This is a genomic window from Roseococcus sp. GW821-FHT12F05, assembly GCF_058806835.1.
The window spans coordinates 110,113-164,363 of record NZ_JBXAQB010000012.1; the positions used below are offsets into that span (position 1 = coordinate 110,113).

The 54,251-nt window shown below is 69.8% G+C and carries 55 protein-coding genes and 1 tRNA gene (2 of these 56 only partly in view); 18 read left to right on the top strand and 38 right to left on the bottom strand.

Translation table 11 applies throughout. The features are described from left to right. The 9 genes from AC1ROY_RS24450 to carA form a co-directional block, all read right to left on the bottom strand. Positions 1-1,055 carry the 5' portion of a threonine ammonia-lyase gene (locus AC1ROY_RS24450; RefSeq protein ID WP_493151516.1) on the bottom strand. It extends 148 nt beyond the left edge of the window, so the window shows 1,055 of its 1,203 coding nt (coding positions 1-1,055); the start codon lies at positions 1,053-1,055; its stop codon lies off the left edge, out of view. Positions 1,056-1,059: 4 nt separating this feature from the next. Next, entirely contained in the window at positions 1,060-1,530 is a 471-nt protein-coding gene (gene greA / locus AC1ROY_RS24455) for a transcription elongation factor GreA (RefSeq protein WP_493151517.1), read from the bottom strand. Positions 1,531-1,646: 116 nt separating this feature from the next. Next, positions 1,647-4,892: a carbamoyl-phosphate synthase large subunit gene (gene carB / locus AC1ROY_RS24460; protein ID WP_493151518.1), complete on the bottom strand. Its 3,246-nt coding sequence runs from the start codon at positions 4,890-4,892 to the stop codon at positions 1,647-1,649. A 5-nt stretch (positions 4,893-4,897) separates the two neighbouring features. Beyond that, positions 4,898-5,191: a hypothetical protein gene (locus AC1ROY_RS24465; RefSeq protein ID WP_493151519.1), complete on the bottom strand. Its 294-nt coding sequence runs from the start codon at positions 5,189-5,191 to the stop codon at positions 4,898-4,900. Beyond that, positions 5,188-5,445 (bottom strand): hypothetical protein, encoded by a 258-nt coding sequence (locus tag AC1ROY_RS24470; RefSeq protein WP_493151520.1) that lies wholly within the window; start codon positions 5,443-5,445, stop codon positions 5,188-5,190. The genes AC1ROY_RS24465 and AC1ROY_RS24470 overlap by 4 nt, the downstream gene beginning before the upstream one ends. After that, positions 5,445-6,092 carry a LysE family translocator gene (locus tag AC1ROY_RS24475; RefSeq protein WP_493151521.1) on the bottom strand — a complete coding sequence of 216 codons (648 nt, stop codon included), beginning with the start codon at positions 6,090-6,092 and terminating at the stop codon, positions 5,445-5,447. Before AC1ROY_RS24475 ends, AC1ROY_RS24470 begins: the two co-directional genes overlap by 1 nt. Further along, positions 6,092-6,721: a LysE family translocator gene (locus tag AC1ROY_RS24480; protein ID WP_493151522.1), complete on the bottom strand. Its 630-nt coding sequence runs from the start codon at positions 6,719-6,721 to the stop codon at positions 6,092-6,094. The genes AC1ROY_RS24475 and AC1ROY_RS24480 overlap by 1 nt, the downstream gene beginning before the upstream one ends. Position 6,722: 1 nt before the next feature. Further along, the gene (locus AC1ROY_RS24485; protein WP_493151523.1) at positions 6,723-7,472 is read right to left on the bottom strand and encodes an SDR family NAD(P)-dependent oxidoreductase; all 750 of its coding nucleotides are present in this window, start codon (positions 7,470-7,472) and stop codon (positions 6,723-6,725) included. 22 nt (positions 7,473-7,494) lie between these two features. Then, entirely contained in the window at positions 7,495-8,859 is a 1,365-nt protein-coding gene (gene carA / locus AC1ROY_RS24490) for a glutamine-hydrolyzing carbamoyl-phosphate synthase small subunit (RefSeq protein WP_493151524.1), read from the bottom strand. A 97-nt stretch (positions 8,860-8,956) separates the two neighbouring features. Here carA and AC1ROY_RS24495 point away from each other — a divergent pair, with 97 nt between their 5' ends. Then, on the top strand, positions 8,957-9,409 hold the full coding sequence (locus AC1ROY_RS24495) for a GatB/YqeY domain-containing protein (protein ID WP_493151525.1): 453 nt from the start codon (positions 8,957-8,959) through the stop codon (positions 9,407-9,409). A 3-nt stretch (positions 9,410-9,412) separates the two neighbouring features. On the opposite strand, the gene AC1ROY_RS24500 is transcribed toward AC1ROY_RS24495, so the two are convergent. After that, positions 9,413-9,628, bottom strand: a complete 216-nt coding sequence (locus tag AC1ROY_RS24500) for a DUF3126 family protein (RefSeq protein ID WP_493151526.1) — start codon at positions 9,626-9,628, stop codon at positions 9,413-9,415. 123 nt (positions 9,629-9,751) lie between these two features. On the opposite strand from AC1ROY_RS24500, the gene AC1ROY_RS24505 reads away from it, so the two are divergent. Next, positions 9,752-9,886, top strand: a complete 135-nt coding sequence (locus AC1ROY_RS24505; RefSeq protein ID WP_493151527.1) for a hypothetical protein — start codon at positions 9,752-9,754, stop codon at positions 9,884-9,886. Here AC1ROY_RS24505 and AC1ROY_RS24510 read toward each other — a convergent pair whose 3' ends face one another. Genes AC1ROY_RS24510 through AC1ROY_RS24525 form a run of 4 tightly spaced genes read right to left on the bottom strand, consistent with a single transcriptional unit; the run spans position 9,887 to position 13,472 of the window. Then, positions 9,887-10,519, bottom strand: coding sequence for a DUF2459 domain-containing protein (locus tag AC1ROY_RS24510; RefSeq protein ID WP_493151528.1), 633 nt, complete (start codon positions 10,517-10,519; stop codon positions 9,887-9,889). Then, positions 10,516-11,526 carry a cytochrome d ubiquinol oxidase subunit II gene (locus AC1ROY_RS24515; RefSeq protein ID WP_493151529.1) on the bottom strand — a complete coding sequence of 337 codons (1,011 nt, stop codon included), beginning with the start codon at positions 11,524-11,526 and terminating at the stop codon, positions 10,516-10,518. Before AC1ROY_RS24515 ends, AC1ROY_RS24510 begins: the two co-directional genes overlap by 4 nt. Positions 11,527-11,531: 5 nt before the next feature. Further along, positions 11,532-12,878 (bottom strand): cytochrome ubiquinol oxidase subunit I, encoded by a 1,347-nt coding sequence (locus tag AC1ROY_RS24520; protein ID WP_493151530.1) that lies wholly within the window; start codon positions 12,876-12,878, stop codon positions 11,532-11,534. Between the two features lie 3 nt (positions 12,879-12,881). Continuing rightward, positions 12,882-13,472, bottom strand: a complete 591-nt coding sequence (locus AC1ROY_RS24525; protein ID WP_493151531.1) for a GbsR/MarR family transcriptional regulator — start codon at positions 13,470-13,472, stop codon at positions 12,882-12,884. Positions 13,473-13,515: 43 nt separating this feature from the next. Here AC1ROY_RS24525 and AC1ROY_RS24530 point away from each other — a divergent pair, with 43 nt between their 5' ends. Genes AC1ROY_RS24530 through AC1ROY_RS24545 form a run of 4 tightly spaced genes read left to right on the top strand, consistent with a single transcriptional unit; the run spans position 13,516 to position 18,030 of the window. Next, complete coding sequence (locus AC1ROY_RS24530) at positions 13,516-13,656, top strand: hypothetical protein (RefSeq protein ID WP_493151532.1); 141 nt, start codon at positions 13,516-13,518, stop codon at positions 13,654-13,656. A 41-nt stretch (positions 13,657-13,697) separates the two neighbouring features. After that, complete coding sequence (dnaG, locus tag AC1ROY_RS24535) at positions 13,698-15,482, top strand: DNA primase (protein WP_493151533.1); 1,785 nt, start codon at positions 13,698-13,700, stop codon at positions 15,480-15,482. Between the two features lie 50 nt (positions 15,483-15,532). Continuing rightward, the gene (rpoD, locus tag AC1ROY_RS24540) at positions 15,533-17,446 is read left to right on the top strand and encodes an RNA polymerase sigma factor RpoD (RefSeq protein WP_493151534.1); all 1,914 of its coding nucleotides are present in this window, start codon (positions 15,533-15,535) and stop codon (positions 17,444-17,446) included. After that, complete coding sequence (locus tag AC1ROY_RS24545) at positions 17,443-18,030, top strand: GNAT family N-acetyltransferase (protein WP_493151535.1); 588 nt, start codon at positions 17,443-17,445, stop codon at positions 18,028-18,030. The genes rpoD and AC1ROY_RS24545 overlap by 4 nt, the downstream gene beginning before the upstream one ends. 351 nt (positions 18,031-18,381) lie before the next feature. Here AC1ROY_RS24545 and AC1ROY_RS24550 read toward each other — a convergent pair whose 3' ends face one another. The 3 genes from AC1ROY_RS24550 to ppa form a co-directional block, all read right to left on the bottom strand. Next, on the bottom strand, positions 18,382-18,576 hold the full coding sequence (locus AC1ROY_RS24550; protein WP_493151536.1) for a hypothetical protein: 195 nt from the start codon (positions 18,574-18,576) through the stop codon (positions 18,382-18,384). Positions 18,577-18,686: 110 nt separating this feature from the next. Beyond that, positions 18,687-18,760, bottom strand: a tRNA-Ile gene (locus tag AC1ROY_RS24555). Between the two features lie 70 nt (positions 18,761-18,830). Beyond that, a complete protein-coding gene (gene ppa, locus AC1ROY_RS24560; RefSeq protein WP_493151537.1) occupies positions 18,831-19,364 on the bottom strand; it encodes an inorganic diphosphatase in 534 nt (177 codons plus the stop codon). A 167-nt stretch (positions 19,365-19,531) separates the two neighbouring features. Here ppa and AC1ROY_RS24565 point away from each other — a divergent pair, with 167 nt between their 5' ends. Both AC1ROY_RS24565 and AC1ROY_RS24570 read left to right on the top strand, forming a co-directional pair. Continuing rightward, positions 19,532-21,649, top strand: coding sequence for a sodium-translocating pyrophosphatase (locus AC1ROY_RS24565; protein WP_493151538.1), 2,118 nt, complete (start codon positions 19,532-19,534; stop codon positions 21,647-21,649). A 64-nt stretch (positions 21,650-21,713) separates the two neighbouring features. Continuing rightward, on the top strand, positions 21,714-22,346 hold the full coding sequence (locus tag AC1ROY_RS24570; protein WP_493151539.1) for a class I SAM-dependent methyltransferase: 633 nt from the start codon (positions 21,714-21,716) through the stop codon (positions 22,344-22,346). Positions 22,347-22,430: 84 nt separating this feature from the next. Here the strand turns inward: AC1ROY_RS24570 and AC1ROY_RS24575 are convergent, their stop codons facing one another. Next, positions 22,431-23,603: an OmpA family protein gene (locus AC1ROY_RS24575; protein WP_493151540.1), complete on the bottom strand. Its 1,173-nt coding sequence runs from the start codon at positions 23,601-23,603 to the stop codon at positions 22,431-22,433. Between the two features lie 174 nt (positions 23,604-23,777). On the opposite strand from AC1ROY_RS24575, the gene AC1ROY_RS24580 reads away from it, so the two are divergent. Next, positions 23,778-25,832, top strand: coding sequence for a protein-disulfide reductase DsbD family protein (locus AC1ROY_RS24580; RefSeq protein ID WP_493151541.1), 2,055 nt, complete (start codon positions 23,778-23,780; stop codon positions 25,830-25,832). 94 nt (positions 25,833-25,926) lie between these two features. Further along, positions 25,927-26,550 (top strand): redoxin domain-containing protein, encoded by a 624-nt coding sequence (locus tag AC1ROY_RS24585; RefSeq protein ID WP_493151542.1) that lies wholly within the window; start codon positions 25,927-25,929, stop codon positions 26,548-26,550. Between the two features lie 23 nt (positions 26,551-26,573). Here AC1ROY_RS24585 and AC1ROY_RS24590 read toward each other — a convergent pair whose 3' ends face one another. Then, positions 26,574-26,759: a rubredoxin gene (locus tag AC1ROY_RS24590; protein ID WP_493151543.1), complete on the bottom strand. Its 186-nt coding sequence runs from the start codon at positions 26,757-26,759 to the stop codon at positions 26,574-26,576. Between the two features lie 12 nt (positions 26,760-26,771). Continuing rightward, positions 26,772-27,914: an MFS transporter gene (locus AC1ROY_RS24595; RefSeq protein ID WP_493151544.1), complete on the bottom strand. Its 1,143-nt coding sequence runs from the start codon at positions 27,912-27,914 to the stop codon at positions 26,772-26,774. Positions 27,915-28,042: 128 nt separating this feature from the next. Between AC1ROY_RS24595 and ettA the strand changes: the two genes are divergently transcribed. Then, a complete protein-coding gene (ettA, locus tag AC1ROY_RS24600) occupies positions 28,043-29,722 on the top strand; it encodes an energy-dependent translational throttle protein EttA (RefSeq protein ID WP_493151545.1) in 1,680 nt (559 codons plus the stop codon). Between the two features lie 15 nt (positions 29,723-29,737). Further along, positions 29,738-30,262, top strand: coding sequence for a GNAT family N-acetyltransferase (locus tag AC1ROY_RS24605; protein WP_493151546.1), 525 nt, complete (start codon positions 29,738-29,740; stop codon positions 30,260-30,262). A gap of 2 nt (positions 30,263-30,264) precedes the next feature. Here AC1ROY_RS24605 and AC1ROY_RS24610 read toward each other — a convergent pair whose 3' ends face one another. From AC1ROY_RS24610 to AC1ROY_RS24635, 6 genes are all read right to left on the bottom strand, one after another. Then, positions 30,265-30,801 (bottom strand): hypothetical protein, encoded by a 537-nt coding sequence (locus tag AC1ROY_RS24610; RefSeq protein ID WP_493151547.1) that lies wholly within the window; start codon positions 30,799-30,801, stop codon positions 30,265-30,267. 115 nt (positions 30,802-30,916) lie between these two features. Next, entirely contained in the window at positions 30,917-32,860 is a 1,944-nt protein-coding gene (locus AC1ROY_RS24615; protein ID WP_493151548.1) for a DUF2075 domain-containing protein, read from the bottom strand. Beyond that, positions 32,857-33,723 (bottom strand): DMT family transporter, encoded by an 867-nt coding sequence (locus tag AC1ROY_RS24620; RefSeq protein WP_493151549.1) that lies wholly within the window; start codon positions 33,721-33,723, stop codon positions 32,857-32,859. Before AC1ROY_RS24620 ends, AC1ROY_RS24615 begins: the two co-directional genes overlap by 4 nt. Before the next feature lie 9 nt (positions 33,724-33,732). After that, a complete protein-coding gene (locus AC1ROY_RS24625; RefSeq protein ID WP_493151550.1) occupies positions 33,733-34,881 on the bottom strand; it encodes a GNAT family N-acetyltransferase in 1,149 nt (382 codons plus the stop codon). 38 nt (positions 34,882-34,919) lie between these two features. After that, positions 34,920-35,384 carry a RidA family protein gene (locus tag AC1ROY_RS24630; protein ID WP_493151551.1) on the bottom strand — a complete coding sequence of 155 codons (465 nt, stop codon included), beginning with the start codon at positions 35,382-35,384 and terminating at the stop codon, positions 34,920-34,922. 174 nt (positions 35,385-35,558) lie between these two features. After that, on the bottom strand, positions 35,559-37,058 hold the full coding sequence (locus AC1ROY_RS24635) for a TSCPD domain-containing protein (RefSeq protein ID WP_493151552.1): 1,500 nt from the start codon (positions 37,056-37,058) through the stop codon (positions 35,559-35,561). 137 nt (positions 37,059-37,195) lie between these two features. Here AC1ROY_RS24635 and AC1ROY_RS24640 point away from each other — a divergent pair, with 137 nt between their 5' ends. The 5 genes from AC1ROY_RS24640 to AC1ROY_RS24660 all read left to right on the top strand — a co-directional run bounded on the left by AC1ROY_RS24640 (position 37,196) and on the right by AC1ROY_RS24660 (position 40,840). Continuing rightward, on the top strand, positions 37,196-37,549 hold the full coding sequence (locus AC1ROY_RS24640) for an NADH-ubiquinone oxidoreductase subunit NDUFA12 family protein (RefSeq protein WP_493151553.1): 354 nt from the start codon (positions 37,196-37,198) through the stop codon (positions 37,547-37,549). Between the two features lie 66 nt (positions 37,550-37,615). Beyond that, positions 37,616-38,134: an outer membrane lipid asymmetry maintenance protein MlaD gene (gene mlaD / locus AC1ROY_RS24645; RefSeq protein ID WP_493151554.1), complete on the top strand. Its 519-nt coding sequence runs from the start codon at positions 37,616-37,618 to the stop codon at positions 38,132-38,134. Then, on the top strand, positions 38,131-38,343 hold the full coding sequence (locus AC1ROY_RS24650) for a hypothetical protein (protein ID WP_493151555.1): 213 nt from the start codon (positions 38,131-38,133) through the stop codon (positions 38,341-38,343). The genes mlaD and AC1ROY_RS24650 overlap by 4 nt, the downstream gene beginning before the upstream one ends. After that, the gene (locus AC1ROY_RS24655) at positions 38,340-38,702 is read left to right on the top strand and encodes a DUF2155 domain-containing protein (RefSeq protein ID WP_493151556.1); all 363 of its coding nucleotides are present in this window, start codon (positions 38,340-38,342) and stop codon (positions 38,700-38,702) included. The genes AC1ROY_RS24650 and AC1ROY_RS24655 overlap by 4 nt, the downstream gene beginning before the upstream one ends. 128 nt (positions 38,703-38,830) lie before the next feature. Beyond that, on the top strand, positions 38,831-40,840 hold the full coding sequence (locus AC1ROY_RS24660; protein ID WP_493151557.1) for a hybrid sensor histidine kinase/response regulator: 2,010 nt from the start codon (positions 38,831-38,833) through the stop codon (positions 40,838-40,840). 6 nt (positions 40,841-40,846) lie between these two features. On the opposite strand, the gene AC1ROY_RS24665 is transcribed toward AC1ROY_RS24660, so the two are convergent. From AC1ROY_RS24665 to AC1ROY_RS24680, 4 genes are all read right to left on the bottom strand, one after another. Then, positions 40,847-41,812 (bottom strand): Bug family tripartite tricarboxylate transporter substrate binding protein, encoded by a 966-nt coding sequence (locus AC1ROY_RS24665; RefSeq protein WP_493151558.1) that lies wholly within the window; start codon positions 41,810-41,812, stop codon positions 40,847-40,849. Next, positions 41,809-43,407, bottom strand: a complete 1,599-nt coding sequence (locus tag AC1ROY_RS24670; RefSeq protein ID WP_493151559.1) for a hydantoinase B/oxoprolinase family protein — start codon at positions 43,405-43,407, stop codon at positions 41,809-41,811. Before AC1ROY_RS24670 ends, AC1ROY_RS24665 begins: the two co-directional genes overlap by 4 nt. Then, positions 43,404-45,422, bottom strand: coding sequence for a hydantoinase/oxoprolinase family protein (locus AC1ROY_RS24675; RefSeq protein ID WP_493151560.1), 2,019 nt, complete (start codon positions 45,420-45,422; stop codon positions 43,404-43,406). The genes AC1ROY_RS24670 and AC1ROY_RS24675 overlap by 4 nt, the downstream gene beginning before the upstream one ends. A gap of 85 nt (positions 45,423-45,507) precedes the next feature. After that, positions 45,508-46,416, bottom strand: a complete 909-nt coding sequence (locus tag AC1ROY_RS24680) for a LysR family transcriptional regulator (RefSeq protein ID WP_493151561.1) — start codon at positions 46,414-46,416, stop codon at positions 45,508-45,510. Between the two features lie 115 nt (positions 46,417-46,531). Between AC1ROY_RS24680 and AC1ROY_RS24685 the strand changes: the two genes are divergently transcribed. Then, entirely contained in the window at positions 46,532-47,278 is a 747-nt protein-coding gene (locus AC1ROY_RS24685) for a gamma-glutamylcyclotransferase (RefSeq protein WP_493151562.1), read from the top strand. Positions 47,279-47,280: 2 nt separating this feature from the next. On the opposite strand, the gene AC1ROY_RS24690 is transcribed toward AC1ROY_RS24685, so the two are convergent. The 8 genes from AC1ROY_RS24690 to AC1ROY_RS24725 form a co-directional block, all read right to left on the bottom strand. Continuing rightward, complete coding sequence (locus AC1ROY_RS24690; RefSeq protein WP_493151563.1) at positions 47,281-48,021, bottom strand: Crp/Fnr family transcriptional regulator; 741 nt, start codon at positions 48,019-48,021, stop codon at positions 47,281-47,283. Between the two features lie 104 nt (positions 48,022-48,125). Continuing rightward, positions 48,126-48,722 (bottom strand): alkylhydroperoxidase domain protein, encoded by a 597-nt coding sequence (locus AC1ROY_RS24695; protein ID WP_493151564.1) that lies wholly within the window; start codon positions 48,720-48,722, stop codon positions 48,126-48,128. Between the two features lie 11 nt (positions 48,723-48,733). After that, positions 48,734-49,315, bottom strand: a complete 582-nt coding sequence (locus tag AC1ROY_RS24700) for a CMD domain protein (protein WP_493151565.1) — start codon at positions 49,313-49,315, stop codon at positions 48,734-48,736. Positions 49,316-49,342: 27 nt separating this feature from the next. Continuing rightward, positions 49,343-50,368: a putative FMN-dependent luciferase-like monooxygenase gene (locus AC1ROY_RS24705; protein WP_493151566.1), complete on the bottom strand. Its 1,026-nt coding sequence runs from the start codon at positions 50,366-50,368 to the stop codon at positions 49,343-49,345. 13 nt (positions 50,369-50,381) lie between these two features. Further along, positions 50,382-51,110: an ABC transporter ATP-binding protein gene (locus AC1ROY_RS24710; protein WP_493151567.1), complete on the bottom strand. Its 729-nt coding sequence runs from the start codon at positions 51,108-51,110 to the stop codon at positions 50,382-50,384. Continuing rightward, positions 51,103-51,939, bottom strand: a complete 837-nt coding sequence (locus AC1ROY_RS24715) for an ABC transporter ATP-binding protein (RefSeq protein WP_493151568.1) — start codon at positions 51,937-51,939, stop codon at positions 51,103-51,105. The genes AC1ROY_RS24710 and AC1ROY_RS24715 overlap by 8 nt, the downstream gene beginning before the upstream one ends. Beyond that, complete coding sequence (locus AC1ROY_RS24720) at positions 51,939-53,759, bottom strand: ABC transporter permease (RefSeq protein WP_493151569.1); 1,821 nt, start codon at positions 53,757-53,759, stop codon at positions 51,939-51,941. Before AC1ROY_RS24720 ends, AC1ROY_RS24715 begins: the two co-directional genes overlap by 1 nt. A gap of 31 nt (positions 53,760-53,790) precedes the next feature. Then, positions 53,791-54,251, bottom strand: the final stretch of a protein-coding gene (locus tag AC1ROY_RS24725; RefSeq protein WP_493151570.1) for an ABC transporter substrate-binding protein. The gene runs 673 nt beyond the window's last position; 461 of the gene's 1,134 nt are visible here — the last part of the coding sequence; its start codon lies beyond the right edge, outside the window; its stop codon occupies positions 53,791-53,793.

Below are 54,251 nucleotides of genomic sequence, written 5' to 3' on the forward strand. Positions count from 1 at the left end.
ACGTTGCCGCCGGCCGCCGCCACGCGCGTGGCGATGTCGGCCAGCACGCCCGGCCGGTCCGGGATGTCCAGGTGCAGCCGCAGCAGCCGCCCGTCGCGCAGCAGGTTGCGCAGCAGCACGTTGGAGAGGATGCGCGGATCGATGTTACCGCCGCAGACGGGGGTGGCGATCCGCTTGCCGGCGAAGCGCTCCGGGTAGCTCAGGATGGCCGCGACGCCGGCCGCGCCCGCGCCCTCGGCCACGGTCTTGGCGCCCTCGGCCAGCAGGGCGATGCCCTGCTCGACGGCGCGCTCCGTCACCATGAGCACCTCGACGCCGAGGCGCTTCAGGATCTCGACCGGCTGCTCGCCCACGTCGCGCACCGCGATGCCCTCGGCGATGGTGGGGCCGCCGACATGCACGGGCTCGCCGGCGAGGCGCTGGCGCATGGCCTGGTAGCCCTCGACCTCGACGCCGAACACCTTCACCTCTGGCCGCAGCTCCGCCGCGACGACGGCGCAGCCGGCGACCATGCCGCCGCCGCCCACGGGCAGGATCATGGCGTCGAGCTCCGGGGCGTCCTCGAGCATCTCGAGCGCCATGGTGCCCTGTCCCGCGATCACGGCGGGGTCGTCATAGGGGTGGATGAAGGTGAGGCCGCGCTCGCGCGCGAGCTGGTGGGCATGCGCGGCCGCCTCGGCCAGCGTCTCGCCGTGCAGGACGACGTGCGCGCCGAAGCCCTCGGTGCGCATGACCTTCGTGGAGGGCGTGAACTTCGGCATCACGATGGTGGAGGCGATGCCGAGCAGCGTCGAATGCCGCGCCACCGCCTGCGCGTGGTTGCCGGCCGACATGGCGATGACGCCGGCGACGCGCTCGCGCTCCGTCAGCAGCGCGAGGCGGTTGGCCGCGCCGCGCTCCTTGAAGGCGCCGACGGCCTGGAGGTTGTCGAGCTTCAGGAAGACGGAGGCGCCGCAGGCGGTGTCGACGGCGGGGTTCCGGATGCTCGGCGTGCGCAGCACGCGCCCGTGGATGCGCGCCGCCGCGGCGCGCACATCAGCCAGCGATACAGGCATCGCTTTAGAACGCGACCGCGGTGATCTCGATCGCGCGGGCGCCGCCGGGGGCGGGCACCTCCACGCTGTCGCCGACCTTCTTGCCCATCAGCGCCTTCGCGAGGGGGGAGGAAAGCGAGATCGAGCCCGTCTTCATGTCGGCCTCGTACTGGCCAACGATGCGATAGGTCGTCTCCTTCTCCGTCTCCTCGTCGACGATCGTCACCCGGGCGCCGAAGCGCACCTGGCTGCCGCTCATCTTGGAGACGTCGATGACCTCGACGGAAGGAATGATGGATTCGAGCTCCGCGAGGCGGCCCTCGATGAAGGACTGACGCTCGCGCGCGGCATGGTACTCGGCATTCTCCGAGAGATCGCCATGCGCCCGCGCTTCCGCGATCGCCACGATGATCGCGGGGCGCTCGACGGACTTCAGTTGCTTCAGTTCCTCTTCCAGCTTGGCCAGCCCCTCGGCGGTCATGGGGAACTTCTGCACGGCAGGGTCTTCCTTCGCAGCAAAGCCTCTCCCGCCGGCAACCCCGTTGCGAAAAACGCCGGCGAGCGAGGAGAAGGGTGGGGGCCTGATCGCCCCCGCCCAGGGGTAAGTATCTGTCAGAACGACGCCGTAGAGTAGGATTGGAGCGGGGCGACATCAAGTGTTCCCGCACGGAGGGCCGCGATGGCCCCCGCCGCGGCCCGGGCGCCGGCGATGGTGGTATAGTGCGGCACCCCCTGCGTCAGGGCCGACCGGCGGATGTCGAAGCTGTCCGTCACGCTGCGGCCGCCGCCCGAGGTGTTGATCACGATCTGGATCTCGCCGGACTTGATCGCGTCCACGCAATGGGGCCGGCCCTCCAGCACCTTGTTCACCACGGCGACGTCCAGCCCGGCCTCGCGCAGGCGCGCCGCCGTGCCGCGGGTCGCCATGATCCTGAAGCCGAGGCCCGCCAGCCGTCGCGCGATGGTGACGGCGGCGGCCTTGTCGCCCTCGCGGACGGAGACGAAGGCCGTGCCGCTCTCCGGCAGCTTCACGCCGGCGCCCAGCTGCGACTTGAGGAAGGCGCGCTCGAAGCTGGTGTCGAGACCCATGACCTCGCCTGTGGATTTCATCTCCGGCCCGAGCAGCACGTCCACGCCGGGGAAGCGGTTGAAGGGGAAGACCGCCTCCTTCACCGCGACATGCGTGGCGACCGCGTCGTCGTCGAGGTTGAATTCGGCGAGCTTCGCGCCGGCCATCACGCGGGCGCCGATCTTGGCCACGGGCACGCCGGTCGCCTTTGCGACGAAGGGAACGGTGCGGCTGGCGCGCGGGTTCACCTCGAGGACGAAGATCTCGCCATCCTTCACGGCATACTGGGTATTCATCAACCCACGCACCTTGAGGGCGCGGGCCATCGCCTCGGTCTGCGCCTTGAGCTCGGTGACGATGGCGGGCGGCAGGGAATAGGGCGGCAGCGAGCAGGCGCTGTCGCCGGAATGGATGCCGGCCTCCTCGATGTGCTCCATCACGCCGGCGACATAGACCGCCCCGTCGAAGTCGGCGACGCAGTCCACGTCCACCTCGATCGCGTCCTGCAGGTACTGGTCGATGAGGATGGGATTCTCGCCCGAGACGCGCACCGCCTCGGCGCCGAAGCGGCGGAGCTGCTCGGCATTGTAGGCAATCTCCATGGCGCGGCCGCCCAGCACGTAGCTGGGTCGCACGACCACCGGATAGCCGATGCGCCCGGCCTCGATCACCGCCTCGTCCAGCGTGCGGGCGATGCCGTTGCGCGGCTGCTGCAGGCCGAGGCCCTTGAGCAGAAGCTGGAAGCGCTCGCGATCCTCGGCGATGTCGATGGCCTCGGCACTAGTGCCGAGAATGGGGATGCCCGCCTTGTCCAGCGCCTGCGACAGCTTCAGCGGCGTCTGCCCGCCATACTGCACGATGCAGCCGAGCAGCGTGCCGTTCTGCTGCTCCTTGCGGATCAGCGAGATCACGTCCTCGGAAGTCAGCGGCTCGAAGTAGAGGCGGTCGGCTGTCTCGGGGTCGGTGCTGACCGTCTCCGGGTTGCAGTTGACCATGATGGTCTCGAAGCCCGCTTCCTTCAGCGCGTAGCAGGCATGGACGCAGCAATAGTCGAACTCGATGCCCTGGCCGATGCGGTTCGGCCCACCGCCTAGGATGACGACCTTCTGGCGGTCGGTGGGGCGGGACTCGCAGACGGGCTCGCCGAAGCCGCCCTCATAGGTCGAGTACATGTAGGGCGTGTCGGAGGCGAACTCGGCCGCGCAGGTGTCGATACGCTTGAAGACCGGGCGCACGCCCAGTTTTTCCCGAAGCGCCGCGACGTCGGGCTCGCTCTTGCCGACGAGCTTGCCGAGCTGCTTGTCGGAGAAGCCAAGCGCCTTCGCCTGGCGCATGGTCTGCGCGGTGGCAGGCAGGCCCTTGGCCTTGATGACCTTTTCCGCATTTACGATCCGCTCGATCTCGCGGATGAACCAGGGGTCGAACTTGCAGGCGGTGTGGATGTCCTCGACCGAGACACCGGCACGCAGCGCCTGGGCGACGGTGAGGATGCGGTCGGGCCGGGGGATGGCGAGGGAAGCATGAAACGCCTCCGCGCTGCCGTCGCCGGGCGGCAATTCCTCGTCCAGGCCGGAGAGGCCCGTCTCCAGGCTGCGCAGGCCCTTCTGCAGCGCCTCCGCGAAGGAGCGGCCGATGGCCATGGCTTCGCCGACCGACTTCATGGAGGTGGTCAGCGTCGCCGGCGTTCCCGGGAATTTTTCAAACGTGAAGCGGGGGATCTTCACGACCACGTAGTCGATCGTCGGCTCGAAGCTGGCCGGCGTGACCATGGTGATGTCATTCTTGAGCTCGTCCAGCGTGTAGCCGACGGCGAGCTTCGCCGCGATCTTGGCGATCGGGAAGCCCGTGGCCTTGGAGGCCAGCGCCGAGGACCGCGAGACGCGCGGGTTCATCTCGATGACGACCATGCGGCCGTCCACCGGGTTGATGCCGAACTGCACGTTGGAGCCGCCGGTGTCCACGCCGATCTCACGCAGGCAGGCGATGCTGGCATCGCGCATGCGCTGGTATTCCTTGTCGGTCAGCGTCAGCGCCGGCGCGATGGTCACGGAGTCGCCGGTGTGCACGCCCATCGCGTCCAGGTTCTCGATGGAGCAGACGATGATGCAGTTGTCCGCGGTGTCGCGGACCACCTCCATCTCGTACTCCTTCCAGCCCAGCACGGATTCCTCGACGAGGACCTCTGATGTCATGGACGCAGCGAGGCCGGCGCCCACGATCTGCTCGAATTCCTCGCGATTGTAGGCGATGCCGCCGCCCGTGCCGCCCAGGGTGAAGCTCGGCCGGATGACGCAGGGCAGGCCGACGATGGCGAGGCCGGCCCAGGCCTCCTCCATCGTATGCGCGATCTCGCTCTTGGGGCTCTCGATGCCGATCTTGGTCATCGCATTGCGGAACTTTTGCCGGTCCTCCGCCTTGTCGATGACCTCCGCCTTGGCGCCGATCAGCTCGCAGCCGTACTTCTCCAGCACGCCGGCCTCGGCCAACTTCAGCGCGGTGTTGAGCGCGGTCTGGCCGCCCATGGTCGGCAGCAGCGCGTCGGGGCGCTCCTTGGCGATGATCTTCTCGACGATCTCGACGGTGATGGGCTCGATGTAGGTCGCGTCTGCCAGGCCCGGATCGGTCATGATCGTGGCGGGGTTCGAGTTCACGAGGATGACGCGGTAGCCCTCGGCCCGGAGCGCCTTGCAGGCCTGCGCGCCGGAATAGTCGAACTCGCAGGCCTGGCCGATCACGATGGGGCCGGCGCCGATGATGAGGATGGACTGGATGTCGGTGCGCTTCGGCATGGGGATCAGGGCCTTTTGGGCGAGAAGAGAAGAAGGATGAGGAAGAGGGCGCCTTGCAGCGCGGCGGAGAGGACGACGGCGAAGAGCACCGTCTCCGCGAGGCGGTTGGAGGCGAAGGCGAAGGGCAGGCCGAGCAGTCCGGCGAGCCCCATGCAGGCGAGGTTCACCGCCAGCGCGCGCCCTGCATGCGGCACGCCGCGCAGCAGGCGCCACAGCACGGGCGTGCCGAGCAGCGCCACCAGGAGCGCGATGGCCGCGCCGTAGAGCAGCGGGTCGAAGTTGAGGCTGATGCTGCTCATGCCCCGCGGATCCGCTCGCGCTGCCAGATGGCCCAGCCGGCGACCGCATGGCTCACCGCGACGATGAGGAAGACCGGCCAGGGGCCCGAGCCGGTGAAGAAGCCCGACATGTGCAGGGCGAAGCCCATGACGAACATGGAGAGGCCGAGCGCCGCCTCCAGCACGGGAATGACGCGGCGGATGGCCGTGGTGAGCACGATCGCCGCGAAGATCGCGACAAGCATCCCGCCGATCCAGGCGAAACCGGCGGCCATCAGCCGCGCGCCCCGCGAAAGCTGTCGCCGAGCGCAAGCTTGGCCGCGATCAGCGCCAGCGCGATGCCGAGCACATAGCGCTGAGCGGCGAGCCAGACCGGGCGGGTCGCCAGGAAGCGCGCCGCGCCGGCTGCGCCATAGACCAGCAGCGCGTCGAAGATAGCGCCGATGCCGACCTGCAGCGCGCCCAGCACCGCGCCCTGCGCCAGCACGTTGCCGGCCGAGGCGTCGATGAAGGGCGGCAGCACCGCCATGTAGAAGAGCGCGACCTTCGGATTCAGCGCCGCCGTGGCGAAGCCGACCGCGAAGAGCTTTCCGTCGGGCTCGCGCGGCAGGGTGCGCGGCGCGAAGAGCGGCTCGGCGCCGGGCTTCAGGCATTGCCAAGCCATCCAGGCCAGATAGGCCGCGCCGCCGATCCGCATCGCATCCCAGGCATAGGGGATGGCCAGCAGCGCCGCCGTGATCCCCGCCGCCGCGCAGAGCATGATGGTGGCCGAGCCCAGGGCGCAGCCGGCCAGCGAGATCATCCCCGCCCGCGTCCCCTGCGCCAGCGCGCGGCTGACGAGGTAGAGCATGTTCGGGCCCGGCGTGATCGCGAGGCCGATCGAAAGGGCGGAAAAGACCAGCAGGGATTCGATCGAAGGCATCAGGGCCGCGCCTCGCCGGCCATACGCGCGGCCAGCCCGGCCAACACCGTGCCCATGATCCAGCGCTGCATCCGCGCGAAGAGCGGGCGGCCCGCGAGGAAGGAGGCCACATGCGCCGCCGCCAGCACGATCGCCGCGTTGACGGCGACGCTCACACAGATCTGTGTGAAGCCCAGCGCCACCGCCTGCCCGAAGATCCCGCCGCGCTCGGCATCGATAAACTGCGGCAGCAGCGAGAGGTACATCACCGCGATCTTGGGATTGAGCAGGTTGGTGACGAAGCCCATGACCACCAGCCGCCTGATGTCGTGCCGCGGCAGGTCGCGCGGCGCGAAGGGCGAGGAGCGACCGGTGAAGGCCTGCCACGCGAGATACAGGAGATAGGCCGCGCCCGCGAAGCGCACCGTGTCATAGGCGAGCGGCACCGTCGCCAGGAAGGCCGTGAGGCCGAGCGCCGCCGAGAGCATGTAGAAGACAAAGCCCAGCGCCACTCCCACCAGCGACATCAGCCCCGCGAGCCGCCCCTGCGAGATGGAGCGGCTGACGAGATAGACCATGTTCGGCCCGGGCGTGAGCACCATGCCGAGCGAGATGGCCGCGAAGACCAGCAGGGTTTCGGGCGCGGGCATGTCAGCCCTGCGTCGAGAAGCCGCCATCGATCGGGATGGCGGTCCCGGTGATGAAGGCGGCCTCGTCGCTGGCCAGGAAGGCCGCGATGCCGATGAAGTCGGAAGGATCGCCCCAGCGGCCCATCGGCGTGCGGTTCAGCACGCTGTCGTGCAGGGTGCTGGAATACTGCCGCGCGCGGCGCGTGAGATCGGTGTCGATCCAGCCCGGAAGAATGGAGTTGGCGGTGATGCCGTCCTTGGCCCAGGCCACCGCCAGCGACTTGGTGTACTGCACCACCGCGCCCTTGCTCGCGCCATAGGCGGGCGAGAAGACCACGCCAAAGATGGAGAGCATCGAGCCCGTGTTGATCACGCGCCCATGCCCGCTCGCCTTCAGCGCCGGATAGGCCGCACGGGTCAGGCGCATCATGGCATTGAGGTTGATCTCGAGCACGGTGTTCCACTGCTCGTCCGTCACCTCGTCCGGCGGTGCCCGCAGGTTCGTGCCGGCATTGTTCACGAGGATGGCGAGGCCGTCGCCCAGCGCCAGCGTCTCCGCCAGCACGCGATCGGTCTCGCCGGGTTGAGAGAGGTCCGCCGCGATGGCGTGCGACTTGCCGCCGAGTTCCTTCAGCGCAGCGTCGTTCTTGTCCTTGTCGCGCCCCGTGACGACCACGCGCGCGCCGCAGGCCGCGAGGCCCTTCGCGAGCCCAAGCCCGATTCCGCCATTGCCGCCGGTGACGAGCGCGACGCGCCCGCTGAGATCGAACATCCGCGTTTCCTTCCCTGTTGGTTCAGGCCGCTGCTTTGGCCTTGTCCATCATCCCCACGAAACGGTGGAAGAGGTAGTGGCTATCGCTCGGGCCGGGGCTGGCCTCGGGGTGATACTGCACCGAGAAGGCGTTCTGCCCCGGCGCCGCGATTCCCTCGTTGGAACCGTCGAAGAGGCTGACATGGGTGACCGTCACGCCCTCGGGCAGGGTCGCGGCATCCACGGCAAAACCGTGGTTCTGGCTGGTGATCTCGACCTTGCCGGTGGTCAGGTCCTGCACCGGCTGGTTCGCGCCACGATGACCGCGGTCGAGCTTGTAGGTCTTGGCGCCCAGCGCCAGCGCCAGCAGCTGGTGGCCGAGGCAGATGCCGAAGACCGGCACCTCCGCCTTCAACACGCCCTGGATGGCGGGCACGGCATAGACGCCCGTCGCCGCGGGATCGCCGGGGCCATTGGAAAGAAAGACGCCGTCCGGCTTCTCGCGCAGGATCTCCTCCGCGGTCGCCGTCGCGGGCAGCACCGTCACGGCGCAGCCGGCATCGGCGAGGCAGCGCAGGATGTTGCGCTTGGCGCCGTAGTCGATCGCCACGACCTTGTGCTTCGGCGCGACCTGCTTCCCGAAACCCTTGCCCCAGGACCAGACGGTCTCGTCCCACTGGTAGGACTGGCGGGCGGTCACATCCTTGGCGAGGTCCATCCCCTCCAGCCCCGGCCAGGCCTTGGCCTGCGCCACCAGCGCCTCGAGGTCGAAGCGGCCGTCGGCAGGAAAGCTCAGCACGCCGTTGGGCGCGCCGCCGTCGCGGATGCGGGCGGTCAGGGCGCGCGTGTCCACGCCGGCGATGCCCGGGATGTTGTGGCGCTTCAGCCAGTCCTGCAGATGCAGCGTGGCGCGGTAGTTGGCCGGCTCGGTGACGTCCTGCTTGACGACGAGGCCGCGGGCGACGGGCGTCGTCGCCTCCATGTCCTCGACATTGGTGCCGACATTGCCGATATGCGGGAAGGTGAAGTTGATGATCTGCCCGGCATAGGACGGATCGGTCAGCGTCTCCTGGTAGCCGGTCAGCCCCGTGTTGAAGCAGATCTCGGCGACCTGGGTGCCGTGGGCGCCGAAGCCCCAGCCCCAGAAGACCGCGCCGTCGTCGAGTGCGAGGCAGGCGGTGGCGCCGTCGGGCGGGGTGTTCGGCATGGTCGTGTCCTGAGAGGGGGCGGGCGTTCCGGCCAGATCGGAGAGGGAAAGGCCGGTGGCGGCCAGGATGGCGGGCCAGTGCTTGGCCGGGATGGCCCGGGACTGGCGCCACTTGCGGATGGCCTCGGTGCCGACCTTGAGCTGGCCGGCGGCGGCCTCGGCCCCACCCAGGAGGGCAAGGATGTCTTCCACGCTGCGCATGGGTTAGACTATGTGGGAAATTACTTCCCAGATCAAGGCGGAGGCGCGTGATCTGGGAATTTCGCTACGGAATCATGATTTGCAAGGGAATTTGAAGATGGACTTGCGGAGCCGTTTCACCGCCGAGCTCAAGACCGCCATGTTGGCCCGCGACGCCGTGACCACCGGCACGCTGCGCATGATCACGGCCAAGCTGAAGGACACGGACATCGCCGCCCGCCCCGGCCCGCCGATCGAGGAGCCGGCGATCATCGCCATGCTCCGCGGCATGGCGAAGTCGCGGCGCGAGTCGGTGGAGCTCTACCGCCAGGGCGGCCGCGAGGAACTCGCCGCCAAGGAGGAGGCCGAGATCGCCGTGATCGAGAGCTTCCTGCCGGCCCAGATGGACGAGGCCGGCCTCCAGGCCGCCGTCGCCGCCGCCGTGGCGGAGACGGGCGCGACCACGATCAAGGACATGGGCAAGGTGATGGCGGCGCTGAAGGCGAAGCACGCGGCCAGCCTCGACATGGCCAAGGCCGGCCCGGCGGTGAAGGCCGCGCTGGGCGGCTGACGCTTACTGGTTGGGGAGGTCCTCGGCGAGCACGGTGATGGTGACGTGGTACGCCACCTCACCGTCCTCGGCGTCGCGGTCCACCGTGCCGATCGTCTCCGCGCCGGCCAGCACCTCCACCGGCCCGTTGCGGGTCTGCGCCGCCCGGATCATGAGGTTCGGGCTGCCGAGCAGCTTGCGGAGATGGGCCTGGACGGCCTGGATTTCGGCGGGCTTCATGACCGGCCGCTTAGCCCTCCGGACGCAGCTTGGCAATCGAAACGGCGCAGCTATCGTTCCAGCCTGGCGCAACCTCCGCGCCCGGCCGGAATTCCCTGACCGACCGCCTTTGGGAGAATGTAGATGACCCGTTTCCGCGCCGTGGCGCTGCTCGCCGGCCTCCTCCTCGTTTCTGCCTGCAGCCCGAGCCTGAGCTTCGGCTCCGCCCCCTCGCGCGAGCATGTGGTCGCGGCCTCGGGCCCCGCGCCGACGCGCTGATCAGCCGCGGGCGAAGATCGGGCGACAGGCAACGGGCAGCGCCACGACCTGCCGCATGACCTCGCCGGACAGCACCACCCCCTCGGAGCGGATCGGAAAGCCCGCGATGGCGAGCCTTCGGGCCGTCCAGGCGTTGCAGGTGTGGTCCAGGCTGTAGCCCTCGGCGGCCTCGTAGAAATCGCTGCCGCGCAGGCTGCTGACGAAGACGGGATGCCCCTCGGCCGTCAGCCGGAAGCTGTCCCACAGCGATTCCGTCAGCCGGCGCAGTCCGGCATCGTCCAGCGGCAGGGTGAGGACGGTCGCCGCCATCGCCTCCTCGGGCGGCACGGACAGCGCGGTGACCTGCATGATGCCGGGTCCGGCGAAGGGCCCCGCCAGCCATTCCGGCAGCCCGCGCGCCGGAGAGATCATGAAGTTGCGCTTGCCGAAGCCGAACATCAGCGTGGTCGCGCCGCGATAGGTGGCGGCGAAGCTGCCCATGGACTCCGCCGGCACCGCGATCTCGGTGTGCCAGGAGCGCGAGACCACCCGTATCAGGGCATTGGCCGTCGCGCAGCTACGGGGTTCGGGCAGGGTGGCGCAGCCGGCGAGGCCCGCCGCGCCGGCCAGGAACGTCCGGCGGGAAAGGCTCAATAGTATTTCAGCTCCCGCGCCTTCCCGCCGAAGATGCGCCAGATGAAGAAGGTGTAGACCGCGATCATCGGCAGTACCGCCACCGCGCCAACCAGGATGATGATCAGCGATTCCGGCGCGCTCGCGGCCTCGAAGATGGTCAGCCGCTCCGGCACGATATAGGGCCAGAAGCTGTAGGCCAGCCCCTGGAAGCAGAGCACGAAGATCACCGCCGTCGCCACGAAGGGCACCCAGTCCAGCGAGCTGTCGGCGCGCGGGAAGCGGCGCAGGAAGATGTGCAGCGTCAGGAACAGCGCGCCGCTCGCCAGCGGGATCGGCGCGAGGCCGAAGATCTGCGGCAGGCCGAACCAGCGCTCGAAGATGCGCGGGCTGACCCACGGCGTGACGAGGCTCACCACGATCACGCCGATCCAGGTGGCGTAGAGCGCGCGCCTAGCCCAGCGCGCGGCCATCTCCTGCAGGTCGTGCTCGCAGCGCCAGACCAGCCAGGAGGCGCCGATCAGCGCATAGCCGGCCAGGACGAAGACTCCCGTCAGCATGGCGAAGAGGAAGGGGCCCCAGCCCTCGGCAAAGCCGAGGATGTAGGAGCCGAGCATCCAGCCCTGGCAGAAGCCCGCGACGATGGAGCCCGCCTGGAAGGCGAAGTCCCAGCGCGGCTTCTGGACGGGAGGCGCCTTGACGCGGAACTCGAAGGCGACGCCGCGCAGGATCAGCCCGGCCAGCATCAGCACCACGGGGATGTAGAGCGCCGTCAGCACCACGCCATGCGCCCGAGGGAAGGCAGTGAGCAGGATTCCGACGCCCAGCACCAGCCAGGTCTCGTTGGCGTCCCAGAAGGGGCCGATGCTGGCGACCATGCGGTCGCGCGTGGCCTCGTCGGGCGTGGCGCGGAGCCAGATGCCGACGCCGAGATCGGCGCCGTCCAGCACCGCATAGGCCAGCATGGCGATAGCCATGAGCCCCGCGAAGACGATCGGCAGCCAGGCGCCGTCGGGAAGCGTGTCCATGATCGTCACTCCGCCGGCGCGGGGTTGAGGGGATCCTGGCCTCCGACCTCCTCGGGCTCCGGCGCGTCGGGCCGGCGGGCGAGGTACATGAGCGTCAGGATGTAGGCGAGCAGCAGCCCCGCATAGAGCAGGATGTAGATGGCGAGCGAGGCGCCGATCGTGTGCGCCGGCACGGGGCCGGCGGCTTCGCTCGTGCGCAGCACGCCGGTGACGAGCCAGGGCTGGCGGCCGATCTCGGTGACGTACCAGCCCGACAGCGTCGCGACCCAGCCGGAGAAGGTCATGGGGATCAGCAGCCGCGCGAGCCAGGGCGTGACGCCGCGCCGCCGCAGCACCCAGGCACCCCACCAGGAGACGGCCAGCATCAGCATCCCCACGCCCACCATGATGCGGAAGGCGAAGAAGAGCGGCGCCACCGGCGGGTGGTTGCCGACGAACTCATTGAGGCCGCGGATGGTGCCGTCGGCGGAGTGGGTCAGGATCCAGCTCGCCAGCGTGGGAATCTCGATCACGTAGCGGTTGCTGCGGGTGGCCTCGTCGGGCCAGGCGAAGAGGCGCAGGGCGGCGCGGCTCTCGGTCTCCCAGATCGCCTCCATGGCCGCGACCTTCTGCGGCTGGTGCTCGAGCGTGTTCAGCCCGTGCTGGTCGCCGGCGAGGATCTGGAGGGGGATGAGGATGGCGGCCAGGATCACGCCCGTCTTCAACGCCCGCTCCACGCCGGCCGCACGGTCGCCGCGCAGCCAGCGCCAGGCGGAAAGTCCCGCCACCAGGAAGGAGACGGTCAGCCCCGAGGCCAGCAGCATGTGCACCACGCGATAGGGCATCGACGGGTTGAACAGGATCGCCAGCCAGTCGGTCGCGTGGACCACGCCGTCGCGGATCTCGAAGCCCGCCGGGGTCTGCATCCAGGAGTTCAGCACCAGGATCCAGAAGGCGGACAGCGTGGTGCCGCCGGCCACGAGGACGGTCGCCAGCGTGTGCACCCAGTTGGGCACGCGGCCGTAGCCGAAGAGCATGACGGCGAGGAAGGAGGCCTCGAGGAAGAAGGCCGTCACCACCTCATAGGCCAGCAGGGGCCCCGCCACATTGCCCACCTTCTCCATGAAGCCCGGCCAGTTGGTGCCGAACTGGAAGCTCATGGTGACGCCCGAGACCACGCCCACGGCGAAGGACAGGGCAAAAACCTTCACCCAGAACTTGTAGGCATCCATCCAGGCCGCATCCTGCGTGCGGTCGAAGCGCAGCTTGAAGAAGAGCAGCACCCAGCCGAGGGCAATCGTCACGGTGGGGAAGAGGATGTGGAAGGAGATATTGGCCGCGAACTGCATGCGGGCGAGCAGGATCGGGTCCATCGGTCAGGCGTCCTTCTCTTTGGTCGCATTCTTTCGGCGACCCTTGCCGGTGACGATCTGCTGGAAGCGGTCGGTGGCCTCCAGGACCTTGGCGACGCGGCCGCCCATCTTCAGCAGCGCGATGAGCCGCTCGTCGGGGAGACCTTGCACGTCATGGGCCCAGCCCGTCAGCAAGGAAATGACGTCGTGCAGGCTGTGCATGCGGGCCTGGGCGTGGCGCTCGGCCTCCGTCGCGGGCTTCTGCAGGAGCACGTCGCGCAGGAGCGAGAGGGTGGGGTCGATCTCCCGCTTGCGGCGCTCCTCGGCGAGGATGCGGACGATCTGCCAGACGTCCTCGGGGGTGGAGAAATGCTCGCGCCGGTCGCCGGGGAGGTGCTGGAGCTTCACGAGGCGCCAGTTCTCCAGCTCCTTGAGGCCCATGGAGACGTTGGAGCGGGAGAAGCCGAGGGCGGCGACGATCTCGTCGGCGTTGAGGGGGCGGTCGGAGAGGAAGAGGAGGGCGTAGATCTGGCCGACGGTGCGGTTGATGCCCCAGCGGGAGCCCATCTCGCCGAAATGCAGGACGAAGGCGGTGGTGGCGGGGGGTAGGTCCATGGGAGACAGTATGTTCAGGAATTTCTGAAAATTCAAGATGGTCATGCGTTGGTTTCCTGAGACCGAGCGGCCAGGCCAGGGCGTCATCGCCGTGGCGCCCCAGGGCCTGCGCGAGGAGCTCTTCCGCATGGTCGTGGCGCTGGAGCAGCGGTATCGGGCGAATGTCGAGCGGCTGGGTGTCTAGACTCGATCTTCGCCGCGCCGCGCCCTAATTTCCCCGCCCCCATGGCGCTCCCTCCCAGCTTCCTCGACGAGTTGCGCGCCCGGACCCCCATGCCCGGGCTGGTCGGCCGTCGCGTGCGCCTGTCGAAATCCGGCCGCAACTGGAAGGGCCTCTGTCCCTTCCACAGCGAGAAGTCGCCCTCCTTCTACGTCTATGACGACAGCTTCCATTGCTTCGGCTGCGGCGCGCATGGCGATGCCTTCGCCTACGTGATGCGGGCCGAGGGCGGCGGCTTCATGGAGGCCGTCGAGCGACTGGCCGGCGAGGCCGGGCTCGAGGTCCCCAAGCCCACCCCCGAGGCCGCCGCCCGCGACCGCCGCGCCCGCGACCTGCACGGCGTGCTCCAGGCCGCCGAGGCCGCCTACGCCAGACGCCTCCGCATGCCCGAGGGTGCCGAGGCCCTGGCCTATCTCCGCAAGCGCGGCCTGACCGACGAGACGATCGAAAAATTCGGCCTAGGCTGGTCCGGCGCCGGGCGCGGCGCGCTGGCCGCCGAGCTGCGCGAGGAGGGCATCCAGCAGCCCCAGCTCCTCGAGGCCGGCCTCATGCAGGAGCGCGAGGAGGGCCGCGCGGTCGACCTCTTCTTCAACCGCGTGATGTTCCCCATCCGCGACCGGCGCGGCCGCAGCGTGAGCTTCGGCGGCCGCATCCTCGGCGACGGCCAGCCGAAATACGTGAACGGGCCGGAGACGGCGCTCTTCTCCAAGCGCCGCAACCTCTACGGGCTGGACCTGGCGCGCGAGGGCGTCTTCCGCGGCGCGAAACTGATTGTCTCCGAGGGCTACATGGATGTGATCGCCCTGCACCAGGCGGGCTTCACCGGTGCGGTCGCCCCCCTCGGCACCGCGCTGACCGAGGAGCAGATGCAAGCCCTCTGGCAAGTCAGCCCCGAGCCCATCCTCTGCTTCGACGGCGACGCCGCCGGCTCCCGCGCCGCCGCCCGCGCCGCCGAACTGGCCCTGCCCATGCTTGCCCCCGAGCGGACCCTGCGCTTCGTGACACTCCCCGCCGGCGAGGACCCTGATACGCTGATCCGCAAGGGCGGCCCGCGCGCCTTCCAGTCCGCGCTCGATGCTGCTCAGCCGCTCTCCGAGGCGCTGTTCTCCCTGATCATCGGTGGCAAGGTGCCGGAGAGCCCCGAGGGCCGGGCCGCCCTGCGCAACCGGCTCAGCGCCGCAGCGCAGACCATCCCGGACAAGGCGCTGGCCGCGGAATTCCGCCGTTCCCTGCTCGACCGCTTCTTCTCGCTCACCAAGCGTCCGGGCCTGCGGGCCACGCCCCGCCATCCCCGCCCGGAGCCCGATCGCGAGGCCGCGCAGGCCAAGCGGGCGCGCATCCTCCTCGCCATCTGCATCCACCATCCGGAGCTCCTGCACGACATCGAGGAGCCGCTCTCGCTCCTGGACCTGCCCGAAGGAGCGCCACAGCAGGTGAGGAATGCGCTATTGGCCTGGGTTCCCGAGGCTTCACGCCTTGACTCCGGAGAGTTGATCGCCCACCTCGCCAACGGTGGGGCCGCATCAGCCAGCCAATGGGTCTTGAAGGTTCCTGACCTGCCACGCGAGGCGGGACCAGGGGGGCAGCCCAAGGAGGCGCTGGATGCGTTCTGGCAGTTCTTTGGTTTCCTGCGAGGCGAGGCGGAGCTGGCCGAGGATGCTCGGGCAGCCCGCGACGCGTTCGAGGCCCAGGGCGACCTGGCCACCCAGACCCGGCTGATCCGGCTGACCGAGGCGCTCGACGCGCTTCGGCGGGGCGAGGCCGAGGCCGAGCCAAACGAGACGACTTGATATAGAGTAGGGGGTTCCCCCCGGCAGCGTTAGTGGCGATGGAGCAGCGGATGGCGAGCAAGACGGCGAATGGCGGCGAGACGGCCGAGGCCCGCGAGGAAGCGGTCGAGGGCGTGCTGCTCGATATCACCTCCGCCGCCGTCAAGAAGCTCATCGCCCGCGGCAAGGAGCGCGGCTACGTCACCTATGACGAGGTGAACGCCGCCATGCCGCAGGAGACGGTGAGCTCCGAATTCATCGAGGACACCCTGTCCTCCCTGTCCGAGGCCGGCATCAACGTCGTCGAGGCCGAGGAGGGCGAGGAGACCGAGACCAAGACCCCCAAGGCCGAGGGCGAGGGCGAAGAGAAGGAGGACGAGGAGTCCGGCGGCAACGTCGACGAGGAAAGCCTCGGCCGCACCGACGACCCCGTCCGCATGTACCTCCGCGAGATGGGCAGCGTCGAGCTGCTCTCGCGCGAGGGCGAGATCGCCATCGCCAAGCGCATCGAGGCCGGCCGCGACATGATGATCGGCGGGCTCTGCGAGAGCCCGCTCACCTTCAAGGCCATCGTTGCCTGGCACGACGCGGTCAAGGAAGGCCGCATGCTGCTGCGGGACGTGATCGACCTCGAGGCCACCAACAACGCCGACAACCCCGAGGGCACGCCCCCGGAGCCGGAGGAGTTCGAGGAAGGCGAGGAGGGCGAAAATGTCGGCCTGTCGCTCTCCGCGCTGGAGGAGAAGCTGAAGCCGGAGGTCCTCGCGAATTTTGAGGCCATCCAGACGATCTTCACCAAGCTGACCAAGCTCTCCTCGAAGCGGATGGACCTCTATACCTCCGGCGAGGAGCTGATCGGCCGGTCCGAGAAGACCTACGAGAAGTCCCGCCAGGAGCTGGTGACCCTCGTCGAGAAGGTCCACCTCCACAACAACCGCATCGAGGAGCTGGTCGAGCAGCTCAAGGCGCTGAACCGCAAGCTCAACACGCTGGACGGCCAGGTGCTGCGCATGGCGCTGGCCCAGAAGGTCCGCCGCGAGGAATTCCTGGAGCACTGGATCGGCGCCGAGCTGGATCCAGCCTTCCTGGACCGCGTGGCGAAGCTGAAGGGCAAGGCCTGGCCGGCCTTCGTCCTCAAGGCGCGCGACGACCTGGAGCAGGTCCGCGTCGAGATCGGCGCCATCGCGGCCGCCACCGGCCTGCCGGTCGGGGAGTTCCGCCGCGTCTACAAGACGGTCTCCGCCGGCGAGCGGGACATGAACCAGGCGAAGAAGGAGATGATCGAGGCCAACCTGCGCCTCGTGATCTCCATCGCCAAGAAGTACACCAACCGCGGCCTGCAGTTCCTGGACCTGATCCAGGAGGGCAATATCGGTCTGATGAAGGCGGTGGATAAGTTCGAGTACCGCCGCGGCTACAAGTTCTCGACCTATGCGACCTGGTGGATCCGCCAGGCCATCACGCGCTCGATCGCCGACCAAGCGCGGACCATCCGCATCCCGGTCCACATGATCGAGACGATCAACAAGCTGGTCCGCACCAGCCGGCAGATGCTGCACGAGATCGGCCGCGAGCCTCAGCCGGAAGAGCTGGCCGAGAAGCTCGGCATGCCGCTGGAGAAGGTGCGCAAGGTCCTGAAGATCGCCAAGGAGCCGATCTCGCTCGAGACGCCGATCGGCGACGAGGAGGACAGCCATCTCGGCGACTTCATCGAGGACAAGAACGCGATCATCCCGCTGGATGCCGCGATCCAGTCCAACCTGCGCGAGGCCACCACCCGCGTGCTCGGCAGCCTCACGCCCCGCGAGGAGCGCGTGCTGCGCATGCGCTTCGGTATCGGCATGAACACCGACCACACGCTCGAAGAGGTCGGCCAGCAGTTCAACGTGACGCGCGAGCGCATCCGCCAGATCGAGGCCAAGGCGCTGCGCAAGCTCAAGCACCCCAGCCGCTCCCGCAAGCTCCGCAGCTTCCTGGAAACATGATCCGGCCCGCTGTGATAAGGCTGGTCGAACCCACCACGCGGATCGCCGTAGACGTCACCTTCCTGCGGATGGACCGGGCACCCAAGGGGCGCGGGCCGGCCCTGCCGGCCGGGCTGGAGGTGGAGCGGCTCTTCCCGCGCTGCAGCGTGGCCCACTACCGGCAGCTCTACACCGCTGTCGGCAACGACTATGTCTGGTGGCTGCGCCGGACGCTGACCGACGGCGAGTTGGACTCGATCCTCCATGACCGGGCGATCAGCATCAGCGTGCTGCGTGACGGGAACGGGGAGCTCGGCTTCTACGAGCTCGACCGGCGCACCTGGCCGGTGATCAACCTCGCCTATTTCGGGCTGATGGGGCGGGGGATCGGGCTCGGCGTCGGCATGCCGTTCCTGCACCACGCCATCGCGGCCGCCTGGGCCGAAAACTGCTCCGCGCTGACGGTGAACACCTGCACGGCCGACCATCCGCGCGCGTTGCCCAATTATATCAAGGCGGGATTTCAGAAACTTCGCACGGTGCGCGAGGAATGGCCCGTACCCAACCGGCTGGGGCTTCCGATCCCAGAACGGCTGCGAATCTAGGCGGTCAGGCCTCTCAGCTCAGAATCCAGCCGAGGATCACGATCCCGCTGATCAGCAGGGCCACGGCGCGCGCGACGACCCAGAACTCGCCTTCGATCGAGCCCTCCTCGGGCTTGCTGGAACGGATCACGCGCGTCCGGCGAGTGCTCGGAATCATGACTGGCGGGGCGGAACGGACTTGGGGCATGCGATCGGACCTTTCCAGGGAAGCGGAAGACAAGGGGAACGCCCTTCCGCTCCGCGGCAGGGCGGGGGCCCTGCCGTCGTCGCAATGTCCGTAGGATACTAGAGGTTGCATGTCCACGAAAATTTCCCGCCCGGCGTGCGAGCGGGAGGCGGCCTCGCCTGGCGTCAGTTGTCGATGTTGGCGAGGGTCATCATCACGTAGCTGACGATGGCGATGCCGCCCAGGATCAGCAGAAGGGCCCGGATCACCATCCAGCCTTCGCCCTTGGCCGCCCCTTCCTCGGGCTTGGCCGTCGTGAGCACCTGAGGTGCCCGCGGATCCATGTCCGGAACCCTGCTGTCGATATGCCTGTCGCTCATGCTGCCCTCCGGTGGTTCGGAGCGGGCTTGGACGCGCGCCCCCCGGGTGAAAACCCGGTAAGGCGGTGAAGGTTGTCCGAGGGTGCCGGAATCCCCGGCGACATCCCCCCTGCGCCCGGCAGGACTTGAACCCGCAACCAAGCCGTTATGAGCGGCCCGCTCTGACCAGTTGAGCTACGGGCGCAAAGGGATTCGGTTTGTGGGGCGATTCAGGGCGTGGCGGCAAGACGCCGCGCCGCCTCCCGGGCCGGAATTCAGCCGGCCGTCTTGCCCCGCTCGATCGCTTCGCGGATCAGCACCTTGGCCTCATCCGCCCCGCCCCAGCCGATGACCTTCACCCACTTGCCAGGCTCCAGATCCTTGTAGTGCTCGAAGAAGTGGCGGATCTGGTCGAGCGTGATCTGCGGCAGGTCCGTGATCGTGTGCACGTTCACGTAGCGCTTGGTGAGCTTGGGCGAGGGGACGGCAATGATCTTCTCGTCCCCGCCGCCGTCATCCTCCATCTTCAGCACGCCGACCGGGCGGACGTTGATCACCGCCCCCGGTGCGATGGGCCGGGTATTGGCCACCAGCACGTCGATCGGGTCGCCGTCGTCGCTCAGCGTGTGCGGCACGAAGCCGTAATTGCCGGGGTAGCGCATCGGCGTGTGCAGGAAGCGGTCGACGAAGAGGACGCCGGCCTCCTTGTTCATCTCGTATTTGATGGGCTCGCCGCCGATCCCGACCTCGATGATGACGTTCAGGTCGTCCGGCGGATTCTTGCCGATGGGGATGGCGTCGAGGTTCATTCTGAGGGCTCCAGGCCGGGCGGATGACGAATGGGCCAGGGTCAAACCACAAAAACGCCCGGGGCGCGAGGGCGGGCGCGTTCTGTTGCGCCGCGGCCGGGGCGCGGCCTAACCTTCAGGGAATCGCCTCTCGAAGGCGGCGAAACAATGGAAAGAGGGGAGTCTAAGTGATCACAGTGACGTTGTTGCTGGTGATCCTGCTGGGGGCGACGTCGCTCGCCTATGGCTGGATCACCACCAAGGAGATCATGGCCAAGCCGGCCGGCAACGCGCGCATGCAGGAGATCGCGCAGGCCATCCAGGAAGGCGCCTCCGCCTATCTGAAACGGCAGTACATGACCATCGGGGCGGTGGGCATCGTGCTGTTTATCCTGGTTTTTGCGCTGCTGGGCGGGACGGTCGCCATCGGCTTCCTGATCGGCGCGGTGCTCTCCGGCCTGGCGGGCTTCATCGGCATGAACGTCTCGGTCCGGGCCAATGTGCGCACGGCCGAGGCCAGCACGCACGGCCTCGCCGCGGGGCTCGACCTCGCCTTCAAGTCGGGCGCCATCACCGGCATGCTGGTGGCCGGCCTCGCCCTGCTGGGGGTCGCCATCTACTTCTTCGTGCTGGTCGTGATCGGCGGATTCGCGGTCAATGACCGCGTCGTGATCGACAGCCTGGTCGCCCTCGGCTTCGGCGCTTCCCTCATCTCCATCTTCGCCCGCCTCGGCGGCGGCATCTTCACCAAGGGCGCCGACGTGGGCGGCGACATGGTCGGCAAGGTCGAGGCGGGCATTCCCGAGGACGACCCTCGCAACCCTGCCACCATCGCCGACAACGTCGGCGACAACGTGGGCGACTGCGCCGGCATGGCGGCCGATCTCTTCGAGACCTATGCGGTGACGGCCGTCGCCACCATGGTCCTCGCGGCGATCAGCTTCTCGGCCGAGGGCCGCGTCAACGCGATGCTCTTTCCGCTGGCGATCGGGGCGGTGTGTGTCCTGACCTCCATCGTCGGCACCTATTTCGTGAAGCTGCCGGCGAACCAGTCGATCATGGGCGCGATGTACCGCGGCGTGATCGTGACGGGCGTGCTCAGCCTGGCCGCGCTGCTGCCGCTCTCCTTCATCTTCTTCGGCACCGGGACATCGGTCGCGGGCGGGCACAGCTTCGGCGCCTTCAGCCTGTTCCTCTGCGGGGCGGTCGGCCTCGCGGTGACGGCCTGCATCGTCATCGTCACCGAATACTACACCGGCACGCAGTTCCGCCCGGTGAAGAGCATCGCCGAGGCCTCGCAGACGGGCCACGGCACCAACGTGATCCGCGGCCTCGCCGTCAGCATGGAGAGCACGGCCATCCCAGCGCTCATCATCATCGCCGGCGTGATCTGCTCCTTCAGCCTGGCCGGCCTCTACGGCATCGCCATCGCGACGACGACCATGCTGGCGCTGGCCGGCATGATCGTGGCGCTCGACGCCTTCGGCCCGGTGACGGACAATGCCGGCGGCATCGCCGAGATGGCCGGGCTGCCCCCCGAGACCCGCGTCACCACCGACGCGCTGGACGCCGTGGGCAACACGACCAAGGCGGTGACCAAGGGCTATGCGATCGGCTCGGCGGGCCTCGGCGCGCTGGTGCTCTTCGCGGCCTATACGCAGGACCTCGCCTACTTCATCGCCAATCCGGCGGCCTATCCGTATTTCGCGGGAATCGGGGCGATCGACTTCTCGCTGGCCAATCCCTACGTCGTGGTCGGGCTGCTCTTCGGCGGGCTGCTGCCCTACCTCTTCGGCGGCATGAGCATGACGGCGGTGGGCCGCGCGGCGCAGTCCGTGGTCGAGGAGGTCCGGCGCCAGTTCCGCGAGAAGCCGGGCATCATGGCGGGCACCGAGAAGCCGGATTACGGCCGCGCGGTGGACATGCTGACCAAGGCGGCGATCAAGGAGATGATCATCCCCTCGCTGCTGCCGGTGCTCAGCCCGATCGTCTGGTATTTCCTCATCTACGCCATCGCGGGGAAGGCCTCCGCCTTCTCGGCGCTGGGGGCGATGCTGCTGGGCGTGATCGTGAACGGCTTCTTCGTCGCCGTCTCGATGACGACGGGCGGCGGCGCCTGGGACAACGCCAAGAAGTACATCGAGGAAGGCCATTACGGCGGCAAGGGCAGCGATGCCCACAAGGCCGCGGTGACGGGCGATACGGTGGGTGATCCCTACAAAGACACGGCGGGCCCCGCGGTGAACCCGATGATCAAGATCACCAACATCGTGGCGCTGCTGCTGCTGGCCATCCTGGCGCACTGATCTGCGGCGCTAAGGCTTTGGTAAAGGGCCCGCCTCTATGCCAGTGCGGCAAGAGGCGGGTTCCATGGACGAGAAGACCTATCCCGACGACGTCGTGGCCCATCGGGCCAACCTGCAGACGATGCAGCTCATCGAGGACTGCCTGGGTGAGCGGGACCGTGCCGGGCTATGCCTGGCCGAGATCGGCATCCACCACGGCGCCACCACGGAGCGCCTCGCGGAGTTCCTCGGCGGCCAGGGAAAGCTGCATCTCTACGATTTCGACGACAAGGTGGTGGCCGTCGCCGGGCGCCTTCGCGCGCAAGGGCATGCCAACATCGTCGCGCTCGGCTCCAGCTACCGGTATCTCGATTCCTACAACTGGTCGCTCGCACGGGTGCTGCGCCGGCATCCCGAGCCGATCTACGACTACGTATACCTGGACGGAGCCCATACCTGGGCCGTCGATGCGCCGGCCTTCTGCCTCATCGACCGGCTGCTCAAGCCGGGCGGCTACATCGATTTCGACGACTACAAATGGAGCCTGGCGGTGTCGCCGACCCTCAATCCGGCGGCCTTTCCCCTGACCGCCAGGATGTACACCGAGGAGCAGATCCGCCTTCCGCAGATGACCCTCGTGGTCGACCTGCTGGTCCGCCGGGACCCGCGCTACAGGGAAGTCCTGCCGAACAAGCTGTTCCGCAAGGAGATCGCCTGACGATAGGGCTCTCGGGCCATGCCGCATGAAAAAGGGCCACCGGATCGCTCCGGCGGCCCCATTCCTGTCCGACCTGCCGGCCGATCAGCGCAGGACGATTTCCACGCGCCGGTTCTGCGGCTCGCGAACGCCCATGGCCGTCGGAACCAACGGGCGGTCGAAGCCGAAGCCCTGGACCGTGATCTCGTCGCGGCTGATGCCGCGGCGGACGAGCTCAGCGGCGACCGCCTCGGCGCGGCGCACCGACAGGCGCTGGTTGTACTGGGCCGTGCCGGTGCGATCCGCATGGCCGGACACCTCGATGCGCGTCGAGCTCACCACGCGGGCGTTCTGCGCCGCGTCGGCGATGATCTGCCGCGCACGGTCGGTCAGGTCCGCCCGATCCCAATCGAAGAAGACCAGGTAGGTGCGGGCCGGCGCGGGAGCCGCGGCGATGATCGGCGCTGGGGCAGGCGGCGGCGCCGGCTGGTTGAAGGCGTAGCGCAGGCCCACCAGCACAGAGTGGTTCTCGTTGTTGGCGCGCAGCCGCCCGCCCGCAATGCCCGCGCCGGCATTGTTGATGACGCGGGTGTTCATGTCCGTCGCGTCCGTGGCGAAGTAGCGATACTCGGCCGTGACCGCGAGGCCGGGCACCTGGGCGATCGGGAAGGCGAAGCCGCCGATGGCCTGGTAGGCGAAGGCGCCCTCGGTCGCCCGCGAGATCGCCGTCGCGCCGCCGCCGCCGGCCCGCACATTGTCCCAGTCGCGCCATGCATAGCCTGCGCCGGCGCCGATATAGGGCACGATCCAGGGCACGCCCGGGATGCGGAAGTCGTAAAGCACATTGCCCATCACGCCGTAGGTGCGCTGGATGCCGCCCGCGGGGCCGCGCACGCCCGAGCCCGTGAAGCCGCCGATCTTGTCGAGGTCGTTCTGGCGGTAGTTGCCCTCGACCTCGACGCGCAGGCCGTTGCCGAAGCCCCAGCCCAGCGAGAGGACGCCGGTGAAGCCGGGATCGTACTGCGCACGGCCTCGGCCGCCGACGCCGCCGGCCGCGAGCCCGGCGGCGAGGCTGGGATTGCTCCGCAGATTGCTGTTCTCGATGAAGTTCGCGCCCGCGCCGGCGCCGATATAGAGACCGCTGACGGTCTGCTGCGGCGCGAGGCGGAACTGGTCGACGAAGCCCATCGCTCCCTGGGTCATCCCCTGGGCGCTGGCCGCGAGGGGGACGGCCAGGGTCGCAGCCCCGGCCAGCAGGCTGGTTTTGAAGGAAGTCATTGTGGTTCTCCGGACTTAGTGAGGTCGCAGCGTCTCAACCCGGGTTGCATGCTCGCAGTTTCCGTGTTGCCACCAACTCATATGCATGGTGATGTTTCAGCCACGTTGCAGGGCCGGGCCTGGGTTAAAATTCATCCTTGCCCCCCGGTGTCGCGAGCCGTTAGCACTTGCGGCATGCGCGCTCTCCTCGCCTTCCTCGGACTGCTGCTCCTGGCTCAGCCGGGCCGTGCGCTGGAGTCCGCGCCGGTCACCTCGCCGCGTGCCACCGTGACCCTGGTGTCGGATGTGGCGGCCATCGCGCCGGGCCAGCCCTTCCGTGTGGCGCTGCGCCAGAAGATGGCCCATGGCTGGCACACCTATTGGCGCAACCCCGGCGATGCCGGCCAGCCGCCGGAGATGACGCTGGCGCTCCCCGAGGGCTGGGCCGCCGGCGAGCTGCAGTTCCCCGCGCCGCACCGCATCCCCTTCGGCCCGCTCGTGAATTTCGGGTACGAAGACGAGGCCATCTTCCTCATGGAGGTCCGGCCGCCGGCGAACCTCGCGGTGGGTCAGACCCAGCGCATCGAGGCGAGTGCGGACTGGCTGATCTGCGAGCGCATCTGCATTCCCGAGGAGGGGCGCTTCATCCTCGACATCCCGGTGGAGGCGACGCCCCGCCCGGCGGCACAGGTGCTCTTCGCGGCGGCCGAGGCGGCCCTGCCGCGCGCCTCCGCCTTCACCGCGCGGATCGGCTTCGAGGGCGGCCGCGGCGCGATCAGCCTGGAGGGGCCTGGCCTCTCGGCCGACTCGCTGCGCGAGGCCTTCTTCTTCCCGCTGGAGCAGCTCGTCGTCGAGAATGCGACGCCGCAACCGATGACGGCGCGCGAGGGCGGCTTCACCCTGGGGCTCACCCGCGCCGCCGGCCCGGTGCCGGCCACCGTGGAGGGCATCGTCGCCATCACCGACGCCGCCGGCGTCCGCGGCGCCTATTGGGTGAGCGCCGTCCCGGGCCCGATGCCGAGTGCCGAGCCCACCCTGCCGCTCTGGCAGGCGCTGGTCTTCGCCGCGCTGGGCGGGCTCATCCTGAACGCCATGCCCTGCGTCTTCCCGATCCTGGCGATGAAGGCCATCGCCGTGGCGCGGCTGGCTGGCGCGGCGCAGAGCGTCGTGCGGGCCCATGCGGCGAGCTACACGGCCGGCGTGGTCCTCTCCTTCCTGGCGATCGGCGGGGCGCTGCTGGGCGTCCGCGCGGCCGGCTCCGTGGCGGGCTGGGGCTTCCAGTTCACCTCGCCCTTCTTCGTCGGCGCCATGGCCTGGCTGATGCTGGCGGTGGGGCTGAACCTCTCGGGCGTCTACGCGATCGGCGGGCCGGTCAATGCCGGCTCGGGGCTGGCGGCCAAGGGCGGCAAGTCGGGCAGCTTCTTCGCCGGCGTGCTGGCGGTGCTGGTGGCGACGCCCTGCACCGCGCCCTTCATGGCGGCGGCGATCGGCGCCGCGCTGGCCATGCCGCCCGCGGCGACGCTGGCGATCTTCGCGGCAATGGGCCTCGGCCTCGCGCTGCCCTATGCGCTGCTGGGCGTCTTCCCGGGCTTCGCGCGGGTCCTGCCGCGGCCCGGCGCCTGGATGGACCGGCTGAAGCAGTTCCTCGCCTTTCCGATGTACCTGGCGGCCGCCTGGCTGGTCTGGGTCGTGGCGCAGCAGGCGGGCCCGGACGGCACGCTGATGGTGCTCGTCGGCGGCGTGCTGGTGGGCATGGCGGGCTGGGCGCTGGGCCTCGCGCAGGAGGGCTCCGCGCGGCGTTGGTTCCTGGGGGGCGCGGCGCTTTCGCTGGTCGCGGCCCTGGCCATCCTGCCGATGCTGAAGTCCGGCGGGGCCGGCGGCGCCACCGCCTCGGCGCAGCTTGGCGAACCCTGGACCCAGGCCCGGCTGGAGGCTTTGCGCGAAGAAGGCAAGCCCGTCTTCGTGAACCTGACCGCCGCCTGGTGCATCTCCTGCAAGGTCAACGAGCGCGTGGCGCTGGACACGACCGCCGTCCGTGCCGCCTTCAACGCTGCCAACGTCACCGTGCTGACCGGCGACTGGACCAATGGCGACCAAGCCATCACGGCGATGCTCCGCGCCCATGGCCGCGACGGCGTGCCGCTCTACCTGCTCTACCCCGCGGGCGGCGGGGCGCCGGTGATGCTGCCGCAGATCCTCACCGAGGGGATGGTGCTGCAGGCCATCACGGCGGCGACGCCGAGGGTTTAACCGCCCAAGGTTTCGTGAATTTCATAATTCGGTTGCCTGCGCTGCTGCAGCGCGATAGCGTCGCTCACCACCCAACAATGTGAGGAGCACGAGAATGGTCATGCTGACCCGCCGTGGCGCCATGCTGGGCGCTGCCACTCTTCCCCTGATCCCCGCTCTCGCTTCGGCTGCGCCGGCGATCGGCGCCCAGGCGCCCGACTTCGCCCTGCCGGACCAGGACGGCAATGTCCGCCGCCTCTCCGAGTTCCGCGGCCGCACGGTGGTCCTCGAATGGACCAACCACGACTGCCCCTTTGTGCGGAAGCACTACAACAGCAGCAACATGCAGACCCTCCAGCGCGATGCGGCGTCCCGCAACATCGTGTGGCTCTCCATGGCCTCCTCGCCTCAGGGCGAGCAGGGCTATGTGACCGGCCCGGAGGCCAAGGCGCTCACCGCCAGCCGCAACGCCGCGCCGGCGGCCGTCATCCTCGACCACCGCAGCCAGGCCGCGCGCGCCTATGCCGCGACCACGACGCCGGGCATGTACGTGATCGATGCCGAGGGCCGGCTGCGCTACATGGGCGCGATCGACAGCATCCGCTCCACCCGCGTCGAGGACGTGCCCCGCGCCGAGCCCTTCCTGCGCGACGCCATGATCGCGGTGCAGGAAGGCCGCCAGCTCGAGCGTGCCGTGACGCCGCCCTATGGCTGCGTGATCAAGTACGTCGACGCCTGATTGCGGGTCTTCGGAAGCGGGAGCTAATCCCGCTTCCGCATCTCGAAGTCGTTCTTCGTGGCGCTGCAGTCCGGGCAGCTCCAGGTCTCCGGCACGTCGGCCCAGCGCGTGCCGGGCGCGAGCCCTTCCTCGGGCGCGCCCTTGGCCTCGTCATAGACCCAGCCGCACAGCATGCATTCCCAGGTGACGAAATCTTCCGTCGCGCTCATGGCCGCTCCCGTTCAGCGCGCTTGTGATCTCCGCGCGATGCGATAGCTGAGCCCGGCCAGCCCCACCACGGCAAGGGAGGCGAGCGGCATCGCCCAGGACCCGACCAGCGTGTGGGTCAGCCCCGAGATCGCCGAGCCGCCCGCGATGCCCACGTACATCCCCGCCGCATTGAGGGCGAGCACGAGGTTGCCGGGCGCCATCTGGACCAGCCAGGCCTGCCCCGACGCCATGGGCGAGACCCCCGCGATGGCCCAGAGCAGCATCAGCACCATGGCCAGCCAGGCCCAGGGTGGCGCCAGGAGGAGGGCCAGCATGACCGCCGCGAGCGCGCAGAGCCCGATTCCCACCATCCGCGCCGGCGCCACCCGTAGCATCAGGCGCGTGGCGACGGCATTCCCCACCACGCCGCCGATGCCGAAGATCGCCAGCCCCAGCGGGATCAGCGCCGGCGGTACGGCGAAATTCTCGGTGAGGTAGGCGCCGACCAGCGCATAGGTCGCGAACTGCGCCGCGATCTGGAAGAGCCCGGCCCCGAGCGCCGCCGCGACGGGCCGGTCGCGCAGCAGCGCCCCGATATCGGCCAGCGAGCTGCGCTGCCCGCGCGAGCCCCCGGGCACCGCGAGCCGCACCCAGGCGGCGCCCGCCACGGTGATCAGCGCCAGCACCCCCATCGTCTCGCGCCAGCCGACCGCGCTGCCCATCCAGCCCGATGCGGGAACGCCGAGCACGGTCGCCATCGTCATACCGCCGAAGACCGTGCCGAGGGCCGCGCCACGCTCTGCCGGATGGGCGAGGCTGGCCGCCGTCGCCGAGGCCATGGGGCCGACCAGCACGGCGCCCACCGCCATGACCATGCGCGAAATGAAGAGGGTGGCGTAGCCCGGCGCGAGGCCGCTGCCGATCAGGCCCAGCGTCATAAGGCCGAGGCCGGTCAGCATGAGGCGCCGGCGGTCCCAATGGCCGACGAGCATCTGGCTCACCGGGGAGGCGACGGCGTAGGTCAGCGCGAAGGCCGTGACCAGCAGCGCGACCGAGGCCGGCGCGACCTCCAGGTCCCGCGCGATGGGCGGGACAAGGCCCACGATGGCGAGCGAGGCGACACCCAGCACGAAGTAGGCGCTGGCGAGGCTGTACAGAACGGAGCGCGGCGGCATGATCGGAAGATGCGGGCATGTTGCGTTGCGGCAAGACGGGGGCCACATGACGCTTCGCCCATGCTTTCCCGCATGGCCCTCAGGCGGTAGAAGCGCCGCACACGTCCAGCTCCGAGGCTCAGCGCACCATGGCCGCTTACCAGTACGTCTATGTCATGAAGGACCTGACCAAGTCCTATCCGGGCGGCCGCGAGGTCTTCAAGGGAATCACCCTGTCTTTCCTGCCGGACGTGAAGATCGGCGTGCTCGGCCCCAACGGCGCCGGCAAGTCGACGCTCATGAAGATCATGGCCGGGATGGACAAGGATTTCGGCGGCGAGGCCTGGGTCGCCGAGGGCGCGCGCGTGGGCTACCTCGCACAGGAGCCGCAGCTCGATCCCACCAAGAATGTCGGCGAGAACGTGCGCGCCGCCTTCGCGACGCTGGAGGCGCAGCTGAAGCGCTTCAACGAGATCAGCGAGCGCTTCATGGAGGAGATGACCGAGCAGGAGATGAACGACCTCCTCGCCGAGCAGGGCACGCTGCAGGAGGCGATCGACGCCGCGGACGGCTGGGAGCTCGACCGCCGGGTGGACATCGCGCTCGACGCGCTGCGCTGCCCGCCGGCGGAATCCTCGGTGGAGAACCTCTCGGGCGGCGAGCGGCGGCGCGTGGCGCTGTGCCGCCTGCTGCTGGAGAAACCCGACCTGCTGCTGCTCGACGAGCCGACCAACCACCTTGATGCGGAAAGCGTCTCCTGGCTGGAGCACACGCTGCGCGACTACCCGGGTGCGGTGCTGATCGTGACCCACGACCGCTACTTCCTCGACAACGTGACCAACTGGATCCTCGAGGTCGATCGCGGCCGCGGCTTCCCCTACCAGGGCAACTACTCCGCCTATCTGGAGCAGAAGCGCAAGCGCCTGGAGCAGGAGAACCGCGAGGACACGGCCCGCATCCGCACCCTGGCCGCCGAGCAGGAATGGATCGGGCGCAGCCCCTCCGCCCGCCAGGCCAAGAGCAAGGCGCGCATCTCGCGCTACGAGGAACTGCTGGAGGCGAGCCAGGATCGCGGGCTGGGCGAGGTCGAGATCCTCATCTCGCCGCCGCCGCGTCTCGGCAACATCGTCATCGAGGCGGAGGGGCTGCGGAAGGCCTATGGCAACCGCCTGCTGATCGACGACCTCACCTTCAAGCTGCCGCCGGGCGGCATCGTCGGCGTGATCGGGCCGAACGGCGCGGGCAAGACCACGCTGTTTCGCATGATCACCGGCAACGAGACGCCGGATGCGGGCACGCTGAAGGTCGGCGATTCCGTGCGGCTCGGCTATGTCGACCAGTCGCGCGACAGCCTGGATGACACCAAGTCCGTCTGGCAGGAGATCTCCGGCGGCGACGACATGATCAACATCGGCAAGCGCAGCATCGCCTCGCGCGCCTATACGGCCGCCTTCAACTTCAAGGGCGCCGATCAGCAGAAGCGGGTCGGCGTGCTCTCTGGCGGCGAGCGCAACCGCGTCCATCTCGCGAAGATGCTGGCCGTGCCGCACAACGTCCTGCTGCTCGACGAGCCGACCAACGACCTCGATGTCGACACGCTGCGCGCGCTCGAAGAGGCGCTGATGGAATTCGCCGGCTGCGTGGTGGTCATCAGCCACGATCGCTGGTTCCTCGACCGCCTCGCCACGCACATCCTCGCCTTCGAGGGCGACAGCCATGTCGAGTGGTTCGAGGGCAACTTCCAGGCCTATGAAGCCGACAAGAAGCGACGACTTGGCGCCAACGCGGATCAGCCCCATCGGATCAAGTACCGGCCTCTTGTCCGGTAGCGCGGAGATGCTGCCATGCATCGCAGTCTGCTGAACTCGCCGCGGATCATCACGACCGCGCGGCTTTCCCTGCTGCCTCCCGGCCTCGAGCACCTGCCGGACCTGATCCGTCTCAAGACCGACGAATCGGTCTTCGGTTACATGCTGCACGGCGCGCGCTCGCCCGAGCGCGTGCGAGAGGAGCTGGAGGACGACATCGCCTTCTGGCAGGTGCGCGGCTACGGCACCTGGAGCGTCTTCCTCCGCGAATCCGGCGACTTTCTCGGCATCGCCGGGCTGATGGAGCGGCCGGACGGGCGGGGCGTCGCCGTCCGTTTCGCGCTCTGGCCCGCCTGTCGCGGCCATGGCTATGCGCGCGAGGCGGCGCGGGCGGCGCTGGATTTCGGCCATGCGGCGGGGCTGGTGCGCATCATCGGCGTGGCGCGGGAGACCAACCATGCCTCGCGCGCCGTGCTGACCGATATCGGCATGCGCGAATGCGACGAGTTCGAGAATCGCGGCCATCGCATGCTGGTCTTCGAGAGCCTCGCCTCCGGCTGATCTCAACGCGCGACTGCGACCGAGGCGGGCGTCTCCATCGGGGGCGCCGGCTGCGGGCCGGTGGGCATCATGCGGCGGCGCTGGCCGTCGAACTCGGCGAGCAGGACCATGGTGTTGGACCGGATGCGCCGGACGCTCATGCCCCAATGCGCGGCGTCCTCCGGCCGGAAGGCGGCCAGCCCGTCGAGATCCGCATGGAGCGTCCGCATCGCCACGGCGGCTGAGCTTCCGGCGGCATAGCCGTGCAGCCGCAGACGAAGTCGCAAGGCCTGCGCACGGAAGAGCAGTGGAGGCCCCTCGCGCCGGAGCAGCGCGATCACGCGCGACACGGTGTCGCAGGTGCCGGTCATGAGCTCGGTCGGCGGACCGGCCTGAGGTCCCAGCCGCTGGAGACGGAGGAGCACGCTATCCAGGGCCTCCAGGCTCGCGGCCATCGCCTGGAGCGCCTGGCAAGTCCGCTGCACCAGGCCGAGAAGGCCTGCTGCGCCGGGCTCGCCCCTGGGGTGCGGCGCGGCCGGCGGCTCGGAGTCATGGGGCATGGGTTCTTCCCGTTTCGCCCTGGAGGCGGGATCGCCTCCATAGGTGCCGCCCTTTTGCGGCCCCGCCTGAATGCGCCTGAATCTCTTAACAAACGGTGAGCGTTGCGGGATTTTGCTAGTAATAGTTGATCTGGGGCTCGCCGGACACCGCGTCAGGTTCCCACGGCAGTCCGCCGGCTCCGCAGCGGTGCAGATAGTCCGCGACGGCGTCGAAGGCGGCGCGGGGCCGGGTGGCATCGAAAAAGGGCTCCGACGGATCGCTGCCGCTGGGAATCCAGATCACCGTCTCGTACCGGGCGCGGGTCAGCAACACGCGGTACTTGTTGAGGAAGAAGGCCTGCGTCTCGGGCTTGTGGACCGTCTTCCACTTCGTGCCGCCGAAGCGCTGAACCAGCCATCCGCGCGGCCCGCGCAGCAGGTCGCCGCCCCAGCAGAGGCCCACGACGTCGAGCTCCAGGCCCTGGCAATCGTATTCCGTCGCGGTGGTCTCCAGCGCGTCGGAGGCGCGCACGTCGGGCCAGTGATCGAGGAACCAGTTTTCGACATCGGTCAGCTGGGTGCCGAGACCCTCGGCGCGGAGCCGCTTCGCGCCGGAAGAGGCGACAAGGCCGGCGCGCCGTTGGCCGCGGGCGAGGCCGCGAAGGGCGGTGCGCATCTCCGACAGATCGCGCGTGACGTAGAAGGGAAGGCCGTCCCGCGCGATCTCCGCCGCTTCCTCCGCCTGGCCGCGCAGCATGGCATCCACCCAGCGCGCACCGTGGCTGTGCCGCACCGAGCGCATCGGCACCGTGAGGTCGAGCGCGCCGTCCGTCTTCAGCCAAGGGCCGGAGATATATCCAGGCGCCGCCACCGCGCGCCATTCCGGCCGCTCGGCGATCACCCGCGCCCATTCAGCGAGCCCGGCCTCGCCCGTGTTGATCTCCTGCCCCTGGCCGATCAGCGCCACCAGCGCGCACCAGCCCTCGTGCCGCGCGAGGATGTCGAGCATATGCGCGGGCTCGCTGAGGGTGAGGCGGCTCACGCGGCGTTGCGTGTCGCGCGTGGCCTGGGTCTGGTCCCAGGCGCGCTGTGCCTCGTCGAAGACGATGATGCGCGCTTCCGGCACTTCGTCGGGCTTGAGGACGTGGTGCTCCAGGAAGCGGTGCACGTTCTGCAGCGCGGTGCGGGCCTGGTCCTTCCGGCCGCCGCTGCGGCGGCGCAGGTCCTCGCGCAGGACGGCGACGAGCGGCGCGTTTCCGGTCAGGAAGGCGGCGCCCGATTCCCGCAGCGCGCCGAAGACGATGTTCAGGCCGCACAGCGTCTTCCCCGCGCCGGGAATCCCGGTGACGAAGACGACCACGCGCTGGTCCATCGCGCGCGCCTCGTCGATGGCACGCAGCACGGCATCCGTGGTGCGCGTGAGATTGGCGGCGTCGGCGCGCGCCTCGACCATCTCCGCGCTGCGATGCCGGTCGAAGAGCATGGAGGCGGCTTCGAGCACGCCCGGCACCGGGCGATAGGGCGCGGCCAGCCAGGCTTCAGTGCGCAGCGGTTGCTGCGGCGCGCCGATGGAGGCCATGACATCCAGCAACCGTTCGCTGAGCTGGCGTTGGTTCACCGCCATCGGCGGCGGAACGCCCTGCCAGATCAGCGGCGGTGCGAAGCGCGTCTCCGGCGCCTCCGTGGCCACCAGGATCGGCACCACCGGATGCGCGCGGCAACCGGCATGAAAATCGTGCAGGTCGAGCGCGTAATCCTCGACCTGGCGCAGATCGGCGGCGGCGGAGCGCGTCGCTCGATCCTTCCATTCCAGCACGATCGTCGCGCGATCGGTCAGCAGGACGGCGTCGATCCGCTTTTCCAGCCGCAGCAGGTCGTATTCCAGCAGCAGCGTCCAATCCGCCGCCTCCGGCATCGCGAGCGCCGCGCGAAGCCCTTCCGCCATCGCGACCCAGGCGTTGCGCTGCGCCAGCTCCAATGTCGCGTGGCGCCCGGCCTGCGCATAGGCGAGCCGCGCCGCCACATCCTCCGCGCTGACCGCGAAAAGCTCCGGCACGGTGAGTGTGAGCCAGGCCCTCACCGGCGCGGCCAGGTCGCCAGCATCACGCTTGCTATCATCAATGTGAAGCCGGCGACATGGACCGCGCCGAAATGCTCGCCCAGGAAGAGCACCGCGGTCACCGCGGCGCTCGCCGGCAGGAAGGCCGTGAACACCCCCGCCGTGCCGGCCGGCACGCGCCTCAGCCCATGATACCAGAGCATCAGGCCGATCACGCTGGCCGTCAGTGCGTGGAAGAGCAGCAGCGCCAGCAGCGTGGGATCGGCGAGCGCCGCGACGGCACCTAGATCCGACGCCGCGAAGGGCAGCATCACGATCGCGGAGAAGACCTGCATCCAGAGCGATGCGGTGATCACCGGCACGGTCCCGGCGATCCGCTTGGCCAGCAACACATAGACCGCCTCGCCGCCGACGCCGAGGAAGATCAGCAGGTTCCCCAGCGCCGACCCGTGCCCGTCCGCATCGAGCCGCGCCAGCGTGATCGCCGCCATGCCGAAGCCGGCCAGCGCCGCGGCAAGCCACTGGCGGCCGGACAGCCGCTCCCTCAGCCAGCAGAAGCTGCCGATCGCCACCACCGCCGGCAGGGTCGCCAGCACCATCCCGCCCTCCAGCGCCGAGGTCAGCCGTAGCCCGGCCAGCAGCGCGGCATTGTAGAGGGCGGTTCCGAACAAAGCCTGAAGGGCCAGGTTGCGCAGGACCATGCGCGACGGCCGCACGCGTCCTTCCAGCGCGCGGGCCAGCGGCCAGAGCACGATCACCGCCAGCACGCAGCGCAGGAAGAGGATGAGCGCGATGGGCAGCGCCGCGGCCAGTAGCTTGCCCACGCCGACATTCGCGCCCACGAGAATCATCGAGAGCGCCAGCTGCGCATAGGCCAGGCGCATGGGGATGCGTCAGGCCTCGCCGTCGTGCCGGTAGGGGGAGAGGGTCGCCAGCTCCGCTATGCGCTCACGGATCGCCGGGCGCTCGGCCTCCAGGAATTCGGCCACGGCACGCGAGAGCCCGCGATGCGCGATGAGATGCGCGGAATAGGTCGGCGCCGGGAGATAGCCGCGCTGGATCTTGTGCTCGCCCTGCGCGCCGGCCTCGACGCGACCGATCCCGTGCTCGATGGCGAAGTCGATGGCCCGCAGGTAGCAGAGCTCGAAATGCAGGAAGGGGACCTCCTCGTCGCAGCCCCAGTTGCGGCCGTAGAGGGCCTCGCTGCCCAGCAGGTTCAGCGCGCCGGCGACGGGCTTTCCATCGCGCTCGGCCCACATGAGCACCACCCGGTCGCCGAGCTTCTCGCCCATCAGCGGGAAGAAGGTCTTCGTCAGATAGGCACCACCCCAGCGGCCATCCACCGTGTTGCGGTAGAACCGGTAGAAGGCCTTCCAATGCGCGGGGGTGATCTCGGCGCCGCGCAGCGTGCGGAGCGTGAGGCCGGATTCCACCACCGACCGCCGCTCCTTCCGCAACGCCTTGCGCTTGCGGCTGCTGAGGGCGCCGAGGAAATCGTCGAAGTCCTGATAACCTTGGTTCTGCCAGTGGAACTGTAGGCCGATGCGCTGCAGCCATCCGGCCTCGCCCAGCGCCTGCCATTCCTCCTCGGTGCAGAAGGTGATGTGGACCGAGGAGCACTCGATCGCCCGCATCGCCTGCGCGAGTCCCTGCGCCAGCGCTGCAACGGGAACGCCTGGCCGCCGCAGCAGACGCGGCCCCGGCACCGGGCTGAAGGGCACCGCCACCTGCAGCTTCGGATAGTAGTTCCCGCCGGCGCGCTCATAGGCATTCGCCCAGCCGTGGTCGAAGACGTATTCGCCCTGGGAATGCGACTTCGCGTAGCAGGGTGCGCAGGCCACGAGCTGTCCGCAGGCGTCGCGCAGCGCCGCGTGCTGCGGCAGCCAGCCCGTCTCGGCCGAGGCGCTGCCGCTCTCTTCCAGTGCCGAGAGGAAGGCGTGCGAGACGAAGGGGTTGTCCCCCGCGCAGGCGTCCCACTCCACGGCCGGGATTCCGGCGATGGATGTGTGCAGCGAGAGGGTCAGCTCGGGGAGGGAGTCCATCGACCCCAAGTATGGGCCTCTTCGCCGGAAAAATCAGGTCACAGAAGTTCCAGGATCGCCTCGACCTCGACCGAGGCGCCCGCGGGCAGCGAGGACACGCCGACGGCGCTGCGGGCATGCCGCCCGGCCTCGCCGAAGACCTCCACCGCGCAGTCCGAGGCGCCGTTGATCACGGAAGGCTGGTCGCCGAAGCCCGCTGCCGAGTTCACATAGCCCGTGACGCGCAGCACGCGGGCGATCCGGTCCAGATCGCCGCCGGCCGCGGCCCTGGCGTGCGCGATGATCGACAGCATGCAGTTCTTCGCCGCCGCCTTGGCGTCCTCCACCGAAACGGCGTCGCCCACCTGGCCGACCGGGAAGATCTTTCCGTCCTTCCGCGGCACCTGGCCGGAGATGTAGACGATCTTCCCGGAGACCGTGAACGGCACATAGTTCGCGATGGGCGCGGAGGCTTCGGGCAGGGTCAGGCCGAGCTCGGCGAGACGGGCTTCGATCTTGGACACGGCAAATCCTTCGGCTGGCGTTGAGGTGGTTGCGAGAGGGCTCCGCCCCCTCGGTTGTCTTCCCTTCGGGGCCAACCCCCGCCAGGGACTTAGGTCCCTGGGCCCTTCAACAGGCGGAAGGTGCAGGAAACTCAGGTTCCTGCCGGGGTGCTCGAGGGGCAGAGCCCCTCGATCTCAAGCAACGATGCGCAGGTTGCGGGCCTTGGGCGGCGCCGCCGGCAGGTCAAGCGGCAGCAGCGGCGACTGCTCGGCCGCGCGCGCTGCGCTGTCGGGCGCCACGTCCTCGGCCTCGGGCTGCGGCAGCGCGCCGCCGAGGTGGTCCATGGCGAGGCGCCGGAAGGCCCAGTCCAGCACCGAGGTCGCGCGGGGAATGTCGGGATCGCCCTCGACCACGCCGGCCGGGCCGAAGCGCGTATAGGCGAAGGCGTCCACATAGTCGGCCAGCGGCACGCCACGCGCGAGACCGGCCGAGACCGCCTGCGCGAAGGCGTCCATCAGGCTGCGGTAGTTGGCGCCCTCCTTGGAGAGGCTGAAGGCGATCTCCTTCAGTGTGCCGTCCTCCTCGGCGGTGCGCAGCGCGACCTTGTGGCCGCCCACCGAGACATGCAGCGTCTGGCCGGCCTGACGGCGCAGGGCAGGGCGCGGCGCCGGGGCAGGCCGGGGCGCGGCCGGGACGGCCACGGGCGCCGGCGGCGCCGCATGCAGGAAGGGCGAGACGGCCGCCAGCATGCCGGCGCGGGCGCGCTCGCTGACCGGGCCGAGCAGCGCGGCCACGCGGGTCTGCGGCGCGCGCATCGCGGCGCGCGTGGGCACATCCACGATACCCGTTTCGGTCTCGACGGCCCGGGTGGCCCCGGGGGCCGGCGCAACGCCAGCGGTCTCCGCGCCGAGCAGCGCCTCCGCGGCGTCGGCGGGCGCCAAAGCCACCAGGGCGGCGTGGCGCAGGCCGGGCGAGGCGGCGGCCGCATCCAGGGCGGCGCGGGCCGCGGCGGCGAGGCCGGGCAGGGGTGTCGACTCGGGCGGCGCGGGCCAGATCAGCGCCACCGGCTCGCGCGCGCCCAGCCGGGCGGCGAGGCGGCCGCTTTGCGACTCCGCGGCGCCACGGGTCAGCGCCGCGATGCCGGCGGCGACCTGCCGCCCCTCGGTGCTGTCATAGGCGACGTTGAGCGTAGCCAGCAGCCCCGCGAGGTCGGCGAAGCCCAGCCGCAGCCGCGCGGCCTTGCCTGACGTGATGGCGTCCAGGAACATCACGCCAAGCGAGCAGGCTTCGGCATAGCCCTCCAGGTCGAAGCCGCCCTCGGGCTCCAGGAAGGCCGGCAGGTTCAGCACGAAGCGGGGCTCGGGCTTGGAGTCGCCGCGCCACACCTCGGCGCCGGGGGCGCCGCGTCGGGTGAGCAGCAGGGCGCGCCAGCCCTCGGCGAGGTGCGGCGCCTCCTCGGGCGTGACCAGCCCGGCCTTCTCGCCGCGCGTCAGCGCCTTCGCGATCCAGGCCTCGGCGGCGCGCGGCAGCGTGGCCGGCCCGGTGCCGGGAACGAGGGCGGCCAGCGCGGCGGCGGCCTCGTCCTCCCAGCCCGACGGCAGCGCGAGCGCGCGAGGCGGCGCGTCGGGGTCCGCGCCGATGCGGGTGCGCCGGAGCGCCACCCCTTCCCACAAGGTTCCGTCGAGACGTGCCATGGAGGGGAGCCTAACGAGGGGTTTCGTCCAGGTGAAGCCGCATGATGTGGCCATAAGTGGAAATTACCACAACATCTTGTGGAAAACTCGAATCGGCTCCGGCTTTGCTGCGGCGCGGTTTCGTGCGATGCTGGGGCATGTCCTTCCTGCAGCTCCTCACCACGAAAATCACCGCCCGCAAGGTCGGTCGCGACGCCGTCGGCAACACCTATTATGAGAGCAAGCGGCCGGACCCGATCTATGGCCGCACGCGGCGCACCGTCTCGCTGGCCCATGGGAGCGACAGCTCGATCGTGCCGCCCGAGTGGCATGCCTGGCTGCACCACACCACCGACGCGCCGCTCGATGGCCCGAAGTACCCGTGGCAGAAGCCGCACCAGCCCAACCTCACCGGCACGCCGATGGCCTGGCGCCCGAAGGGCCATGACTATGCCGGTGGTCAGCGCCGCGTGACCGGCGGCGACTACGAGGCCTGGACGCCAGGCAGCTGAGGCGCCATCTCTCCCGCTTTGGTACGCCCGATTGGGCAGGGATGGGCTCATGAGGAAATTTCGCGCATGAAGGGCCGCAGCATCGCCGAGGTCGCCACGGGCGCCGTCGTCCTGGCCGCGGCCGGAATCTTCCTGGTCTATGCCGTGATGCATGGCGGCCGCACGCCGCAGACCGGCGGCATCGCGCTGACCGCGCAGTTCGACCGCATCGACGGGCTGAACGACGGCGCCGACGTGCGCATCGGCGGCGTGAAGGTGGGCTCCGTCACCGGCCTGCGGATCGATCCCCGGACCTTCCAGGCCGTGGTGGCGCTCCGCGTCCGTTCCGACATCCAGTTGCCGAACGACAGCTCCGCCGAAGTGACCTCAGAGGGGCTGCTGGGCGGCAAGTACATCTCCATCGTGCCCGGCGGCGGTGACCGCATGTTGGCCGACGGCGGCCGCATCATGGAGACCCAGGGCTCGGTGAGCCTGGAGAGCCTGCTCGGCCGCTTCATCTTCTCGGTGACGCAGATGAACGCGAATGCGGCCCCCGCCGAGGGCGGCCGCACCGCGACACCGGCGCCGACCCCGGCCCCGCGATGAGCGCCGCGCCCACCATCTGGCCCGGCGCCGACGGCGAGCCCGTCTCCTGCCGGGAGAAGGTGAAGGTCCTGGCGGAGAACCACGCCGAGGCCGAGCAGGTGCTGCGCGACGCCTTCGAGGATGCGATCCTCATGGGCGTGGACGAGGCGGCGATGCGCCGCATCCTCGCCGAGATGGTCGCCGGCCTGCCGAGCCCGAAGCGCCGATGATCCGCGCGGCCCTGCTGGCGGCGCTGCTGGCCTTCCCCGGCCTGGCGGGTGCGCAGGAATGGGTCCCGCGCCGCTACGGCGAGATCCAAGCGCTCGACAAGGTGAATGCGCGCGTGCTGACGCTGCGCGCCACGGTGGGCGAGCCCGCGCGTTTCGGCACGCTGACCATCCTGCTCCGCGCCTGCCACGCGCGGCCGCCCGACGAGGTGCCGGACGCCGCGGCCTTCCTGGAGATCACCGACGAGCGCAGCCCGCCGGGCTCCGGCCCGGTCTTCCGCGGCTGGATGTTCGCCGACGCGCCGGCGGTGAACATGTTCGAGCATCCGGTCTACGACCTGCGAATCCTGAATTGCCGCTGAACTGCCACTGAACAGACGCCACGGCCTGCGATCATGGGACGGGCCGTCATTCGGGCAGGCCAGGTTTCAAGCCTGTATTAAACTTCAGGTTGTGGTATTCGCGTAAAAGTTGTGGGCACGAGAGCCGCATGAAGATCACGCCCGTGAACTATTCGCAGCCGGCGCTCCCGAACCCGCCGGTGACGGATGCGGATACCGGGACGGGGAAGCCGCTCGACCACGCCTACCGGCAGATCTCGGACGCGCTGGATGGGCTCGACATCGGCGTCTGCATCTTCGACGCGATGGATCGCACGATGTCCTGGAACAGGACCTTCCTGCGGATCTTCCCGGAGCATGACGGCCACGTCTTTTGCGGCGAGCCCTATCGCGAGAACCTGCACCGCTTCTACACCAAGCGCCTCGCCGCCGGGGAACTGCCGGAGATCGAGCGCTACATCGCCGACGGCATCGCGCGGCACCGCGCGCAGAGCCAGCCCTTCGTCTTCTTCCATGGCGGGCAATGGCTGCGGGTCTCTTCCCTGCCGCTGCCGGAGGGCGCCCGCATCCGGATCTGGGCGCGCATCCCGAGCCCCGGCTCGAACCTCGCCATCGCCCCGGGGACGGAGGTCGCGGCGGCCTCGCGCCACGACAGCCTGGAGAACCTGGCGGACGGCGTCATGGTCCTCGACGCGGCGGGGAAGGTGGCCTCGGTCAACCAGACCTTCCTGGCGCTCTACGGCTTCGCCAGCCGCGGAGTGGTGCTGGGGCGCAGCTATGCCACGCTGCTCCGCGATGTCTGGGAGAAGGCTTACCAGTCGCCCTCGTCGCAGGAGCTGCTGGAGCGTGCCATCGCCCGGCTCGCGGAGGACCAGCGCTTCACGGGGGTCTCCTACGAGGTCCCGCTGCCCGGCGAGAGATGGGTCCGCGTCACCGAGCAGCACGGCGGCGACGGCGTGGTCTACAGCACGCATGTCGACATCACCGCGATGAAGCGCCAGCAGGCCATCATCGACGAGGCGCGCGCGGCCGCGGAACGGGCGAACCAGGCGAAGACCACCTTCCTCGCCATGATGAGCCACGAGGTCCGCACGCCGATGCACGGCATCATCGGCATGACGGAGCTGCTGCTGGAGGCGGGGCTCGACGGGACGCAGCGGCAATATGCCGAGGCGGTGAAGAGCTCGGCGATGGGGCTGCTCAACATCCTCAACGACATCCTCGACGTCTCGAAGCTCGAGATCGGCAAGCTGACCCTGGAGGCGCTGGAATTCCGGCCCGCCGAGCTGATCGAGGACGTCGCCCGCCTGCTCCGGCCCAGGAGCCGGCAGGGCGGGCTCAGCCTCGACGTCGAGATCGACCCGGCGCTGAAGGCCGCCTTCGTGGGCGATCCGAGCCGGTTGCGCCAGGTGCTGCTCAACCTCGCGACCAATGCGGTCAAGTTCACCCTGAAGGGCGGCGTCTCGATCCGGGCGACGCTCGGTGCCGGAACCCGGCTGAGGGTGGAGGTTGCCGACACCGGCGTGGGTTTCGACGAGAGCCGGCTGGACCGGCTCTTCCAGGCCTTCGAGCAGGCGGAGACCAGCATCGCTCGGCGCTTCGGCGGCACGGGGCTCGGCCTCTCCATCTCCAAGCAGCTCGTCGAGCTGATGGGCGGGGCGATCGGCGCGCGATCACGGGCCGGGGGCGGCAGCGTCTTCTGGTTCGAGGTCCCGCTGCAGCCCGGCACGGCCGCCGCGCTGGCGCCCCCCATTCCGGCGGCGGAGGCACGCCAGCCCCGCGCCGGCGCCGCCAGCATCCTCCTCGTGGAGGACAACCTCACCAACCAGGCGGTGGCGAAGGCCATCCTCACCGGGGCGGGACACCGCGTGACGGTCGCCGGCGACGGCGCCACGGCGGTCTCGCTGGCGCTGGCCGGGCGGCCGGACCTCATCCTGATGGACATCCAGCTGCCGGACATGGACGGCTTTGCCGTCACCTCGATCCTACGGAAGGTGCTGGGCGAGAGCGGCGCGATGATCCCCATAGTCGCGCTCACGGCCAATGCCATGGCCGGCTATCGCGACACCTGCTTGGCCCATGGGCTCAACGACTACCTGGCCAAGCCCTTCACGAAGAAGGCGTTGCTCGGAAAGCTCGCGGCCTGGCTTCCCGCCTGAGCGGTCTCAATCGTCCACCACGACGTGCGCGGCCTGGATTACCCCGGCCCAGCGCCGCATGTCGGCGCGCCAGCTCGCGTCGAACTCGGCGGGGCCGGCGGGGGACGGGAAGCCGCCGAGGGCACGCAGCCGGCGATCGCCCTCGGCTGAGCGAACGACCTCGATGATCGCGGCCGAGAGCTGCGCCACGGTGGCCGGGCTCATATTCGCGGGCCCGAAGACGCCCACCCAGCTCGTCACGACGAAATCGGGCACGCCCGCCTCGGCCATGGTCGGCACGTCGGGCAGCGTGGGCACGCGCTCCGGCGAGGTCACGGCCAGCGCGCGCAGCGTGCCGCCCTGGATGCCGCCGAAGACGTTGGGCAGGTTGTCGATGGTGACCTGCACACGCCCGGCCAGAAGGTCCACGATCGTTTGCGGGCTGCCCCGATAGGGCACGTGCGTCATCTCCAGCCCCGTGCGCAGCCGGAAGAGCTCGCCCGCCAGGTGGATCGAGGTGCCGGTGCCGGTGGAGCCGAAATTGATCCCGCCCGGCCGCCGCGCCCACTGAATGAACTCCTGCACCGTGCGCGGCGGGATGTCGGCCGCCACCGTCATGGCGTTGGGGAATTCGGAGATGCGCGCGATCGCGGTGAAGTCGGTGGCGGCGTTGAAGGGCAGGTTGCGGCGGAGGACCGGCGTCACCCCATGCGTCCCCGCGCCGCCGATCAGGATCACCGAGCCGTCCGGCGAGGCCTTGGCCACGTAGTCCGAGGCGATGGAGCCGCCGGCGCCCGCCCGGTTCTCCACGATAGCATTGACGCCGAGCCGCTCTCGCAGCCCGTCGGCCATGATGCGGCCCGTGATATCGAAGGCGCCGCTGGTGTAGCCCACCTGGATGCGCAGCGGTCGTGTGGTGTCGATCTGCGCCGAGGCGGGATGCGTGAAGGCGAGCGCTGCCGAGAGCAGCGATGCGGTGAGTGCAAGCTTCATTCGGTTGGCCCCCAGCCTCCGGCGCCGGCGGTGCCCATCAGCAGCCGGTCGCCCGTGTTCAGAACCGTGGTGAGCTTGGAACGCACCTTCTCCCGCTGGCCGTCCTTGCGGATGACCCAGGCTTCCGCCGGCTGGCCGCCCTGGCCTCCGGCGGCGCCTTTTGCCGCATGGAAATGCCGCTCGCCCCGGAAGGTCAGGGTGAGCGGCCCATGCAGGACCTCATATTCGCGCGTGATGCCGCAGCCGCCCGGATGCAGCCCCGCGCCGCCCGAGCCGCGCCTGATGCCGAGATGGTGCACGCGCACCGGCGCGTCCGTCTCCATGGCCTCGGCGGGCATGTTCATGGTGTTGCTGATGTCGGTGGAGACGCCATGCACACCGTCGTGGGTTGCGGAGCCGCCGCTGCCGCCGGAAAGAATCTCCGTCACCACCCAGGCCGATCCGTCGGGGCGGCGGCCGGAAAGCGCCATCACCGTGGAGCAGCCGGAGCTGGGCGCGGGGATGCGGTCCGGCAGCACGGGCGCGAGGGCGGCGAGGATGGAGTTGGTGACCAACTTCACCGTGCCGGTGCGGGCGTTCAGCGCGGAGGGCATGCGCGGATTGAGCAGGCAGGCCTCGGGCAGGATCACGGTGAGCGGGCGCGAGCAGCCGCCATTGTTCGGGATATCGGGGCCGGTGACGGCGCGCAGCGCGAAGAAGCAGCCGGCCATGACGCCCGCCGGCGCGGCGTTCACCGGCCCGCGCACCTGTGGCGAGGTGCCGGTGAAGTCGATGGTCATGGCGTCGCCCTCGACGGTGACGCGGACCTTGATGGGTACGGGGCGGTCCAGCTCCACGCCGTCGTTGTCGAGTGCGTCCTCGTAGGTCCAACTGCCGTCGGGGATGGCGCGGAGGGCGGCGCGGGTCGCGGCCTCGGCGCGGCGCACCAACTCCAGCATCATCGCGGTGAGCGCGTCGGCGCCGTGGCGGGCGGCGAGCTCTTCGGTGCGCGTGGCGGCGACGCGGCAGGCGGCGATCTGCGCCTCGAGGTCCCAGTTGAAGGCCTCGGGCGTGCGGGTGTTGAGGTTGATGATCCTCAGGATCTGCGGGTCGGTGACGCCCGCGCGCGCGAGCTGCAGCGGCGGGAGGCGCAGGCCCTCCTGGAAGATCTCGGTGGCCGTGGTGGGCAGCGATCCCGGCGTCAGCCCGCCCATGTCCTGGTGGTGCAGGATGGTGCCGGCGAGCGCGATGACGCGGCCCTCGGCGAAGACCGGCACCATGAGCGACACGTCCGGGATATGCGTACCGCCGTCATAGGGGTCGTTCATCAGGTAGACGTCGCCCGGGCGCATCTGCCCGACGGGAAAGTCGCGCAGCATGCGCTGCACGGCGGGCATCAGGCAGCCGAGCAGCAGCGGCAGCGAGATGGACTGCGCCATCAGCGTGCCGTCCGGCAGGAAGAGGCTGGCCGAGGCGTCGTTCGCCTCGCGCACGATGGGCGAGACGGCGGAGCGCAGCATCACCGCCTGCATCTCCTCGGCGATGGCGTCGAGGCGGCGGCGGACGATCTCGATGGTCGCGGGGTCGAGGCGCCCAACGGAGGACATCACGTTCATGCCCGCTTCTCCATCAGCAGATGAGCGGGATGGGCGGTGACGACCCAGCCCGCCGGCACGACCAGGGTGGTGTCATCCTGCTCCAGGATGGCGGGCCCGTGCAGGATTTCTCCCGGCGCGAGCGAGGTGCGCGGCACGACCACGACCTCCTGCGCCACGCCGTCGATCACCGCCGGGCGCGTGCTGCGCGCGCCGGCCGCGCGGATGGGCAGGCGCGGCTCCAGGATCGGCGCGCGCAGGCGGCGCACGGCGCGCAGCGAGACCAGCCGCACCGGTGCCTGGCGCGCATGGCCATAGGCGGCGCGATGGGCGGCGATGAAGGCCTCGCGGATGGCGGCGCCGGGCGTCGCGCTGTCGTGCGGGATCGCCACGTCGAGGCTATGGCCCTGGCCGACATAGCTGGCGCTGGCGGTCAGTAGCACCTCCGCGGCCCCGGAATCGGCACCCTCGGCGGCCATGGCGGCGCCGGTCTGGGCCACGAGCTCCGCGATGGCGGCGCGCAGCTCGTCTTCCGGAAGGCTGTCGGTCACTCGGCCGAAGCCGCGCGCGAAGTCATGCTCCAGCGGCGCGTCGAGCAGGCCTGTGGCGGCCAGCACGCCCGGCGCGGCGGGGACGACGATGCGCGTCTGGCCGAGGTCGTCGGCGATGGCATAGGCGTGCAGCCCGCCGCCGCCGCCGGCCGGCACCAGCGGCAGCTCGCGCGGGTCCACGCCGCGCGCGACCGTCACCTTGCGCACGGCCTCGGCCATGGTGGCGTTGATGACGCGGTGGATGGCGACCGCCGCCTCGCGCAGGCCGAGGCCGAGCGGGCCGGCGATCTCGCGCTCGATGGCCTCGGCGGCGGCGGCGGCGTCCAGCGACAGCTCGCCGGCCGCGAAGCGGGTGGGGTCCACCAGGCCGAGCACGACCGAGGCGTCCAGCACCGTCGGCCGCGTGCCGCCACGCTTGTAGCAGGCCGGGCCGGGGGCCGCGCCGGCCGAGCGCGGGCCGACGCGCAACCCGCCGGCATCGTCGATCCAGGCGATGGAGCCGCCGCCGGCCGCGATGGCGAGGACATCCGCCGTTGGCACGCGGACGGGAAAGGTGCCGATCACGCCGTCCATGCGCAGGGCCGGGGCGCCGCCACGGATCACCGCGATATCAGCGCTGGTGCCGCCCACATCGATGGAGACGCCGTCCGGGAAGCCCGCGCCGCGCAACACGGCGGCCGCGCCGATCGCCGCGGCCGAGGGGCCGGAGAGGGTGAGGCGGATCGGCTTGCCGCGCGCGGTGCCGGCGCCGAGCAGCCCGCCGCGCGAATGCATCACCTGCAAGGGCACGCCGATGCCCGCGCCTTCGATGATGCTCTCGATGCGGCCGAGATAGTCGCTCATGACCGGCTTCAGCGCGGCGTCGAAGGCGGTGGCGCAGGTGCGCTCGTACTCGCGCGGCGCCGGATCGACCTCGGAGGAGAGGGAGACCGCCATGCCCGGGCAGGTCGCACGCACGATCTCGGCCGCGCGGCGCTCATGCGTGGCGTCGAGGAAGGCGAAGAGGAAGGCGATGGCGATGGCCTTGGCGCCTGATGCCTCCAGCGCGCGCGCGGCCTCTGCGACCTCGGCTTCGTCGAGCGGCTCCCAGATGGTGCCGTCGGCGCCGATGCGCTCGGTGACCTCCATGCGGCGTTCGGGCGGCACAAGGCTCACCGGCGTCTGCGGGCCGAACATGAGGTCGTAGTTGGAGGCACGCGTCATGCGGCCGAGCTCGATCACGTCGGCGAAGCCGCGCGTGGTGATGAGGCCGACCGGCGCCGCCGTGCCCTCCAGGATGGCATTGGTCGCGACCGTGGTGCCGTGCAGGAAGCGGCGCACGTCCTCCGGCCCCGCATCGCCGCCCAGCAGGCGCGACAGCGCGTGGCCCACGGCGCGGGCCGGATCGTCCGGCGTGCTCGGCACCTTCAGCGAGCGGAGCGATCCGTCGCCGCCGCGCAGCACCGCATCCGTGAAGGTTCCGCCGATGTCGATGCCGATATCCATGCCACTCAATTCTGCTGCGGTGCAGCGCGACGATACGATGACACGCCGGCAGGGCAAGATGGTTGCCCGGATTTCTGATAAGGACTCAACGCGGCCTGCGCAGATACGCGACCATATGCTCCAGCACCGCACGCGTCTTGGGCGGCATGTGGCCGTGGGTCGGCACCATGGCATGGACCGGCGGCCCCGGCAGCGCGGAATCCGGCAGCACCTGCACGAGCCGCCCGGCCTGCACGTAGGGCAGCGCCACGCGGTCGTAGATGTTCGCGATGCCGAGCCCTTCCAGCGCCGCTTCCACCAGCGCCTGCCCGTCCGCCACCACCACGGCCGGCGGCGGCGAAATCTCGATCTCCCGCCCCGCATCGCCCACGCGCCAGGGCCGCAGCTGCCCGCCCGGCGCCCGAAAAATCAGCGCGTCGTGCTCCGGCAGCTCGCGCAAGGCGGCGGGCGTGCCGCGCCGCTTCAGATAGGCGGGCGAGGCGTAGAGGCAGGAGCGCTGGTCGCAGAGCTTGCGCGCCACCACGCCCACGCTGTCGGGCAGCGCCCCGATGCGCACCACGATGTCCCAGCTCTCGCCGATCGGGTCGGAGAAGCGGTCGGTCAGCGCGAGGTCGAGCGTGATCTTCGGATATTGCGCGCGCAGGGCGGCGAAGCCCGGCAGCAGCAGGCGCCCGAAGCCGGCCGGCAGGTCGATCCGCACGCGGCCCGCGGGCTCGGCGCGGCGGGCGCTGAGGGCGCGCTCCGCCTCGCGCAGCCCGTCCAGCGCGGCGCGCGCCGCCTCCAGATAGGTCTCGCCATCCTCGGTGAGACGAACGACGCGCGTGGTGCGCTGGAAGAGCCGCGTGCCGAGCCGCGCCTCCACGCGCTGCACCGCCTTGCCCACATTGGACTTGCTGCTGCCCAGCGCCTCGGCCGCGCGCGTGAAGCTGGCGTGTTCGGCCACGGCGACGAAGGCCGCGATGTCCTGGATGGGCAGGGCGCCGCGATCGCTCATTGTATCCTTCGTCGCCATAGAGATGTGCCTGAATGGCAGTTTATCCCCATGGAAGAGAAAGTCATATCTCGTTCGAGACGGCCTACCGCCGGCTTCTCTTCCAGGACCTCTCGCCATGCCCAGCGATCGCGTTAAGTTTTCCGACACCGCCCGCCGGACCAGGACCGCCGCCATCCCGCAGAAGCCCGCCGTCACGCCGCTCTCCCGCGCGCTCCTCGAGGCCGGCGGGATCGACGCGATGCTGGCGCGCGACGCACCCCATCTCCGGCTGCTGACCGAGGCCGAGCGCGCCGAATCCCTGCGCGCGACGCTGGCCGCACGGCCGGAGGGCGATGTCTGGCTCTTCGCCTATGGCTCGCTGATCTGGAATCCCGCCATCCATGTCGTCGAGCAGCGCACGGCCCGGATCGAGGGCTGGCACCGCGCCTTCTGCCTTTCCACCGTCGCGGGCCGCGGCACGCTGGAGCTCCCGGGCCTGGTGCTCGGCCTCGACGCCGGCGGCCACTGCGAGGGCGTGGCCTTCCGCCTCGCCGAGGAGGATCTGGAGCGCGAGCTCACCCTCATCTGGCGGCGCGAGATGGTCGCGACCGCCTATGTGCCCCGCTGGGTGGAGCTGCTCGACCGCGACGGCCATCGCTTCGGCGGCGCGATCACCTTCACCATCGACCCGGCCGGCACCTACTACGCCGGCGACCTGGCGACGGAGGCGGTGATCGAGCGGCTGGCCACGGCGGCCGGCAACCTCGGCAGCTCCGCTGAATACCTGTTCCAGACCCGCGACGGGCTGCGCGCGCACGGCATCCCGGACCCGGAGATGGAAGAGCTTGCCGCCAGGGTCGAGGCCGCCCGGGCGGGGCGCTGAGGCTACTCCTCGGCGTCCAGGTGCCGCCCCTCGCGGTCGGCGTGCAGGTAGGCACCGTCGAAGCGCGCCGCCTGATGCAGCGCGGCGAGGTTCGGGATGGTGAGAGCGCGACCCCGCAGCACGATCAGCCGGGCTGCGCGCAGCTCCTGCAGCACGCGGTTGACGTGCACGGTGGAGAGGCCGGTGGCGTCGCCGAGCTCGGCCTGGGTGAGCGGCAGCTCGCACCCCTCCGGCCCGGCCAGCCCCACCAGCCGGAGGCGCAGGTGGATTTCGCACAGCAGATGCGCCACGCGATCCACCGCGTCCCGCTGGCCGAGGTTGACGGTCCATTCCCGCTGCAGCGAGGCCTGCACCTGGGACGACCAGGCGACCGCCCGCGCGATGCGCGGATGGGCGGCGCAAAGACTCTCCAGCGCGGCCGGGCTCACCTGGCCGAGCAGGACATCCGTCAGGCTGCCGAAGGAATGGTCCATGCGCTGCAGCGCCAGGACCCGCTCGTCGCAGAGATCCCCCGGCAGGCAGAAGGCGACGATCTGACGGCGTCCGTCGGCCAGCTCCCGGTAGCGGCAGGCCCAGCCGTCGAGGATCACGTGCACGTGCCGCGGCCGGTCGCCCTCGGCCATGATCTCCGAGCGCGGACCGAGCTGGATCCGCCGCGCGAAGGCCAGCCGGTCCAGTTCGACGGCCTCTCCAGTGGTGAAGCGGACGTAATTCTGCAGGTTGCGGACGAGGGGCGACGTCATGCGTGGCGAATCGACATGACGGGAGCTTCGCGCAGGACGGCGGCGCGGGCGTTAACCCATGTTATTCAGGGCCCTACGTCGGTTTTATGTGCATGCCATCGCAGCTAAATCGCCGGCTCGCCGAGCGAGAGCATCAGCCGGTTCGCCCAGTTGAAGAAGGCCGCGGACTGGATGACGTCGGCGATGGCGAGGTCGTCCAGCCCATCGGCGCGCAGGCGGGCGACGTGCTCCGGGCCGAAGGCCAGCGGCGTCCGCGTCAGCGCGACCGAGGCGGCGACGACGGCGTTCCATTCCTCGCCGAGATCGGCGCCGACGCCCTCCGCCAGCAGCCTGTCGATATCAGCCTCGCGCTTCGAATAGGTGGCGGAGAAGCGCGCATGCACCGAGGCGCAGTAGATGCAGCCGTTGAAGCGCGACACCGCGGCAGCGGCGAGCTCGCGCTCGGCGCGCGGGAGACCGGCGTTGGTGTTGTAGAAGATGTCCTTGTCGGCGCGTGTGCGGGATTCGAGCGTGTCGGGGTCGCGCGCCAGCAGCCGGAAATAGGGCGACTTGATGCGCGAGGCGTCGACCAGCGCTGTCTTCTGGCGCTCGGTCATGGCCTCAGGGGCGAGTGGCTCGAGCCAGGGCAGCCAGTCGACCTGCGCGCGGGTGAAGGCCGCGGGCGCCGTGTGCTCGGGCGGGGTGAGGGTGGTGTCGGGCATGTTCGGACTCCTCAGGACGCGCGCAGCAGGACGCGAAAGCCGGCAACCACCCGGATCTGGAAGGACAGGAAGGAGACGATCTGCGAGAGCGTGACGATATCCGTCGTCGTCCAGCCGGCGGCGAGCATCGCGGCCAGCGATTCCGGCGCGGCGTCGCGGGGATGGAAGACCAGCATGTGCACATGCGGGAAGGCGGCAGCGAGGCGCGGGCCCAGCGCGGCCGCGGTGGCGGCGTCCACGGCATAGGCCAGGCCGGGTTTGTCCTCGCCACTCAGGGGGCCGGCGGGAAAGGCGCCGTAGGGGCCCTCGGTGATGGTCTGCTGAACGGCCGCTTCCACCGCCGCGCGCAGCGGGGCGGAGGCCAGGCCCTCGGCGTAGAAGGCGGCGGTCTCGGCCTCGCCGTGCAGGCCCACGACGTAACACGCCACCGCGAAGCGCTCCGCCGCGGTGACGCCGCCGAGGTCGGCGGGCGCGAAGAGGGCTTCGTAGCTCTTCTGGGCATGGGTGCGCGCCTCCGGCCGCTGGGCGCGGATCGCATCCATCGCCGAGCCGGGCGCGATGCCGACGAGCTTGTCGATCACGTCGACGGTCATGGTCGTTCTCTCCCAAATCCCGCCACGTCAGGCGACGTGGCGCATGCCTTCGGTCGTCTCGCGGCGCCAGCCGAATTCCGGCGCCACCTTCTCCGCCACCAGCTCGATCGACCTGATGATGAAGGGGTGCGGCGGATCGATCGAGTGCACCTGCACCGCGAGGTCGGTGGCGCGCGCGAGCGTGCTGTCCGTCCTCAGCGAGGCGACGACATCCTCGGCCGTGCCGAGATGCACGTCGAGGGCGGCGATCAGCGCCTCGGTCGTCTCGCCGCCCTGGGCGCGGCCGAGGCTGATGAGCCGCGCGCTGAAGCGCTGGAGGCCGATCTCGGCGAAGCGGAAGGCGTCGGCGCGCTCGTCGGTCACGAAGACGGAGCGGGAGGCCAGGATGCGCGGCGCGCGGCCCGCCGGCAGGGCTTCCAGATAGGCGTCGATCATCGGGTTCTGGATGTCGGCGAGCGTCTGGTCCGGCTGGTCCTTGGGGCGCGGCTGGGTGCGCGAGAGCAGCAGCCCGTCGCCCGCCGCGCCGGCGCGGCGGGCGCCCTCGACGGTGAAGGTCGCCTGCCACATGCGATCCGCGAGTCCAGCAGGTGCCGCCGGATAGAGGTGGTCGCCGCCCGGCAGCGTCCCGCCGGCGAGCGCGTCCTTCAGCATCTGCGTGTTCTCGCCGAAGATCCGGCCGCGCTCGGCACCGTTCAGCCCGAAAGCGGTGAAGGCCGAAGCATTGCCGCCCGGGCCGATGCCGAGCTCCAGTCTTCCGCCGCTCATCAGGTCGAGCACGGCGGCATCCTCGGCGACGCGCAGCGGCATCTCCAGCGGCAGCGTCACGATGCCCGTGCCCAGCCGTATCAGCGAGGTCCGCGCGGCGACGTGCCCGAGGAAGACGAAGGGCGAGGGCAGGCCGCCCTCGTCCTCATGGAAATGGTGCTGCGCGATCCAGGCGGAATCGAAGCCGCAGCGCTCGGCATGAACGATCTGCTCCGCGCCGAGGCGGTAGCGCTCGGCGGGTGTCGTGACGTCGAGCAGGCGCGTGAAGAAGCCGAGGCGCAGGGTCATTGGGGCATTCTACTCAGGCCGCGGTAGCGCCGCCCAGATAGGCGTCGCGGATGCGCGGGTCGCGCAGCAACTCGCCGGCCGGGCCCTCGAGGGCGATCTGGCCGGTCTGCAGCACGTAGCCGTAATGCGCGATGCCGAGCGCCAGGCTGGCATTCTGCTCCACCATGAAGATGGTCACGCCCTCGCGGTTGATGGTCTGGATCAGCTCCAGCACGCGGTCCACGAAGAGCGGCGAGAGCCCCATGGTGGGCTCGTCCATCACGATCAGCTTGGGGCGGCCCATCATGGCGCGGGCCATGGCGAGCATCTGCTGCTCGCCGCCCGACATGGTGCCCGCGCGCTGCTTCAGCCGCTCGCGCAGGCGGGGGAAGAGGGTGAGGACGCGCTCCTCGTCCGCGGCGATGGCCGGCTTGTCGCTCCGGGTGTAGGCGCCCATCAGCAGGTTTTCCCGCACCGTCATGGCGCCGAAGAGCCGACGCGCTTCGGGCACGGAGCCGATGCCGCGCCGGATGATCTGCGGCGTGGGCAGGCCGGTGATGTCGGCACCGTCGAACCAGACCTTCCCGGAGCGCGGCCTTTGGAGGCCGAGAATGGTCTTCATCGTCGTGGACTTGCCGCTGGCATTGCCGCCGAGCAGGCAGACGATCTGCCCGCGCTCGACCGACAGCGTCAGGTCGAAATGCACCTGGACCGGGCCGTAGAAGGAGTTGATGCCGTCGAGCTTCAGCAGAGGGTCAGGCATCCGGAGCAGCCCCCGCCTTGGCGCCGGTCTCGCGATGGCCGAGATAGGCCTCGATGACGGCGGGGTCGTTGCGGACCTCCTGCGGCAGGCCCTCGGCGATACGGGCGCCGTTGTCCATGACGATGATCCGATCGGACAGGCGCATCACCATCTCCAGCTTGTGCTCGATGAGCAGGATGGTCAGGCCGCTGCGCTTGAGGTCGTGGATGATCTCCTGCATTTCCGCAGTTTCGGTCTGGTTCATGCCGGCGGTGGGCTCGTCGAGCATGAGCAGCTTCGGGCGCAGCGCTAGGGCGCGGGCGATCTCCGTGCGGCGGCGGTTGGCGTAGGAAAGGCTGAAGGCGGGATGATCCAGTCGCGGTGTCAGGCGCTCGCCGAAGCGGGCGAGAATCTGCTTCGCCTCCTCGCGCAGGGCCTCTTCCTCGTCGCGCACCGATTTCGGGCGGATGGCGGCGAGGGCGAATTCCATCAACGCGCCGATGACCGGTGTCGTCGGGCGCACGGCCAGCAGCCGCGTGTGCGCGCCGACCAGCACGTTGTCGAGGACCGAAAGGTTCCCGAAGACGCGGCCGTGCTGAAAGGTCCGCGCCAGGCCCATGCCGGCCAGCTTCTCCGGCGCGGCGCCGGTGATGTCCTGGCCGAGGAACTTCACCGATCCCGCATCCGGCAGGTCGAGGCCGCTGATCAGGTTGAACAGCGTCGTCTTGCCGGCGCCGTTGGGGCCGATGATCGAGAGCAGCTCGCCCTCTTCCAGGTCGAGGGTCGCATCATCCACGGCGGTGACGCCGCCGAAGCGCTTCTGGAGCCCGCGGACTTCGAGAAAGGCCATCACACCGTCCCCATCAGGCCTTGCGGCCTGAAGCGGATCAGCAGCAGCAGCACGATGCCGTAGATCAGGATGCGGTACTCGGCGAGGCCACGGAACGCCTCGGGCAGCGCGATGAGCAGCGTGGCGCCCAGCACCGCGCCGATCACGTGCCCCATGCCGCCCAGGATCACCATGGTCAGCGCCAGGATGGAGATGCTGGCGCCGAAGGTCTCGTGGTTGATGTAGGAGTAGACATGGGCGGTGATGGCGCCGCTGATGCCGGCCGCGAAGCCGCCATAGGCGAAAGCCAACGCCTTGTAGCGGTCGCCGCTGACGCCGTAGGAGCGCGCGGCCACGCTGTCGTCGCGGATCGCGCGCCAGCTCCGGCCGAGATGCGAGTTCAGCAGCCGCGCCTGGAGCATGGCCAGCAGCACCAGCACGGCGAGGGAGATCCAGTAGGTTCCCTCCACCGAGCCGAGGTCGATGCCGAAGATCTCCAGCGGCGGGATGCCGCCGAGGCCGATGGCGCCGTGGGTCAGGCCGGTCCAGTTCAGGATCACCAGCGAGACGATCTCGCCGATGCCGAGCGTGGCGATGGAGACGTAGTGGCCCGTCAGCCGGAACGCGGGAAAGACCAGCGCCGTGCCGAGCGCCGCGGTAATCAGCCCCGCCATCGGGATGGCCAGCGCCACCGGCCAGCCAGCATCCATCGCCAGCAGACCGGAGGCGTAGCCGCCGATCGCCAGCAGCGCCGCATGACCGAGCGAGATCTGTCCCACCGTGCCCGCCACCAGCGTCAGGCTGAGGGCCAGCATGGCGTAAAGGAAGGAGTTGGCGCCGACCTGGAGCAGGTAGGGATGCCCCGTCAGCGGCAGCAGCGCCGCCACGAGGATCAGCGCCGCCACGCCCCAGCGCGGCACGCGGATCGGCTTCGACCGCGCGATGAAGGTGCCCGTCAACGGCTCAGGCGGCGTCGAGCGGCGGCTGGAGAAGAGCCCGTTCGGCCGCCACAGCAGCATCGCGATCAGCAGCACGAAGGCGAAGAGGTTGCGGTAGGAGGTGCCGAAGATGGCGATGCCGTAGCTCTCGGTCAGGCCCAGGATCAGCGAGCCGCCGATGGCGCCGGGCACGTTGCCGAGACCGCCGATGATCAGCGCCACGATGCCCTTCAGCGTGGCCTCGAAGCTCATCGCCGGGTTGATCTGGTTGTAGTACATGCCGACCAGCAGGCCGCTGACGCCGCCCAGCGCCGAGGCGATGGCGAAGACCGCCATGTTCACCTTGTTGATGTCGACGCCCATCTGCAGCGCCGCATCGGAATCCTGCGCCGTCGCGCGCACGGCCCAGCCGAGCTTGGTGAAGCGCAGGAAGAAGTAGAGCACCGCCGCCGAGGCGAGTCCGATGCCCGCGATCAACAGGTCCAGCGCGCCGATCGTCCCGCCGCCGATCTGGATACGCCATTCCGGCACCTGCATCGGCACCGCGCGCGGATCGGGCGAGAAGACGAGCTGCACCACCTGGTCCAGCACCAGCCCGATACCGATGGTCGCCAGCAGCGGCGCGATGCGCGACGAGCCGTGCAGCGGTCGCAGCCCGATCCGCTCGATCGCAATGCCCACCAGCCCGCAGGCGACGACCACGCAGAGCAGCGTCAGCGGCAGCGGCGTGCCGAGATGGGTGATCGCCGCCCATCCCACATAGGCGCCGACCACATAGACCGAGCCATGCGCGAAGTTCACGAGGTTCGCGACGCCGTAGATCAGCGCGAGGCCCACGGCGAGCAGCGCGTAGATATTGCCGATGACGAAGCCGTTGACCGTGTAGTCGAACCACGCGCTCATGCGGGGGCCATCCCCGCTGCGAAGCGTCGCATCAGGAGGGCGTGCCGCCCTCGAAGAGCTGGAAGCGGCCGCCGCGCACGATCAGCCGCTTATAGCGGGCGCCGGCGACGCGGCGGGTCTCGGTGTCGAACTGGATGGTCCCAAAGATCACGCTGGGCACGTCGCGGATCTGGGCGATGCCCTGGCGGATGGCGGCACGCGTGGTGCCGTAGCGGTTCACCAGCGTCGAGGTCAGGACCATCGTGTCGTAGGCCGTGGCATTGAAGGTGTCGGGGTCGCGATTGTACTTCGCCTTGAAGGCGGAGACGAAGCGCTGCACCTCGGGCCGCGGCTCCTCAGGGAAGAAGGTGGTGATGACGTGGACGCCGTTCACCGCGTCGCCACCCAGTTCGATGAGCTTGGGCGAGTAGACCGAGCTCACCGCCACGATGGGCTGCGGCAGGCCGAGGGTACGGATCTGCCGCACGATCGTCGCCGCATCGGCGTAATAGG

What these genes read in the sequence shown, in the direction of transcription:
- AC1ROY_RS24500 (WP_493151526.1), bottom strand. Translation starts at nt 9,628, where the DNA reads ATGAAGCCCGCCGAAATCCAGGCCGTCCAGGCCCATCTCCGCAAGCTG.
- AC1ROY_RS24470 (WP_493151520.1), bottom strand. Translation starts at nt 5,445, where the DNA reads ATGGCCGCCGGTTTCGCCTGGATCGGCGGGATGCTTGTCGCGATCTTC.
- AC1ROY_RS24610 (WP_493151547.1), bottom strand. Translation starts at nt 30,801, where the DNA reads ATGCCCCATGACTCCGAGCCGCCGGCCGCGCCGCACCCCAGGGGCGAG.
- AC1ROY_RS24660 (WP_493151557.1), top strand. Translation starts at nt 38,831, where the DNA reads ATGAAGATCACGCCCGTGAACTATTCGCAGCCGGCGCTCCCGAACCCG.
- AC1ROY_RS24640 (WP_493151553.1), top strand. Translation starts at nt 37,196, where the DNA reads ATGTCCTTCCTGCAGCTCCTCACCACGAAAATCACCGCCCGCAAGGTC.
- AC1ROY_RS24635 (WP_493151552.1), bottom strand. Translation starts at nt 37,058, where the DNA reads ATGGCACGTCTCGACGGAACCTTGTGGGAAGGGGTGGCGCTCCGGCGC.
- AC1ROY_RS24480 (WP_493151522.1), bottom strand. Translation starts at nt 6,721, where the DNA reads ATGCCCGCGCCCGAAACCCTGCTGGTCTTCGCGGCCATCTCGCTCGGC.
- AC1ROY_RS24505 (WP_493151527.1), top strand. Translation starts at nt 9,752, where the DNA reads ATGACCCGTTTCCGCGCCGTGGCGCTGCTCGCCGGCCTCCTCCTCGTT.
- AC1ROY_RS24605 (WP_493151546.1), top strand. Translation starts at nt 29,738, where the DNA reads ATGCATCGCAGTCTGCTGAACTCGCCGCGGATCATCACGACCGCGCGG.
- ettA (WP_493151545.1), top strand. Translation starts at nt 28,043, where the DNA reads ATGGCCGCTTACCAGTACGTCTATGTCATGAAGGACCTGACCAAGTCC.
- AC1ROY_RS24530 (WP_493151532.1), top strand. Translation starts at nt 13,516, where the DNA reads ATGCGTTGGTTTCCTGAGACCGAGCGGCCAGGCCAGGGCGTCATCGCC.
- AC1ROY_RS24515 (WP_493151529.1), bottom strand. Translation starts at nt 11,526, where the DNA reads ATGGACACGCTTCCCGACGGCGCCTGGCTGCCGATCGTCTTCGCGGGG.
- AC1ROY_RS24705 (WP_493151566.1), bottom strand. Translation starts at nt 50,368, where the DNA reads ATGACCCTGCGCCTCGGCTTCTTCACGCGCCTGCTCGACGTCACGACA.
- AC1ROY_RS24550 (WP_493151536.1), bottom strand. Translation starts at nt 18,576, where the DNA reads ATGAGCGACAGGCATATCGACAGCAGGGTTCCGGACATGGATCCGCGG.
- AC1ROY_RS24570 (WP_493151539.1), top strand. Translation starts at nt 21,714, where the DNA reads ATGGACGAGAAGACCTATCCCGACGACGTCGTGGCCCATCGGGCCAAC.
- AC1ROY_RS24545 (WP_493151535.1), top strand. Translation starts at nt 17,443, where the DNA reads ATGATCCGGCCCGCTGTGATAAGGCTGGTCGAACCCACCACGCGGATC.
- dnaG (WP_493151533.1), top strand. Translation starts at nt 13,698, where the DNA reads ATGGCGCTCCCTCCCAGCTTCCTCGACGAGTTGCGCGCCCGGACCCCC.
- rpoD (WP_493151534.1), top strand. Translation starts at nt 15,533, where the DNA reads ATGGCGAGCAAGACGGCGAATGGCGGCGAGACGGCCGAGGCCCGCGAG.
- AC1ROY_RS24665 (WP_493151558.1), bottom strand. Translation starts at nt 41,812, where the DNA reads ATGAAGCTTGCACTCACCGCATCGCTGCTCTCGGCAGCGCTCGCCTTC.
- AC1ROY_RS24700 (WP_493151565.1), bottom strand. Translation starts at nt 49,315, where the DNA reads ATGACCGTCGACGTGATCGACAAGCTCGTCGGCATCGCGCCCGGCTCG.
- AC1ROY_RS24595 (WP_493151544.1), bottom strand. Translation starts at nt 27,914, where the DNA reads ATGCCGCCGCGCTCCGTTCTGTACAGCCTCGCCAGCGCCTACTTCGTG.
- AC1ROY_RS24715 (WP_493151568.1), bottom strand. Translation starts at nt 51,939, where the DNA reads ATGGCCTTTCTCGAAGTCCGCGGGCTCCAGAAGCGCTTCGGCGGCGTC.
- AC1ROY_RS24650 (WP_493151555.1), top strand. Translation starts at nt 38,131, where the DNA reads ATGAGCGCCGCGCCCACCATCTGGCCCGGCGCCGACGGCGAGCCCGTC.
- mlaD (WP_493151554.1), top strand. Translation starts at nt 37,616, where the DNA reads ATGAAGGGCCGCAGCATCGCCGAGGTCGCCACGGGCGCCGTCGTCCTG.
- AC1ROY_RS24625 (WP_493151550.1), bottom strand. Translation starts at nt 34,881, where the DNA reads ATGGACTCCCTCCCCGAGCTGACCCTCTCGCTGCACACATCCATCGCC.
- AC1ROY_RS24575 (WP_493151540.1), bottom strand. Translation starts at nt 23,603, where the DNA reads ATGACTTCCTTCAAAACCAGCCTGCTGGCCGGGGCTGCGACCCTGGCC.
- carA (WP_493151524.1), bottom strand. Translation starts at nt 8,859, where the DNA reads ATGCGCAGCGTGGAAGACATCCTTGCCCTCCTGGGTGGGGCCGAGGCC.
- AC1ROY_RS24670 (WP_493151559.1), bottom strand. Translation starts at nt 43,407, where the DNA reads ATGAACGTGATGTCCTCCGTTGGGCGCCTCGACCCCGCGACCATCGAG.
- AC1ROY_RS24695 (WP_493151564.1), bottom strand. Translation starts at nt 48,722, where the DNA reads ATGCCCGACACCACCCTCACCCCGCCCGAGCACACGGCGCCCGCGGCC.
- AC1ROY_RS24680 (WP_493151561.1), bottom strand. Translation starts at nt 46,416, where the DNA reads ATGAGCGATCGCGGCGCCCTGCCCATCCAGGACATCGCGGCCTTCGTC.
- AC1ROY_RS24590 (WP_493151543.1), bottom strand. Translation starts at nt 26,759, where the DNA reads ATGAGCGCGACGGAAGATTTCGTCACCTGGGAATGCATGCTGTGCGGC.
- AC1ROY_RS24485 (WP_493151523.1), bottom strand. Translation starts at nt 7,472, where the DNA reads ATGTTCGATCTCAGCGGGCGCGTCGCGCTCGTCACCGGCGGCAATGGC.
- AC1ROY_RS24720 (WP_493151569.1), bottom strand. Translation starts at nt 53,759, where the DNA reads ATGAGCGCGTGGTTCGACTACACGGTCAACGGCTTCGTCATCGGCAAT.
- AC1ROY_RS24475 (WP_493151521.1), bottom strand. Translation starts at nt 6,092, where the DNA reads ATGCCTTCGATCGAATCCCTGCTGGTCTTTTCCGCCCTTTCGATCGGC.
- AC1ROY_RS24520 (WP_493151530.1), bottom strand. Translation starts at nt 12,878, where the DNA reads ATGGACCCGATCCTGCTCGCCCGCATGCAGTTCGCGGCCAATATCTCC.
- AC1ROY_RS24465 (WP_493151519.1), bottom strand. Translation starts at nt 5,191, where the DNA reads ATGAGCAGCATCAGCCTCAACTTCGACCCGCTGCTCTACGGCGCGGCC.
- AC1ROY_RS24655 (WP_493151556.1), top strand. Translation starts at nt 38,340, where the DNA reads ATGATCCGCGCGGCCCTGCTGGCGGCGCTGCTGGCCTTCCCCGGCCTG.
- AC1ROY_RS24685 (WP_493151562.1), top strand. Translation starts at nt 46,532, where the DNA reads ATGCCCAGCGATCGCGTTAAGTTTTCCGACACCGCCCGCCGGACCAGG.
- AC1ROY_RS24525 (WP_493151531.1), bottom strand. Translation starts at nt 13,472, where the DNA reads ATGGACCTACCCCCCGCCACCACCGCCTTCGTCCTGCATTTCGGCGAG.
- AC1ROY_RS24585 (WP_493151542.1), top strand. Translation starts at nt 25,927, where the DNA reads ATGGTCATGCTGACCCGCCGTGGCGCCATGCTGGGCGCTGCCACTCTT.
- carB (WP_493151518.1), bottom strand. Translation starts at nt 4,892, where the DNA reads ATGCCGAAGCGCACCGACATCCAGTCCATCCTCATCATCGGCGCCGGC.
- AC1ROY_RS24710 (WP_493151567.1), bottom strand. Translation starts at nt 51,110, where the DNA reads ATGCCTGACCCTCTGCTGAAGCTCGACGGCATCAACTCCTTCTACGGC.
- AC1ROY_RS24580 (WP_493151541.1), top strand. Translation starts at nt 23,778, where the DNA reads ATGCGCGCTCTCCTCGCCTTCCTCGGACTGCTGCTCCTGGCTCAGCCG.
- ppa (WP_493151537.1), bottom strand. Translation starts at nt 19,364, where the DNA reads ATGAACCTCGACGCCATCCCCATCGGCAAGAATCCGCCGGACGACCTG.
- AC1ROY_RS24495 (WP_493151525.1), top strand. Translation starts at nt 8,957, where the DNA reads ATGGACTTGCGGAGCCGTTTCACCGCCGAGCTCAAGACCGCCATGTTG.
- AC1ROY_RS24690 (WP_493151563.1), bottom strand. Translation starts at nt 48,021, where the DNA reads ATGACGTCGCCCCTCGTCCGCAACCTGCAGAATTACGTCCGCTTCACC.
- AC1ROY_RS24620 (WP_493151549.1), bottom strand. Translation starts at nt 33,723, where the DNA reads ATGCGCCTGGCCTATGCGCAGCTGGCGCTCTCGATGATTCTCGTGGGC.
- AC1ROY_RS24675 (WP_493151560.1), bottom strand. Translation starts at nt 45,422, where the DNA reads ATGGATATCGGCATCGACATCGGCGGAACCTTCACGGATGCGGTGCTG.